Genomic DNA, 54802 nt, shown 5'->3' with positions numbered 1-54802 from the left:
AAAGCTGGCGACAGATTCTACGCTGAAAATCTTCTTAATCGTGATTTTACTGCGACAGCACCGAATCAGAAATGGTGCACAGATGTCACCTACTTACAATACGGTCTCGGTGCCAAGGCTTATTTGAGTGCAGTCAAGGACCTATATGATGGCTCGATTATCGCCTATGAGATTGGTCACAACAATGATAATCCCTTGGTTATGAAGACCATTAAGAAAGCTCTAGTAGCCAATCCAGGAGCGACACCGCTCATGCATAGCGATCGTGGCAGTCAGTACACTTCAAAGGAATATCGCTATTTTACAACACAGGCTGGCATCACTCTATCGATGTCACGAGTTGGGAAATGTATCGACAATGCACCGATTGAAAGTTTCTTTGGGCATTTCAAGACAGAGTCTTATCATCTCAAGAAATACAAGACCTATGAGGAACTAGTCGCAGATGTCGAAAGCTATATCCAGTTTTACAATACACAACGTTATCAAACAAAATTAAACAACCTGACTCCTTGGGAATTCAGGAATCAGGTTGCTTAGTATCTTTTATTATTTGACTGTCTACTTGACAGGGAGCCGTTCACTATAGGAAGGAGGTTTTTATGTTTTCAATTCAACAAATTCGTACTAAAGCACGTAAAACAATTGCAGAAACACCCGGAGCTTATCTCATTGCTCTTATCCCTGTCATTATGGGAGTTTTGATTAACTTGATGACATCATCAGAGTCTAACAATTTAGTTCTGCAACTGATAAATAATCCTGTCCCAAGTCCATCTCACATTATTAATGCAACAGCCTTTCCATTCTTATATGGTATTTTAGTAGATTTAATGGGACTATCCATATCTTTTGCTCTTTTTCAAATCATCTACAAGCTACGTGAGAATGTCCAAGCAAAAGATGCTTTCACCATCTTTAATCATCAACGATTTGGTAGTATCCTTGTAACCTACCTAGTAAAAGCTATCTTGCTCTTTCTATGGGGACTTGTGGCTACAATCGGACTATCTGTCATGCTCGGTGGCGCAATCTTAAGCGTGGTTGCAACCATCTCTACTCCAGATCCCCAAGAAAATCTATTGGTCATTGCTGGCTTCATGATGATGATCGGATTGTTAGTTATGATTGCGGGAATCGCGCTCTTTCTGCCACAATTCTTCGCCTACTTCCTTGTAGAACCACTTCTCTTTGACCAATTGACGCACAATACCTATACTGGACCATTTGCGGTCATTAAAGAAAGCCGCCGCTTAATGAAAGGTTATAAAATGAGAGGCTTTGTCCTTGATTTATCTTTCATCGGTTGGCATATTTTAACCATGATTAGTTTCGGCATTGTCGGAATTTATGTCATTCCTTACTACCATACTAGCCACATCTACTTCTATCAAGCTGTTCTTGATGACCATGAGATGAAAGAAAAATTTGTACAAAACATGATGCCGTAAAACACGAAAACGTATGGAAACCCATACGTTTTTATGTATTCAAATTTTTAGAACCTATATTCACAGTCAGCAATTCTATTCAGGAGCTTATGAATACAGGTTCTTATAAAATAGATGAAGTGAATTTACACTAAGCATCTTCTTACAGTATTCTTCTCTTATTTCACCATCGCTGATTTCAAATAGGCATCTACCATGCTCTCTGTGGCCTTGATAGAGTCTACATGGGTGCGTTCGTAAGAATGGCTGGACTCGATTCCTGCGCCGAGCAGAGCGTGCTTCACATCTGCTCCTGCGTGCATGGCAGCTGAGGCGTCAGAGCCATAATAGGGATAAATATCTAACTTATACGGAATGTCATTTTCTTCCGCTAAAGCGACCAAATGCTGGCGCAATTCATAATGATAAGGCCCAGAAGCATCTTTGACACAAATTGAGACAGTGTATTCATCGGTCTGCTGGTCATCTCCTATCGCTCCCATATCGACAGCCAAGTATTCTACAACTTGTTCTGGCAGGCTAGAATTTGCCCCATAGCCAATCTCCTCATTATTTGAAAAGTAAAAATGAGTCGTGTAAGGCAGAATAATATCCTCTTCCTTGTAGACTTTTAGCAGGTTCATTAAGAGGGCTGCTGATACCTTATCATCCAAATGTCGGCTCTTAATAAAACCACTTTCTGTGATGACGGTACGTGGGTCAAAGGAAATAAAATCTCCCACTTCAATCCCCAAGGCGCGTGTTTCTTCAGCAGACTTCACCTTTTCATCGAGACGAATTTCCATATTGGTTTGATTGCGTTCTGCGGTTTTCGCATCAGCGTATACATGAACAGAGGTTTGGTGCATGAGGATAGTTCCTGTATAGGTCTTGCCATTTTTGGCAACATGAATCAGGCAATTTTCTCCCTCAATAGAAGGATAGCCAAAGCCACCAATTAAATCCATTTTCAAGCGACCGTCTGGCTTAATAGCCCGTACCATAGCTCCCAAGGTATCCAAATGCGCCGTCACCATTCTATGACGGCTATCATCTGCTCCTACTATACTCACCATGACACCACCCTTTGGTGTTTTCACGGCTTGATAGCCGAAGCTCGTAATCTCTGACTGGATGTAATCCATAATCGCTGTCGTATAGCCTGTTGGGGAAGGCGTATTGGTTAATGTAACAAGATAATCAAGTGTGTTCATCTTTTCTCCTTTTACTTTCTATCCATCTTTTCCTTATTATACCACGTTTGTTGGCTTTTTTTGTTATAATGAAAGCATGAAAACCTACGAAAACATTTATAACCTATTATGGAATGCCAAAGACTACGTGAGTGGAGAAGAATTAGCTCAAGAATTAGGCATTTCAAGAACCTCTGTCTGGAAAGGCATTCAACAGTTAGAAAAACAAGGTCTGGTCATTCAGGCCAAAGCCAACCGTGGCTATCGCCTTGAACAAGGAGATTTGTTGCTTCCTGAAGACATTGAAAAAACACTTCAGATTCCTGTTTACCTAACCAAAAATAGCACTTCAACCCAACTAGATGCCAAGCATGGGATTGAACGGCATGATGCGAACCCTGCTCTTTATCTGGCAGATAGTCAAAGGCAGGCTCAAGGGCGATTTGGTAGACCATTTTTTACTGCTGATACCGGTGGAATTTATATGACCTTACATCTTTGTCCCCAAGCTCCCCTTCAAGACCTAAAACCCTATACCTTATTGGTTGCAGCTGCGATTGTTCAAGCCATTGAAGGGCTAACCGGTATCCAAACAGAAATCAAATGGGTGAACGATATCTATCTCAATGGCAAGAAAATTGCAGGTATCCTAACCGAAGCTGTTTCTTCTATTGAGGCTCAAGTCGTCACTGATATGATGATTGGGGTCGGACTGAATTTTTATCTCCTTGATCTGCCAACAGAACTGAAAGAAAAGGCAACCAGCCTCTTTCTTGAAAAGCCAACCATCACACGACAGCAATTAATTACTGAAATTTGGCGAATCTTTTTTACCACAAGCGAAGAAGACTTACTGGCTCTTTATAAAGAAAAGTCACTCGTTCTTGGAAAACAAGTGACCTTTTCAGAGCACAATCAGCTTTATCAAGGAAGAGCCTTTGAGATTACAGATAGCGGAATCTTACAGGTGGAGCTAGAAGACGGCTCTATCAAGAGTCTAGTAAGCGGGGAAATCAGTCTGTCTTCTTGGTAAGATCTTCAAAAACACGAATCACCTTGCTTACCCGATAGCTCCAGCGAAGATTGCGCACTACAAAAAATCCATAAATGGCTGCCCACATATATTCACCGGCTAAAATCGCCTCATTCATCCAATAAGTCGCAAGAGCCGTTGTAAGGGCTAGAAACAAAAACTGGGAAATTCTCATAAGACTAGTATACCAAAAAATCAGCTCAAAAGCTGATTTTTGTCTTGCTCATAGAGTTGTCGCTATTCCACGACAGAGATGAGTCGAACCTTTAAAATATTAGATCGAACAGCCAATTCTTCAATAATTTCTACTAGCGAAACATCTTTGGGCAATTGCAAGGTGAAGATATTGCGGTAAATCTTCCGACCATCTATATTTTGAACATCAAAGAGTACATTGGTCAACTCAATATGGTGTTCTGCAAAAAATTCTGTTAAAAATTCCTTGGTTTCCTGACGATGAATAAAATGAATCTCCAAGCGTTTAATTTCTGGAGTAGGGATAATGTAGCTGACCAGCATTAAGGAAAAGATAACTGCCAAAAAGGCTAGTAGAGCGATACTATAATAACCCATTCCTAAGGCAATCCCAATACCCGCAACCGTCCAGAGCGAAGCAGCTGTTGTCAAACCAGCTACCCTATGCTTTGTTACCACAATAGTTCCTGCACCTAAAAAACCAATTCCACTGACAATCGGTGCTAAAAGCCGCACCTGATCAACTTCAATCATCGGCTGACTCTGCAACTTCTCGTAAAAAACTGCACTCTGAATCAGAGCAATCGTTGTCGCTCCAATGCAAACTAACAGGTGGGTTCGAAGACCAGCCGGCCGACTCTTTCGCTGGCGATCATAACCAATCAAGCCTGAACATAAAATTGCTAATACTAATCGAATGAATATATCTTGTATGGTCATGTTGCCCCCTTTTCATTTATATCTTTACAACTCAGCGCGCATAAATATTAAACTTTATACGTTGTTCTACTACTGTCTGATATCTATTTATCTCGTATAAATTTTTAAGCTCTTCCATCATTGGATAGTTCATTAAAGAATAAATAATAATGAATAATCTGGGAATAAATATTTGTTTATTTTTCACAGCCAAATAATTTTTCCTGTACTCTTTATACGTCACAGTATCAATCGGATTCTCCTTATCAACACATTGTATCATATACTGCTCCGTAAAAAGTAATACTTCTTCTAAATTGCTACGATTATACAATAAATATCGTTTTAAAGTTCGTATCCACTCACTCCAACTACTCCCCATTGCAACTATCAGCTCGTCTAATAACACTTGACTAGAAAGAGAAAACTCAATTTCCTCTTGATTAGCCATATAAGCAAACTGAATTGCTGATAATATAGATAAAAACTCTGAATGATTCTGAAATCTATTCTTATAATGTTGATAATATAACAAATCTATAGGATCATTATTTGATAATAGTTGTACTCCACCAAAAAGATTTTCTAACAATATGTTAACTTGACTAATTGTTAAGTCAAAGGAAAAGAGGGAGAGATACTGCAATACCTCATGTCTATTTGGAATCTCTCTCCCTTCAAAAACATTTATTAGTCGCTGTTCCAACACATCTACTGCAGCATCATTATCTGATATAAAACCTAGATGAATAAATTGAGAAATGCATCGTTCAAGCATTAAATTTCTTTTAAAGTGTTCAAATAATCCTAATATATCTTGATCTATCAACGATTCTCTCCTTATTGTAATACCTCTACAGGTATTTTTTCTTGAGTTCCAGAAACTGTTTGCCCATATATATCTTTAGCCTCTATCAACACACTAATGTTCTTGCCAACTAAACCTTTAGGGAACTGTACTTCATGTCTAAATTCAAAGATAGAATTTCGAACCTTATTGTCAATCATTCGATCTATACCTACATTCTTAGACTGCGAAGCATACACAGTTCCACTAACTGTGTCAACAATCTTATAGTCAACACTTAAAATTTTATTTTTCATCACATACGTTCCATTGCCACGCTTTTCTATATCACTCAAAGAGTTTTGAATAGGTGTAACAACTCCATTAAAGGATAGCTTATCTCCATCATGTATAACTGTACCATCTGTCATATCTATGTCATAAGAAACTAATTGATTAAAAGTATTAGCGTCCATATAATTATCTTTAACAGATAGCTGCCCTGTATTATCTACTCGAGTAATCTGTAACTTATCCCCTTGATCAAACTTAACGATTGTACTTTTTACCCCATTTGGCAACAGTGGTTCACCGAATGAGTAATAGTACGATTGCATTCTCTTATTATCATTAATGACACCTTGATATTGCAATGTGCCTACTTCTACATTATAAGTTGCACTAGTATCAGAAACATTATAGATGACAAAATGAGCGACACCACTTTGATACTCTTGCGCATCAGCTAAACGCCATTTCGGCAAAATCTCTGCAAATATAGGCGAACCTGATAACTCTGGAATATAATTACTCGGTGACCAGTAACCTGGAAAAGGATCTAAAAACAATTCATATCCATGCTGTTCAGAAAATTCTTTAATATTTTCAAAGTGATTAGAAGGACTAAAACGAGCCAGCATTCTATCTTTAGCATGAGCAATGGTTATATTTTTCTGTGTCTTTCCTTGAATATTGCCATTGGTATCCCTCATTGTTACTACCAAAAGATATTGGCCTGACTTTAATTTTTCAATTTGTTGCCCATTTTTATCTGTAAGATTTATATCCGTTGAATATTCACCTCCTGCTAACAGAGCCGTAAAGGTTCTATCAGTAAAATAAGCTTTGTTCCATATCGCTTGGATTGAACTAGAATCCTCAGCATCATAGACCAAATCTGGCATCATTGCGCTATATAATGGAGTTCTATCATCAGAGGCATAGTAGGATAATAACGGATAATTCACATTCATTGACTGATTGCTCTTCCCTCGCGTTTCCACTACACGAATCGGGGTAGCCACTCCTGCCTTATAAAGCTCTACAGACAGCGTAGCATCTTGAGGAACTGTCCCATTTAACTTACCGATAACATAAAAGTCTCTCTCTGGAGCGATTCGAGACTGACTGATGGACGGAGTTGTAATCTCCATCTCAATAGTATCTGCTGCAACATGTATCCCTAAAAGGCAACCAATCAATACTATATAACAGATGATTCTTTTTTTCATATTTCACACCCTTTTCTATATAAAGACTAAACACTAATAATCCCATTTTCACTGCTTAATTGACCACATTCTCTAATTTTCTCAATAAGCTTTTCAGACAGTGGGGTAGCTGCTATGATATGCGAAAATTCTGAGATATTGGCAACTTTTAACAAGGCCTGCTTGGGATACTTGTCTTTTCCAATCATTAAAATTTTCTGCTTGGCCTGTTGCAATGCTATTTTTTGAAAAATCGTGTCACTTTCATAATAGCTAGATAAGTTTCCTTCATAATCAACTGCCGCTGCACTTAAAAAGGCCTTATCAACATAGATATTTTTAAAAAATTCTTCCATCATACTGCCTGTTGTAGCATGCTGAGAAAAATCAATCCAGCCTCCTAAGAAGAAACAACCTTTGACCTGCTCTTTTTCAATCAATGCAATAATCGAAAAGGAATTTGTGATAATGGTTAGAGTTTGGAGCAAGTCTTTATTCCCAAGTAAGGCTTCAATCATCGCTAAAGATGTCGTACTATTTTCTAGTAGAATAACATCTCCTTCTTCCACTAATTCACTTGCTTTTACACCAATCTTAGATTTATAGGCACGATTCATCTTACGGCGTAAATCAAATGGGAGATAATTTTTTGAACTATCCTTTAGCAAGACGCTCCCATGTCTTTTAATGATTTTTCCTTCAGCAGCTAGTTGCTGTAAATCTTTTCTAAGCGTCTCTGTAGATACACCTAATTTACCAGATAGTATCGCAATAGAAGAAGCCGGTACTTTTGATAAAATATCCAAAATTGTTGCTCGTCTTTTCTCTGCTTTATTCATTATTACATCTCCTTGGCTTATTTCAATTTTCATTTCTATTATCTCATTTTTTCAAAATAGGCCTACTGTCACTACTCATTTTCACTGTCGAATTCAGCACATTGTCGTCTTAACTCCTGCTTTACATTGGAAGAAACAAAGGCTGCATCAATGGCATTATCTACTAATTTCGTAGCCCTTTCTCTGGTCAAATCGAAATGATGTGAAATGGTTTGAAATTCTTTGGTCAAACTCGTATTCGATACTGTTCTATTGTCCGTATTTAAGGTCACCTGAATGCCATGATCTATAAAAAACTGAAAAGGGTATTGAGACCAGGATGTACTCGCCCCTGTTTGAATATTACAGATTGGGCATAGCTCTAACGTAACAGGGAAACCTTTGATAAAATCAGTTGCTACCTTGCTGTTTGAAAGAGCAATGCCATGTCCTATTCGAGAGGCTCCTAGCTGAACAGCCATCAAGACATTTTCTACGCTCCCAGTTTCTCCAGCATGGATCGTAAAAGGAACCCCCTCACTTTTTGCTATTGTAAATAATTTTTTATCCAGCTCTGAAAAACCATGTTTTACTTCATTCCCTGCCAAGTCCAAACCATTAACGCCATTTTGATAGTATTTTACAGCAAGATTGAATATCTCTTGGTTATTTTTCCCTCTCATCATACATAAAATCAAGCCTATCTTAATTTTATACATACTTTTGGCTAAGTGTATTCCTTCTACTACTGCTAACACCGCCTGCTCCATAGACATAGCTTCATTTGCTACATATTCTGGAGCAAATCGTAACTCCATATAAATGACATTCTCTTTTATAGCTTGTCGGGCAACATCTAAGACAGCAAGCTGTAGAGAATGCTCTGTTTTAAGAGCTCCTGTTAACAAAGAAAAACACCGTAAATATTCCGTTAAATTTTGACATTTCTCAGGAGCAATCACAGAATTTGCAAGCATTTTAATGACATCATGTTCAGTTTTATTATAGACTTTCTTTAAAAAATCTAGACTAATAGAGCCATCCAAATGGCAATGCAACTCAACTTTTGGAAGTCTTCTTAGGAATTCTTCATCCAATTAGTTTCCTCCTCTTTTGATTTGTTCAATCATATACTGACCTATTGAGACGCTAAATTTCATAGCTTCTGGTATTAGTTCGTGGGGCATATTAACGAGATATTTGTGAATTTCAAAATTAAATACCCCGTCATACTGAATATTCCGCAAAGCCGTAAAAATAGCATCCCAGTTACTATTTCCCAAATAAGGCAATAAGTGAATGTCTTTTTCATTTGTGTAATCCGAGATATGAAGAGCCTTTAAGCGATGACCCAATGCCTCTAAAGCCTGCCCTTGGTCAATTTGCATAATTTCTGCATGCTCGCAATCCCAGCAAGCACCTAGACCAGGAACTGCATCTACTAGTTCTATCAATTCTTCTACTTCAACACAATACTGGCGAATAGGCTGAATATGCAAATCCCACATATTTTCCACTGCAAAACTCACCTGATAGTCTTTTGCAACTGTGACCCATTTCTGGAAAAATTCTATGTTTTTCCTCTTGGATTTTGCTTTAAAAAGCACCTCGTCCCGAACTGTTGAAGGATGTACCACTAGCCATTTTATCCCTAAAATATTCGCTCCGACAATACATCTTCTAAATAATTCGTCGTACAGCTGATGATCTATATCCGTCCGACAAAAATCATAGACAATGGCATGGCCCTGTTGAAAGCGAATATTGCAATCTGCAGCAACTTTCTTGATAAAATGAAAATAGTCTTCCCAACTATCTGTTTTTAAAGGACTCTCATAAGTAATTAAATCATGAAAACAAAAGTCTAAAATAGTGTAGCCCGCCTCTGCACAGAGTCGAATAACCTTTTCCTGAGGAATCAGCTCCCCATCTCGCCTTTCAAATAAAATATTTGTAGATGTTGATAATTCCATTGTTTCTTCCTCACTACCTTTCTTGTGTATCTATTAGTTGTGCAAGTATTTCTCCCACACCATCTGCCGAAGAAAGACTCGTTACTATCTGAGCAGACTGCTTAGCGTCTGAGCTCGCATTTGCTACTGCTACTGCAATTCCAGATGCCTTAAATAACGCAATATCATTCTCATTATCTCCAATCGCCATTATAGTAGAAAACTCCCTCTTCTTCAGGCGACAATAATGATCTATTCCTGTTTTTTTGCTCACGTCTTTGTGTACAATTTCCACGCCTTGATTACCATAACGTGTGATATTTACAAGCCCCTCTAACTTTTGTAATTCCTCATCTAGTAGATACACGGTATTTTCTGCCAATATATTCACCTTTATCAATTGCATCGTCGCAAAATTAAGTGGCTGAATAGCAAAATAATCTCCTCGCTCCCTGCGCTTACGCTTGGATGTGGCTGTTTCTCGATGGCAATATTCAACGCCACCAAGTGAGTACAATACTGTCATGTCAAAAGCATCAGCCAACCTTACTAAACCTTCGAGTAATTTTACTGGAAATACATGTTCAAAAATAATAGTATCTCCTTGATAAACCAGTGCTCCATTACAAGCAACAACAAACATATCCTCTTGTTGAAGCTGTAGCACTAAAGGATGGATTCTACTAGGCAAGCGTCCAGAAGCAAATACAAAGTCGATTTTATATTCTTTTAAAAGCTTGATCCTTGTAACCACCTTGCTGGGTAGCATTTCTCGTTTTTCAAGCAAAGTTCCATCAATATCGCAAACCACTGTTTTTATCGTTTTCATTTTTTCCATCTTAATGCAAATCTCCTTATTTCAGTTGACTGAAATAAGGAGTAATTTTTTATTCATTTACCCGAATATATTCAGCCAAAGCCTCATTGCTCTTCGTGCTCAATTCTTCAACCGCTTCATCAACCGATAGTTGTTTCTGGGCAAATCTTCCCATGGTATCTTTGACAATGTCATTCACTTCCCAGTTCACCAAGTCAAACGGTTCTTGCGCCATTGGACTTGATGCCTTCATCTGTTCTAAGGCCACTTTATAATTAGGATTCTTAGCATAGAACTCAACCATAGAATCTAGTTTCTCGGTATTTTTATTTACTGGTATGTAGCCTGTCGCTTGTGACCAAGTCGCCTGAACTTCAGGTGATGTTGCATACTTAATAAAATCCCAGGCAGCAGCTAACTTATTATTATCCCCACGATTATACATAACAAGAGCGCTTCCTCCGACACTAGCACCACTAGTATCACTTGCATGAACTTTCGGAAGAAAGGCTGTTTTCCATTGGAATTTATCGCCAACCAAGTGGTTAATTGCTCCTAATCGAGCAGAAGATAAGAGAACCATAGCATTTAATCCTGATGCAAATTCTTCATTTGGATTATCTTCCAAATATTTATAGCTTCCGGATTGAACAACCTTTTCCCACTCAGTCAAAAATGCCTTTAAGGTGCCATCTTTCCCCATGGTATACTCAGTCATTGGCTGAAGACGCCCACCTTCATTATCTCCCATGAAACTCTTTTCTGACTGACTTACAATAAAGTTGGCAAGCTGGTAGCGGGCAATTTCTGTATTTAAACCTGTTACTCCATCTATCTTACCCAAGTCGGTACTATACTGTGCTAATTCTGCAATAGTAGCAGGTGCTCCAGTATGCCCAGCTTTCTTCAGTAAATCTTCGTTGTAATACAATAGCAAGGTTGAAACATTCATTGGAACTCCCATAATTTTTTCTTTATAGGTAAAGGTCCGCAATAAATGTGGATAATAGTCATCCGTAGTAATGCTGGCATTCTTTGAATCAAAAAATTCTTGTGCTGGTACAATTTCTTCTAGAGCAGATAAACTAGGGATATCGCTGCCTACTGTTTGAATAATATCAGGAGCATTTTCTATATCATCTGTCGATGCAGCCATCTTGACCTTGCTAGCAATTCCCGTATCTTGAAAGACCGGTGTAACAGTCACCCCTTTTTCTTTTCCAACCGTTGCATTGTAATCCGCTACAATTTTTTCTAAAGCATCTGCATTCGGTCCCTTCATGGCATGCCAAAATGTAATATCAACAGGCTTCACTTCATCCATAAGTGTTACCGAATTAGTTGATTCTGATGATTCTTTACCGCTTTCCCCACTTGATCCACAAGCTACTAGTAGCATAGAGGCGCAAAGAGCAACGCCAATTCTTACCATTTGAAGTGTCTTTTTCATTTTTTCTCTCCTTTTGAGATTCTTCTAACCTATGACAACAACTTTCTATCCTTTTACACCACCTGACATCATTCCTTTCTTTATATAGCGTTGGAAACTCAAGAATACAATCACCGATGGTAATAAGATAATAATGGCAGCTGCCATGATAATACCATGAGGACTGGCATCCGGAAAGTTTAAGAGTGTCACAGCTACTTGAGCTGTTCGTTTTTCATTTTGATTCGTAACAAGTAGTGGCCACAGATACTGGTTCCACACTCCCACAAAAGACGAGATAAATGTGGTGACAAGTACTGGTTTTGAGGAAGGAAGTAACACCCTCATAAAGAACATGAAATTACTACATCCGTCCATCATCGCTGCTTCTCTAATCGATTTAGAATAAGACATAAAATACTGCCTCATCACAAAAACATTGACTACTGTTACAAAAAATACAATCATCATACCAAGATAGGTGTTAATCAAGCCTAGCTTAGCAACTGTATGATAATTTTTAATAATCAACAAATCAGCGGGAATCATCATCGTTCCCAAATATAGCATGAATAATAATTTTTTCCCTTTAAATTCAAAAAAAGAAAAGGCAAAAGCTGCTGTACTTGCTGTAAAAAGACGAACGCAAGAAGCGCCAATTGTAATAAGAAATGAATTCAATAAAAAGCGAGCAAGTGGGGCATTCGTAAATGCTGAAATGTAATTCTGTAGATAAAATGTGCTTGGAAAGAGCACAATTTTTCTAGTCAAAATCTCATCTGAATTCATGAACGAAATAGAAAGGGCATATAGTATGGGTAAAATCACAAGTAGACCGAGCCCAACACACATTGCTTGATAGGCAACTGATTTAATGTGTTTCATCAATAATTCACACCTTTCTTTTCATAAACAAAGCTAATCATAACAAACAGAAATGTGATGAAAAATCCAACTACTGAAGCAGCGTACCCAACGTTATAATTTTGATTCACAATGGCTGTGCGGTAGATAAAGGATACAATTGTTTCGGTTGTCCCATTTGGTCCTCCATGCGTCAAAATCAGGGTTAAACCACTTGTAATCATTGTTTTGGCAATAGATGATACTAGTAAAAACAAGAGAGTTGGAGAAATACAAGGAATGATAATTTTATAGACTAACTGCACCTTGTTGACGCCATCAATAATTGAACTTTCCAGTATTTCTTCCGGAATACTGCGAATTGCTGTCAACATAAAGAGAAAATTAAACCCAATATTCAGCCAGATTTCCATTGCAATGAGAGACGGAAGAGCTGTCAATCTTTCTTTAAGCCAATTGATATCTAATCCTAATATTTTGTTAACAATACCAAGGTTCGGATTGAGCATCAGTTGAAAAATCATTGCCATAACGGACAAGGACACTGCCATAGGAAGAGAAAATAGCGCTTCATAGATTATAGAAGTCTTTGTTTTTTTACGAGCTATAATAGCAAGTAGCAATCCGATTCCTAATGAACAAGGAATGGTAATCAAGGCATATTTGATTGTATTAAAAACAGCTTGTATAAACTGTTCATTTTTAAATAGAAGAAGATAGTTTTCAAATCCAACAAATGATTTTCTAACACCTGATGCATTGACAATAAATAAACTATCAATAATATTTTGAACAAAGGGAAAATATGTAAAACTTGCCAACAAAAGCATTGAAGGAAATAAATAGAGAAAAGGCTCCATCTTCTTCGCCATCTTTTTCATGCCGTTTACTCTCCTACTCTACCTTACTAGGAAATCTTTGAAACCTTGTCAAATAAGTCTTGCATCAAGTTATCTCTCTTGACATTATAGACATACTTGATGAAATGCCTGCGAGGATCATAGCTATAGTAATGGTTATCTTGCATAATCGGACTAGTCACAATTTTATCCAGCATAAAATCACCATCTAGTAACCAAGCAACTGGTACAACATCCCATATAGCCCTAGACCAGACTTTTCCTCCATAGGTAATTCTTGCTTCCTCAGCTGTCTTTGAAATCATATAGTCACAGAAAGCATTTTTCCCTTTTAACCAGTATTCCAATTCTGGTCCTGTTGTTGTAAAGTGGTCAATCACACCTTTTCCAGGAAATTGAACCAATGCTACTCCAGAATCTAGTAATACCCTCGCCGCAGCTACATCTTGGCCTGAATTAAAGGAAGTATTGTCATGCCAATCATAACTCAATCCTCCTAGCCACAGTACAACGATTTTATCGATAATTTTAGGTTCCAATAAAATAGCCGAAGCAATATTTGTAGCTGCAGCAATGCCAATCACGTAAAGCGGATTATCTTCCGTATACTGCATTGCTCGTTCAATTAAATCATCTACAGCAGCAGAATGCTGAGGAGTGATTGTATTTTTCAGAAAATCTGTTGATCCACGATAGGTAACTTCTTGATAATCATAATTATCAATCAATTTATACACATTTAAAATCTCCTGATAGCTTCTTTCCATGCCATCTTCTGGACTAACTGAATGATGATTAAAAAATGGAGCAGCATATACAGCTTTTAATGATAATTTTTCCTTAGATTGAATAAGATACACTAAAGCAAACTGATCATCTATCTCGTTATAGGTATCTGTATCTAGCACAACATCAATTTTTCCCTGAGGTTTTTCCAGTTGCTTTAAAATTTTGAGATTGTCAATCATAAATCCCCTCCTTTTAGTAAGCGTTTACATTTTGTATTTTACTCCTTTCCGCATTTTTTGTCAACAAAAACGTGTTTTTTTACAACTTTTTGGCAATTAATTGTTTTTAGGCATTTTTGTTTTCAAAAAAACGCTATTTCTCCCCATCGAAAGAAATAACGTATCTGATTTAATTCCCTCAATCCTCAACAATCGTGACAGTATCCGCCAAGAATTGAAAGGCTTCTGGAACAAGGGATTCTTCTATAGTTTCTGGTGCTACTTCTTTTTGCCCTTTTGCCTTAGCTGAAAATTCTGCACGAATGGCTAGCCAATCTTCGTGTGCAATGGCTAAAATATGAGGTGAAAAACCTGCCGCCTTACTCAAGATATTCCCAAACATAGCATCTAAGTTTTCACGTTTCATCGTTTGTTCCGCATTAAAGGCTGATTCAAAAGCTAAAATGGCATGGTGTTCATTAGCTGCAACAGGCTGAGAACCAACCAATAAAGCCTTGTCTGCCCCAGATAAACTTTCGATAATCTCTCCCCAAGCATTCTGTAAACGAGTCAAATTCTCCCTGGCTAGACTTGGATTATCCATCGCTTCTTGTAAAATAGCATGAACTTTATTAGCATCTGGACGGTATTTTTTACTCGTCTGCGGTTTGCGTGAAACTGGCTTGACTTCTAATGGCTGTTTACTTAGGCTTGCCAATTGTTGTTGCAGAGATTGGACCTGAGCTTGGAGGGCTTGAAGCTGTTCTTTCAGATTGTCTGGAATAACCGCTTGTCCTTGTTTGAGCTCTTGGCGCTTATCTTCTGCCAAGCGAATGGTCATCATTTCCGCATAAATCTTCGGCTGGGGACTAGTCTTGATATCTGATAGCGTGCGCGTGACTATCTCAATCATGGCAAAAATACGGTCTTGCCCCATCTCAAGATTAGCTGTAAAAGTCGGACTGGTATGGGGATTTTCCCCACCTGTCTGCACAATCAACAAATCACGCAAATAATAAAGAACATCTGTCGCAAACCGAACCATGCTTTTACCATTATCAAAAATGGTCTGCAAGTGCTGAAGGGCTGTTGGGGCATCCTGCTTACGAATACTGTCCATATAAGCATCCAGGGCTTTTAGACCAATAGACCCTGTAATTTCCTCTGCGACTTCCAAGGTCAAGACTCGGTCGGAACTCAGACTAAGAGCCTGATCAAGGATAGAAAGAGCATCTCGCATGCCACCTTCAGCTCGGCGGGCAATCATGGAGAGTGCCTGCTCATCAAAGTCGATTTCTTCTTGGCTGAGGATATTGGCCAAATGGCGCGTGATGTCTCCTATCTTAATCGACTTGAACTCAAAGCGTTGCACCCGAGATAAAATGGTCGCCGGAATCCTATGCAACTCAGTCGTTGCAAGGATAAAGACCACATTTTCTGTTGGCTCTTCTAAGGTTTTCAAGAGAGCATTAAATGCCCCTGTTGAGAGCATGTGAACTTCATCAATAATGTAAACTTTGTAATGAGCAAGACTTGGAGCATAAGTCGACTTGTCACGAATATCACGGATTTCATCCACTCCGTTATTTGAAGCTGCATCAATCTCAATCACATCTTCCAAGCTTCCATCGGTAATAGCTTTACAGATGTAGCAGTCATTACATGGTTCGCCACCTACTTGGTTGGGGCAGTTCATGGCCTTGGCAAAAATTTTTGCAGCGGATGTTTTTCCTGTTCCACGAGGACCGGAAAAGAGATAGGCATGACTGATTTTTTCTTGTTCAATGGCCTGCTTGAGAGTTGTCGCTACTACTTCCTGGCCAACCATTTCTCCAAAGGTTTGGCTACGATATTTCCGGTAAAGGGCTTGATACATTAGTTCTTCTCTCCAAACATGGCAAAATTCCAATCCGTTCCCTCTACCAGAAGGGCAACAAAGCGTTCTAGGTATTCCTTGTCAATTGCATCGTAATCCGCTACTAAGCGAGAATCAAGATCCAGAACTCCTAAGAGTTGCCCATTTTTCATCATAGGAACAACAATCTCAGATAAGGCTGCCGCATCGCAGGAAATATAGTTGGCATGGGTGCGGACATCGTCTACAATCATCGTCCTAGCTTCCTCAGCTGATTGGCCGCAAACACCCTTTCCAAGAGCAATATGAACGCAGGAAACGCCACCTTGAAAAGGCCCTAAAATCAACTCCTTACCGTCAAACAAATAAAAACCTGTAAAGACGGAATGAGGTAGAGCTTGATTGAGCAGGGCAGAGGCATTGGATAGGTTTGCGAGCGCATTGCGTTCACCATCTAGAAGACCTGCTAACTGGGCTAAGAGTAAGTCATAGGTTGATTTTTTTTCTTGTTCTAACATACTTCTTATTATAGCACAAAACGGGACAAAAAGAGGGACAGAGTCTTTCATTTCATGCGAAATTCTCTTTCCCTCATCATTTTCTACTTCTACTGCTTTTCATCCTCTCTCCAATAAGCTGGTCGATTGCGTTCGTAGGCTGCAATCAAATCCTCATATTGAAGAGTAATACCAATATCATCTAAACCGTTTAGGAGCTTGTATTTCCACTCGCTATCAATATCAAAATGAAAATCGCCAACTGGTGAGATAATTACCTGTTTTTCTAGGTCAACGGTCACCTCATCATCAGGGCTAAGCTTTGCCAATTTCTCTCGCACCTCTCGTGGCTGGACAATCGGCAACATGCCATTATTTAATTCATTGTTGTAATGAATATCCCCAAAAGAACCTGCAATGACAACCTTAAAACCATAGTCAACTAAGGCCCAAGCTGCATGTTCTCGCGATGAACCAGCCCCAAAATTGTCACCTGTCACCAAAATGGTCGCTTTGCGGTACTCCTCTTGATTAAAAATAAAATCAGGATTTTCCGTATAGGCATGATCTAGGTAGCGCCAAGCATACATCAAATACTTACCAAAACCTTTTTTATCAATCAGCTTCAAAAATTGCTTGGGTAGAATTTGGTCCGTGTCAATATTGTCATTCATCAGCGGGACAGTTGTTCCTGTGTAAATGGTGAATTTTTCCATATTTATTCTACCTCCGCCAATTTTCTCACATCGACAAAGCGCCCAGCAACCGCCGCCGCTGCTGCCATGGCAGGACTACATAGGTGTGTTTTCGCTCCAAATCCTTGTCGGTCTTCAAAATTTCGATTGCTAGTAGAAGCACAATGCACCCCTTCTGGCACCTTATCTGGATTCATTCCCAGACACATGGAGCAACCTGGATCTCGCCATTCAAAGCCAGCTTCTAGGAAAATCTTGTCCAAGCCCAATTTTTCAGCTGCCCGCTTAACAGGTCGACTACCTGGCACAACAATGGCTGTTAGATTGGGAGCGATGGTCTTACCCTTGACAAATTTGGCGGCTAGTATCAAATCACTCAAGCGCGCATTGGTGCAAGAACCAATGAAAATATAGCCCAACTCAATGTCTTCAATCTTCTGACCAGGACGTGTCCCCATATAATTGTAGGCTCGTTCATCGTTCAGATCCTTAATCGCTGGAAATAGCTCATCAAAGGAAACACCCATAGACGGATTGGTCCCCCAAGTCACCATAGGAGCAAGGGTTGAAACATCCATACAAATAACCTTATCATAGATAGCATCCTCATCTGATACTAAGGTTTTCCAGTCTGCAATGGCAGCCTCCATATCTGTTGGTGCATTGGCTGTTTTTCTGACATAGTCAAAAGTCGTTTGGTCAGGATTCATCATGCCGATTTTTGAACCAAATTCAATGGACATATTGCAAATGGTCATGCGCTCTTCCATACTGAGGCGCTCTACTGCGTCCCCACGGTATTCCACCGCATAGCCCACTCCTAAACCAACCCCGTACTTAGCAATCAGGGCTAAAATATAATCCTTGGCATAGACTCCTTTTTGCGGACGACCGACAAATTCAACCAAGAGTTTTTTGGGTTTAACCTGCCAAATAGTCTGAGTGGCAAAGACATGCTCAACTTCACTGGTTCCAATGCCGAATGCCAAGGCCCCAAAGGCACCGTGGGTCGCTGTATGACTATCGCCACAAACAATGAATTTCCCTGGCTGGGTCCGACCTGTTTCTGGCCCAATCATGTGGACAATTCCCTGAAGTTCTGAGCCATGGTCGGCACAATCAATACCAAACTCGGCCACGTTTTCTGCCAAGGTATCCATTTGCGCCTTTGAAATCACGTCTCTGATATCATAGATATTGACGGTTGGCACATTGTGGTCAAAGGTTCCATAGGTCAAATCAGGTCTTCGCAAGCGCCTGCCAGCCTCACGTAAGCCTTGAAAGGCCTGAGGACTCGTTACCTCATGGATGTAGTGCTGATCAACATACATAAGTTGAGGCTGTCCTTCTTTTCCTGTAACGACATGACGTTCCCAGACCTTATCTAAAATCGATTTTCCAGCCATGCTATCTCCCAATCCAATAAATCAACAATCCGTCTATGATAAGGCCAAGTAGCCACGCTAATTGGAAATACCATTTTTTCGTCTTATGACGAAAACGAGTTCCACCTGCCCAAGCTCCTAGGCCGCCACCAAGAATACTCATCCCCAATAAAGTCTTTTCAGAAATCCGATAGGCTTGGTGCTCTGCCCTTCTCTTATCCATTCCATACGTTACAAAGACAACTAAATTCCAGACCATAAGGGTCATACTAATGATTTGTTTTCCTGTCATAAGTGTGTGATAATCGCTTCTACTGCTTCAAGAGTAGAAGCATTTCCTCCTAAATCTTTGGTCACTATACCTGCTGCAAAGCTTGCTCCAACTGCTTCTTCAATTTTTCTTGCGGCAAGCTCTTCCCCAAAACTCTCGCGTAACATCATGGCTACCGATAAAATCATACTGACGGGATTAGCAATGCCCATTCCTGCAATGTCAGGAGCAGAGCCGTGAATCGGCTCATACAGACTCGCTCCTGTTCCGTGACTGGCTGATGGCATGACCCCAAGAGTTCCTGACAAGACACTAGCCTCGTCTGACAAAATATCACCGAATAAATTTTCTGTGACCAAGACGTCAAATCTAGCAGGATTGGTAATCATGAGCATAGCTGCACTATCGACCAATTGGTGTTCCAAGGTTACATCAGGATAGTCTTTAGCAACCCTATCTGCTACTTGTCGCCATAATTTTGAGGTTGCAAGGACGTTTTGTTTGTCAATGCTGGTTACTTTTTTATTTCTCGTTTGGGCTAGTTCAAAGGCCTGACGCATGATTCGCTCAATTTCTACAACATGGTACTCATTGATATCACGTGCTATTTCCTCTTCAAGCCTATGTTCTCCAAAATAAATCCCACCTGTCAACTCACGAACCACGACAAAATCCACATCTGCAATGCGTTCTTCCTTTAACGGCGATAAGTGCTTCAGAGTAGGCCAAATCGTGACCGGACGAATATTAGCATATAAGCCAAGTTCCTTACGTAGCAAGAGCAAGCCCTGTTCTGGTCGAATAGAAGCCTGATCGTACTGGGGACTTCCAATTGCAGCAAGGAGGACTGCATCTGCCTGCCGACAAGCCTTTAGAGTAGCTGGGGGAAGAGGATGTCCTTCTGCATCAATTCCTGCACCACCGAAGTTTTTCTCAATAATGTCATAGTCAAAAGAAAGTTGAGCTTTCACCGCATCAAGCACCCGCAATCCTGCCTGCATGATTTCAGGTCCAATCCCATCTCCAGCTAGGGCAACGATTGTTTTTTTCATAGCTTCCTCCTTGACTATTCCAGCATATCACGATACGAAACACTTTGTCCAATACTGCCTTCATTTTCTTTTTGGACAAAGATGTTGGCATGGATATAGGCAATGGCACTCGCTTTTAAGACATCAAAGTCCAGTCCTGAGGCATTGAAAATCGTTTCCGTTGCTTGATTTTCCACCGTCACTAATACACGCGCCTGCGAGTCAATACCGTCTGTCACGGCCTCAATATTATAAGACAAGAGCTTGACCTCTTGATGGAAGAAGTCATCAATAGCATTGAAAATCGCTTCGACACTTCCCTTACCAGTTGCTTGGCATTCTACCTCTTCTTGATCTTCATTGACAAGACGAACAGTCGCCACCATACTATCACCCTCTACAGCAAGTGTCAAGTCATCAAAGTGGAAGCCTTCTGGATTTTCTACCGTAACTCCTGCAATCAAGGCACGAATATCAGCATCAGTAATCTCTTGTTTTTTATCGGCCAAAGTCTTAAATTTCGCAAACAATTCATTGATTTCTGTCTCATCAAAATCAAGCGCCAATTCTTTTAATTTCTCCACAAAGGCATGGCGACCTGAAAGTTTTCCAAGTGGCAAGCTATTACTCTTGACACCGACCAGTTCTGGCGTGATAATCTCATAGGTCAGTGGATTTTTTAACACACCGTCTTGGTGAATACCAGACTCATGCGAGAAGGCATTTCCACCAACCACAGCCTTATTTTTAGGAATGGCAATCCCAGAAAAACGAGATACCATTTCTGACGTGTTGATGGTTTCATTCAGAACAATATCCGTTTCCACCTGATAATAATCCGCACGAATATTTAGCGCAACGGCCACTTCCTCCAAGGCTGCATTTCCTGCCCGCTCACCAATACCATTAATCGTACCTTCAACACGACCAGCTCCATGTTTAATAGCAGATAGGCTATTTGCCACCGCCATTCCCAAATCATCATGGCAATGAGGACTGAAAATAATCTCACGATCCGATTTTACCTGTTCAATGAGGTATTGGAAGATATGACCATATTCTTCTGGTGTTGTGAAACCAACGGTATCTGGAATGTTAATGTAAGTCGCCCCCGCATCCACCGCCGTCTGAACCACTTCTAACAGAAAATCCAATTCCGTCCGTGTTCCGTCCTCTGGTGAGAATTCGACAATCTCGAATTTGGAACGTGCATAGCTGACATACTCTGCAATGGTCGCAAGAATTTCTTCCTTGGTCTTTTTCAGCTTGAATTCCCGATGAATCGGACTGGTCGCAATAAAGACATGAATCTGTGGATATTTTGCTTCTTTGAGTGCTTCATAGCAGACATCAATATCCGACTTGACTAGACGAGCTAGACCTGTCACTGCCGTTTTTGTCATTACTCTTGCGATCTCTTTTACTGCTGTAAACGAATCTGGACTGGCCGCAGGAAAACCTGCTTCAATAGCTGAAATTCCCCATTTTTCCAATTGCTTGGCAATGGCAATCTTTTCTTTAATCGAAAAATTCACTCCCGGTGTTTGTTCTCCGTCACGAAGACTAGTATCAAGAAATTCAACCTTACGCATCTCTACTCCTCTTTCTCTTCTAAATAAAATAAAAACATCTCACTTGCCCAAGCGAGATGTGGTAACTCCCGCTTGGTAAGCCAAACAGGACTAACGCTTTTTCTGCACTAGCCCCCTCGTCGCAACAATAAGTTCATAGACGAAACGAATTTCATTTGACTTTCTCCTTGTAGATGAATAAGTATATTATACCATTTTTCTGAACTTTTGCAACAATTTTCTGTATTGTTTCAATTATCAGATAATTTATCATAAAAAAACGGATGACATCCGCTCAAATCAAAGAAAAAGTTCTTTGTGATACTTTTCTTAGGTGGTTCGGACGGTAGCGACTTCCTGCAGAATTCCATACCTAAATGTTGAGCCCCTAGTCTCAACATTTCCGAGGAGCGTCATTCCTAGTAGTGACGCTCCTTTTACCACAGCGAAAAGTATCTGACAAGGCTCGCTCCGCTCGCGAAAATCGAAAAATCGAATATTACGTTAGCAGAGTTTTTTCACTTATTTAAACAAATTTTAGGTCTGTCTAGGTTCTGAACGGAGTACATCCGCCTTCTGTCTCTACTAACCACGACTACGCAAGATGCTTTCTACCTTGGTATTGATCAAATCAATGGCTACGACATTAGATACCCCTTCTGGAATGACAATATCCGCATAGCGCTTGGTTGGTTCAATAAACTGATGATACATAGGCTTCACGACACCGAGATACTGCTCAATGACACTATCAAGGCTGCGGCCACGTTCTTCCATATCCCGCTTAATCCGACGAATAATCCGTACATCATCATCCGTATCCACAAAAATCTTAATATCCATCAAATCACGTAAGCGTTTGTCTTCTAAGACAAGAATTCCCTCCACAATAAACACATCTTGGGGTTCTTGGTGATAGGTCTTTTCTGAGCGAGTATGCTGAGTATAGTCGTAGATTGGAATATCTACTGCTCGCCCAGCCAACAATTCACTCAGGTGGTAAATCATTAAATCCGTATCAAAGGCAAATGGATGGTCATAGTTGGTTAAAATTCGCTCTTCAAAGGTCAAGTGCGATTGATTTTTATAATACGAATCGTGTTCAATCATTGAAATACGAGCATTGGGAAAGTTATCTAGAATTGCGCGTGAGACACTTGTCTTTCCACCACCAGAACCACCTGTTACGCCAATAATAATCGGTTTTTGTGCCATGTCTTACTCCTCTATGTTCTTCAACCTATTGTACCATAAAATCGGCTATCCGTGTACTGCTTTTATCTTCGAAGAATAATAGCTGTTCTGACCTTCAGCAATCTCCCACCATTCATGGTATAATAGATGTATTCAGTTAAGGAAAGGGAACACCATGTTACAACTCGGTATTATCGGAACAGGAGCTATTGCCCATCATTTTGTCGCAGCAGCTCATCATACAAACCACTATCAACTAGCAGCTGTCTATTCACGGACTATGGAAAGTGCAAGAGCATTTGCAGGTCGCTATGACACAGATATTCAGCTTTACACAGATATGGCAGCATTTCTCGCAAGTAGAATCGATTTCCTTTATATTGCTAGTCCCAACTCCCTCCACTACGGCCAAGCCAAAGCAGCCCTTCTTGCTGGCAAGCACGTCATCATTGAAAAACCGGCTGTCACTCGACCAGAAGAATGGGCTGATTTGGTGGCAATCGCTAAAGAAAAACAGGTCTTTGTTTTTGAAGCAGCTCGTAATTACCACGAACAGGCTTTTACCGCTATCTCTGACTTTTTAGCGGATAAGGACATTTGGGGAGCCCATTTTAGCTATGCCAAATATTCGTCCAAAATGCCTGATTTCTTAAACGGAAAGACGCCAAATGTCTTTTCTAGTCGATTTGCAGGCGGCGCTCTCATGGACCTAGGTATTTATCCAGTTTATGCTAGTGTTCGACTCTTTGGTGCGCCTATTTCTGCTCGCTATACTGCTCAACAATTGTCAAATACGGTTGACTTAAATGGTTCTGGACAGCTCATTTATCCAAACTTTCAAGTGACCATTCAGACAGGAAAAAATACCAATAGTTCACTTCCTGCTGAAATTTATACCAATAAAGGTACACTCGTCTTAGACACGATTGAACATATAAGCTCTGCTATTTTTCACCCACTAAAAGGAGAAACAGAGACACTTGCCATCAAACAAGCTCCCCACACTATGCTGGACGAAGCAAGGCAATTCGCAGCCATGATTGAGAATCCTCAGCCAGAACTCTATAAGCATTGGTTAGCCGCAGCACAAGCCGTCCACACTACTCTATACCGTATGCGGCAAGACGCCCAGATTCATTTTGAAGGAGAATCACATGAAAACGACACTTCCTGCTAGTTGGCAAAATCAACTGGAACACCTTGGCTTTACTGACTTTACTGCAATTCAAGAACAGCTCTTTGACCCTATTAGAAGCGGAGAGACAGTCCTTGGTATTAGCCCAACTGGAACTGGTAAAACCTTGGCCTACTTGCTGCCTAGCCTTTTGAATCTCCAGCCTAAAAAAGCCCAACAATTACTCATTTTAGCTCCCAACACAGAGCTAGCCGGTCAAATTTTTGATGTTTGTAAAACCTGGGCCGATCTCTTGGGACTCCAAAGTCAACTCTTCTTATCTGGTTCAAGCCAAAAACGGCAAATCGAACGCTTGAAAAAAGGACCTGAAATTCTTATCGGAACCCCCGGTCGAATCGTTGAACTTATCAAATTGAAAAAAATCAAGATGATGAATGTCAATACCATTGTCCTAGACGAATTTGACCAGTTGCTCAGCGATTCTCAATATCCTTTTGTAGATAAAATTTGTCGCTACGCGCCACGCAATCACCAGCTGATTTATATGAGTGCAACGAATAAGGTAGATGTTAACAAATTAGCTCCAGCAACCCGTACCATTGCGATTGACAATATGGAATTAACCAATATCCAGCATTTCTATCTGCAAGTAGAAAAGCGTGAAAAGGTCGAATGGTTACGCAAACTTGCCCATGTAGAAGATTTCCGTGGCCTTGTCTTTTTCAATTCCTTATCTGATCTTGGCAGTGCCGAGGAAAAACTGCAATACCGAGGTGTCGAAGCTGTTTCGCTTGCTAGCGATGTCAATGTCAAGTTTCGTAAGGTTATTTTGGAAAAATTTAAGGACCATGCCCTCACACTGCTTCTTGCAACGGATTTGGTAGCACGAGGAATTGATATTGATACTCTTGAATGCGTTGTGAATTACGAAGTTCCACGCGACCAAGAAACCTATACCCACCGTGCAGGACGAACTGGTCGTATGGGGCAGGACGGCTTTGTCATTACCCTCATCAGTCATCCAGAAGAACTCAAATCACTCAAAAAATACGCCTCGGTACAGGAAATCTTTCTCAAAAATCAACGCCTATATGTGGAGAAATAGTACTGCTAGGAGTAGGACAAAATCGATGTCCTTGAAATTACGGCAGAACCCTAATTTCTTTTCTCTATCTCCACTCAAAAAACCGAAAGACAAACTACTGAACTGTAGCTACTTGCCTTTCGGTTTTTAATTATATTCTGTCTATAGCATCTATTCCCCAGGGCGAGAGGACTGCTGATCATAGTAAATCAACTGCGGATTCAGATTTTTTCCGAGTAATTCACTAACCGTTACAGATTCGTAACCCTCTCCTGAGAGATAGTCCAATACAGATGCCAGCGAGTCAACCGTTGGCTGATGAATATCATGCATCAAGATAATGCTACCTGGATAGGTACAGGCTTTCACTTCACCTAGGATAGACGTAGCGTTGCGGCTCTGCCAGTCTTTTGAATCAACTGACCAGTAAATAACCGGCAACTGCATGACAGACATAACCGCTCGGTTTACTGATCCATATGGTGGGCGCATCATCTTCGGTTCTTGACCGATAACCTTTTGAATAGCCTCTCTCATTTGATCCATTTCTTGCTTGACTTGGTCCCCTGATAAGGTTCTCAGATCCGCATGATCCCATGTGTGACTAGCGACTTCATGACCCTCCGCAACTATTCGTTTTAAAATCTCTTCATTGCCTGCAATATTCTGCCCAAGAACAAAGAAGGTTGCTTTGGCCTTGTATTTCTTTAAAATATCAAGAACCTGTGGGGTCGTAATCGCACTTGGCCCGTCGTCAAAGGTCAGGGCAATCCGTTTCTGATGTTTTTTCGCTTCTTCTTCAGCTTGATAAGTTGCATAGGCTTGCTGATCTTCGCTAGCTAGGTATTTTTCCTTCACAATTCCAAAAATCGCTGCAATTGGTAAAGTTAGTTGCTTAATCTGGAATTCCTTTTCAGGCAAGTCTATCATCAGCTGACTCTGCTGATAGGAAAAGGGATAGTCTGCTAAATTGCTGGCCTCAAATTGACCGATAATCTTCTCAATCTCTGCATCTATCAGTTGCTTAGTTGCCAAATCAGACTTCAACTGTGCACTAAAAGCTACCTGCAATGATTGACTATCTGTCACAAATGTCTCTAAAGTAAAGGGCTGATTATCCTTGGTGACTAGTACCGTTTCTCCCTTTTCACTTTCCGCTGATGAAATCGAAAAGGGATTGATTTGATAGCGCTCTGATTGGATTTGCTTGCCTTCTACATCTGAAAAATTGGTCGGTATATCTTTCGTTGATACAAAAAAGAGTTCTTTAATTTTTCCACTAGGCTTCTTTGTTCCCACTTTCTCAGCTACATAGTCTTCTATTTTCTCCTTCATGGCAGCATTGGCTTGGCCATTACTATCTTTGGGAATCCCTGCTTCTACATGAGTCGTATCAATATTTCCAGACTGAATAACATACTCTTGCTTATCTAGTATAGTTGTCTGTTTTTCTAAAATAAATCGTGCTATCTTCTGATCTTGAAAACGAGCAAAAGCCTTCACACCTAAAACTGGAGCAAGCCCTAACAAAATGAGACTTGCAACAAGAAGAATGATTCCTTTCTTCATTTTCTTCCCCCCATATTTTCCTTTTCTCCATCTCTCATTTTGCGTACGAAAAAGGCAAGATTCTACCTCTTATCCGATTCTTGCCTATAGTGTTTAATCTGCGCGAATAACTTCTACCCGATAACCATCTGGATCTGTTACAAAATAGTACCGTCCCGGATTCCCTGGTAAGCCTGATAAATCCGTGGTTGGATAGCCTAGCGCTTTGTGCTTTGCATTATCTCCTTCTAAATCATCCGAAGAAAGGGCTAAATGTGAAAACCCATCTCCAACCACATAAGGTCCGTGGTCATAGTTGTAGGTTAGTTCAATTTCAAATTCATCTCCTGGAAGTGCCAAATACACCAACGTAAACTTGTGTTCTGGATAATCCTTCCGACGTGTTTCCTTAAAACCAAAAGCTTTTTCATAAAATTCCTGAGATGCTTCTAAATTCTCAACACGCAAACAAGCGTGCAACATTTTTTTACTTGCCATGTCAATCTCCTTTTCCTAACTACAAATTAGTATACCATAAATAATGTCATTTTTGGGGCTACAAATAAAAAATTTAAAAAACGCCTAGAAAAATCTAAGCGCTTATTTGTTGAGGATTTTCTTCCTATTGAATCACCAATATCTTATTTTCCAAGATAGTATTCAGCAACTACGTTTAATTTTTCGTCAAACTCAAATACAAGTGGTGGGAAGTTTGGAATTTCCACATCCATGATTTCATCGTCTGACAGGCCTTTGATGTGTTTCACAAGAGCGCGGATTGAGTTCCCATGTGCCCCTACGAATACGTTTTTGCCGTCTTTTAAAGCTGGAGCAATTTTATCTTCCCAGAATGGAAGGGCACGCTCAAGCGTTACTTTCAAGTTTTCAGCATCTGGAATCACTGAATCGTCAAGGTGAGCATAGCGACGGTCTGTATGTGCTGAGTGCTCATCATCTTTTGCCATATCTGGAGGCAATACATCATAAGAACGACGCCAGATGTGCACTTGCTCATCACCAAATTGTTCTGCTGCTTCTGCCTTGTTTTTACCAGTCAAACCACCGTAGTGACGCTCGTTCAAACGCCATGATTTTTCAACTGGAACCCACAATTGGTCTGCTGCTTCAAGAGCAAGGTTGGTTGTTTTAATCGCACGTTTCAAAACTGAAGTGTAGGCTTGGTCAAATTCGATACCAGCTTCTTTGATCAATGTACCAGCGTCGATTGCTTGTTGTGTCCCTTTTTCAGACAAGTCAACATCAGCCCAACCTGTGAAAAGGTTCGCTTTGTTCCATTCAGACTCACCGTGGCGAGCAAAGACTAATTTTACCATTTGTTTGGTTCTCCTTTTATTTTTGAGGTTTCCCTCTTCTACCTTTCTATTCTACACAAAAAGCAAGAAAAAAGCTAGCCCTATCGAAATCTGTTTGCGCTTACATTTTATCAGGGTAAAAAATCAGACTTAAGACGGAGATTTATCCCTATTATTTAGCTTAAAAAATGGTATAATGGTAAGACTGAATACGACACATTCACAATCATATCTTCATTTTCTCCCTGTTTCATTGCTAAAGGTGCTCAGACACTCTCATTTGAAACAGGAGTTGAAAAACTATATTTTTTATGGGAGTTGACATGACAAAAGTCGCTATCGTATCGGCCTATCGCTCTGCTATTGGCAGTTTTGGAGGCAGCTTAAAAGATATTCACATTGCAGATTTGGGGTCCCAGGTCTTAAAAAAAGCCATCACTGAACAACCTATCCCGCTTGACCAAATTGACGAAGTCATTATTGGAAATGTCCTAAGTAGCGGACATGGGCAAAATATCGCCCGTCAAATCGCTATTAGAACTGGTCTACCAGAGACGGTTTCTGCCTACACAGTCAACAAGGTCTGCGGTTCTGGACTCAAATCCGTCCTCCTAGCAACCCAATCAATCTTGCTTGGCGACAATGACATCGTTGTGGCAGGTGGAATTGAAATTATGAGCCAAGCACCCTATCTCTCCAAACAGAGTCGCTTCGGCAGTAAACTTGGACATATCCAGTTTGAAGATTCTCTTTTGACAGATGGTCTAACAGACGCATTCAGTCAGGAGCATATGGGAATTACTGCTGAAAACATCGCTGAAAAATACGGCATTACCCGTGAAGCACAAGACCGTTTTGCGCTCTCCAGCCAAGAAAAGGCTGCTGCTGCAATTGAAGCCGGACGGTTTAAAAATGAGATTGTACCGATTCATCTGCAAACGCGCAAAGGGGAAGTTGTCTTTGCAGTCGACGAATACCCTCGTCTCAGTCCTCTTGATAAACTGGCCAGCCTACGACCATCCTTCAAAAAGGACGGTACTGTAACGGCAGCTAACGCCTCTGGTATCAATGACGGATGTGCCATGCTAGTCTTAATGTCTGACGATAAGGCTAAAGAGCTGGGAATCACACCTCTTGCTTACATTGAAAGCTATGCTACAAGTGGACTAGACCCCAATTATATGGGACTTGGTCCTATCTCAGCCAGTCAAAAAGCACTAGCAAAAATAAATAAAACAATCGCTGACATTGACTTATTCGAACTCAACGAAGCCTTTGCTGCCCAATCCATTTCTGTCATTCAAGAACTAGGAATAGACCCTACCAAGGTAAATGTCAATGGAGGTGCTATTGCCCTCGGTCATCCAATCGGAGCAAGTGGCAGTCGCATTCTTGTCAGCCTCATTCACGAATTACGAAAACGTGGTGAACATCTGGGACTTTGTTCCCTCTGTATCGGAGGAGGACAAGGAATTTCCCTCATTATCTCAAATGCACAAAAAGGATAACGTATGAATATCGGTATTGATAAAATCGGTTTTGCAGCGCCTAGCTATGTCCTTGATTTAGCTGATTTAGCGCTTGCGCGACAAATCGATCCTAATAAATTTAAAATCGGATTGCTCCAAAGTGAAATGGCCGTAGCGCCTATTACCCAAGACATCGTGACCTTAGGAGCACAAGCTGCTGCCACTATCTTGACAGACGAAGATAAGGCAGCCATTGACATGGTTATTGTCGGTACAGAATCAAGTATTGACCAAAGTAAAGCTGCCGCTGTCTTTCTTCATCAACTTTTAGACATTCAACCCTTTGCTCGTTCTATCGAAATCAAAGAGGCTTGCTACGGAGCAACTGCGGGTCTTAGCCTAGCAAAAAGTCACATCGCCCAATTCCCACAATCGAAAGTTTTGGTCATCGCTAGTGATATTGCCAAATATGGTATTGCTTCAGGTGGTGAACCAACTCAGGGAGCAGGAGCTGTTGCCATGCTAGTCACCGCAGATCCAAGCATCATGATTCTCAACAATGACAATGTCTGTCAAACCCGTGACATCATGGATTTTTGGCGTCCGAATTATGATAAATATCCTCGAGTAGACGGGAAATTCTCAACGGAACAATACACCGATTGTTTAACCACTACCTTTGACTATTATGTTGAAAAAACTGGTAAGAGCTTGGCAGATTTTGCTGCTATGTGCTTGCACATTCCATTTTCAAAGCAAGGATTGAAAGGGCTACAAGCCATTTGTCAACAGGATGAAGAAACCCTCAATCGCCTCACTGATCGCTTCCATGAAGCAATTGTCTACAACAAAGTCGTAGGAAATATCTATACTGGATCTATTTTCTTATCCCTATTATCACTTTTGGAAAACAGCCAAGTCCTAAAAACAGGTGATTCTGTCCTCTTTTATAGCTATGGTAGTGGAGCTGTTTGTGAAATCTTCAGCGGAACTCTCGTCGAAGGCTATCGCGATCAACTATTGTCAGACCGTCTGGATCAGCTAAATGCTCGGAAACGCCTAAATGTTACAGAGTATGAAGCAATTTTCTTTGAAGAGATTGAGCTAGACGAAGGGGGAAATGCAATCGATTTGCCACTTGACGACACGCCATTTGCCCTTCAAAATATTGAGCAACACAAACGCATTTATCGTAAAAATTAGAGGAAAAGGCATCCTCTTGGCAGGGCCAAGAGGTGCTTTTTTATAAGGAGTTGACATGTCTCTTTTTTCAGGATTTTATAAAAAAACAAGGGAAGAACGAATTTCTATCACTACTGAAACGCGTCAGCTTTCCCAATCTAGCGAGGATATTCTCCTAGCAGATCAAAATCTTCCAGAATCCATTGCAGGAAAAATGGCCGAGAATCATCTTGGAACCTTTGCATTGCCTTTTTCAATTGTCCCTCAGCTAGTCGTAGACAAAATAGAATATAGTATTCCAATGGTAACTGAAGAGCCGTCTGTAGTGGCTGCTTGTTCTTTTGGAGCTAAAATCATTGCCAAGGCTGGTGGATTTAGCAGTCATATTTCCGAACGCCTAATGATTGGACAAGTTGCCCTCTACGATGTCCCAAATAAAACAGAAGCACAAGCCACTATCCTCGCCCAACAGGATCTCTTGCTCCAACAAGCCAACCAAGCTCATCCATCAATTGTCAAGAGAGGTGGAGGGGCTCGCCAGCTGACTGTTGAGCAAAAAGAGGATTTCCTCATTGCCTACCTTCATGTCGATGTTCAAGAAGCAATGGGGGCCAATATTCTCAACAATATGCTAGAGGCTATTAAAGAACCCTTAGCTGCATTAACACAAGGAAAAGCACTCATGGCTATCCTATCCAATTATGCGACAGAATCTATCGTAACAGCTAGTTGCCGCATTCCAATCAAGCAGCTTCATATTGAATCTCACACTGCCTTAGAAATTGCTCAAAGGATTGCCAAAGCCAGTCAACTGGCTCAAGCCGATTCTTATCGTGCAGCAACTCACAATAAAGGCATTTTCAACGGAATTGATGCCATCGTACTAGCTACTGGAAATGATTGGCGAGCTATTGAGGCAGGGGCTCATGCCTATGCTAGCCGACATGGTCAATACCGTGGTCTATCAACTTGGGAAATCATAGATGAAGATCTCGTCGGCACACTGACGATCCCACTTCCTATCGCAACAGTTGGTGGCTCTATCGGACTGAATCCAAAGGTTCAAGTTGCCTTTGACATCCTAGGTCAGCCAAATGCAAAAAGACTAGCAAGTATCATCGCTTCTGTTGGGCTCTGTCAAAACTTTGCTGCTCTACGTGCACTGGTGACGACCGGTATCCAACAAGGTCATATGAAACTCCATGCCAAGTCTCTTGCCATGCTAGCAGGGGCTCAGAACCACGAAATCGACCAAGTTGCCCTTCTCCTACGCCAAGCACCACATACCAATTTAGAAACTGCTCAAGCAATTTTAGAGACCATTCGAACAAAAGCAGAAAAGCCGTAGAAACTGACTTCTATGGCTTTTTATCTAGTAATTATAGTTCTACAAAATACTCTCCATGCGCACTTTCTGCGGAGTCATACCTAACCGCTGATAGAACATAACAGCCTCTTCGTTATCACTCCACACATCAAGTGTTACATTGTAACAGTTGTGTTCCTTAGCAAAGGCTAGCGCATAGTCATACAATTGCTGTCCAATTCTTTTCCCTCTCATTCCCTGCTTCACACACAAATCATCAATAAAAAGAGTCTTAACCGTTTGCAAAACAGAATGCTTTTTGCTTACTATTTTACAGAACAAATGACCAACCACCTCTCCTTCGACTTCATAGACAAAAATCGGTTGTTTGGGATTGATCAGTAGCTCCTCCAATTCCTGTGCAGAAAACTTTTGCCCCGTTGCTTTAAACAAATCAGGCCTCACCTCATGATGAACCGTAAGAATCTCTTGGAGTAAGGCTGTTAAGGCTGGAATATCTGTTAATTGTGCTTTGCGAATCATTGTTATCTTCTCTTATCATTTTTATTATGGTATAATTTGCTCGAATAGGCAATTCCTCAATAGCCTTTCACCCCTTCTCTATTCCTCCATCAATGCAAAAAAATAGAACTTGTAGCCTTTAAACATTTAAACTCTAAAAAGCCTACTGTACCACGTAGAAACGTTGATACAATAGGCTTTTTATCTAGCGTCATAAACATCTGTACTTTCTTAGGCTAGACCTGTGAAAGTCCTAGTTGTCTTGACAGGGGTGCAACGACGAAATCAAAGATTTCTGTTTTACCGCCTATTTAACAGCGTCTTTAAGAGCTTTACCAGCTTTGAATGCTGGAACTTTAGAAGCTGCGATTGTGATTTCTTTACCAGTTTGTGGGTTGCGACCTTTACGTGCTGCACGCTCACGAACTTCAAAGTTACCGAAACCAATCAATTGAACTTTTTCACCTGCTGCAAGGTAGTCAGCTACTGCTGCAAATACCGCATCAACAGCTGCTGCTGAATCTTTCTTTGTCAATGAAGTTGCTTCTGCAACTTTTGCAATCAAATCTTGTTTATTAGCCATTTTGCTAAGTCCTCCAATTAATTTTCTGAGTTATTACTCACCCTAATATAGTACCTAATTTTATCCATTTGGTCAAGCTTTTCGTACGATTTATTAGCTTTTTCTATAAATATCGAAAATGAGCTGATTGTTGTAAAAATCGATGGTATTGGCTTTTACATATAACTTCTGAGCGTTTTCAATTTCTGTTAGATGAATGATCACAGTCGCTTTCTTAGAATCAATCTCCACAAATCCTGGCAATTGTGACTGATTTTTAAGATAAGACAGAATTTCTTCCTTTGGTAAAGACAAGGTCCCAGCAGATATTTCGGATATTGTCAGGAGGATGCTACCGTCATTTAATTTATTTGGCTGAAAATAGATATACAGTGGAATGGTCAAGCCCCAAACCTTATAAGTTCCTTCAAACAAAAGAAATTGACTAGTGGCTGTTACTGTGTAAGAAAATGTATCTGTTTGATAATCCTTCAAATAAGTAGCTAGCACGGTATTTAGCTCTTCTTTATTGGTAGTAAAGGTGCCTATTTTCTGGTCTTGACTCGAAGCTGTTGGTGTAGCTAAGTGACTTGTTGCTTCTCGATTTGTTGTCACTCTCTCTGTTACAACTATTCCAAAAGCAAGTAGAGCAGATACCAAGAGAAGAAAAGCCCACTTCCACTTATTGATTTTTCCATTGTTTTTTTGTTTCACGAATAGCCTCCATAACTGCTTGATTCATGATTTCATACCCTGTATTATTGGGGTGAAAACGATCTTCTTCAGCGAGTAGATTGTTGACAACTTGACTGGATGAATTACTGGACTGGCTAATCCCTTTTTCTCCATCTAAGCCCTTGTAGAGCAACTCATTGATAGGAACAAAATAAACCGCTTCAAGAGATTCTACCGTGTCTTTCGTTGTCTGATTCCAATTATCCACAATCGTCTGCATTTCTGTCAAGTCTGGAAAATTGAGATAGAAAGGATTGTAAATACCAATGACGTAAATTGGTAAGTGGGGATTGTCAGCTCTTGCTTTATCAATAATCTTGACCAGACGTTTACTATAATCCTTTGCAGCCTCATCAAAAATAGCAATATCCAATTGTGTAATATGCTCTAAAATGGTTCTGCGCAGGTCATTTCCCCCAACCGTTAGAGTCATCACATTAGCCTTAGATAGGCTTTCTACGATTTCCTTTTCCTCCATCCGCTTTAGGATTTGTTGGCTCGTATTTCCAGAAACGCCGTAATTATCATAGGAAACTTGATAGTCGTATTGGTTTCCCAAACTCTGAGCCAGAAGTGGAACAAATCCCCCTTGACCAGTCTTATCTCCCACACCCTGCGTAAGAGAATCACCAAGTGCTACATAATGGAAAGCTGTTAATTCTCCTGATTTTCCCTGCACTTCTTCAAGCCGTGAGGTAGCTGATGGAATCAAAAACTGGAAGAAAAAGAGAAATCCCAGCAAGCTGAGAAAAAAGAATAATAAGTGATGTAAAACTGTTCGACTATTCATAGCGTACTAGAACGGCCCAGGCATCTTCTCCTGTATGAGTTTGAATAATGGATCCTGTTTCCAAGACAGAAATGTCTTCTGTCACAAAAGGCTGTAAGACCGCCTTCATCTCCTGAGCAAAATCAGGCGCTCCTGCGTAAGAAATACCAATTTCTGCTACCTTTTTCGTTTCCAAAGCCGCAGCCAAATCCCCCAACCATTTTTTGAAAGTCTTAGCCCCCCGCCCTTTTGTAATAGGATGTAGCTGATGATCTGTCATCTCCATAATCACACGAATATTGAGGAGTGAACTCAGTAAGCCTGTCACACGACCGATTCGACCACCCTTGACTAGATTTTCCAAGGTTGAAATCCCAATATAGAGTTCTGTTTTTTGATGCACTTCTTCTACCGCAGCAAGGATTTCTTCCTTACTTGCACCAGCTTGAGCCAAACGTGCCGCTGTCACTACTTGGAATTTAGCTGCTTGGTCAGTAAAACCAGAATCAATAACCGTTGCATCTACACCCGACAAGGTCGCTCCTTGACGAGCTGCTTCTACTGTTCCTGATAGGGCATGTGATAGGAGAATCGCAATAATTTGACTGCCATCTGCGGCTAACTTTGCAAAGGTTTCAGCAAAGACTCCTACCGGAGGTTGGCTTGTTTTAGGGAGGCTCTTACTATCTCGCATCAATTGGAGAAACTGACCTTCTTCTAAATCACTATCTGAATAAACAACACCGTCAACCATAACCGACAAGGGAACAATTGTAATGCCTAATTCTTCTACCAGTGCTGGTTCAATCGTTGTACTTGAATCTGTGACAATTTTGATCGTACTCATATCTCTTCCTATTCCTTTGAATCTATCGTTTCTATTATATCAAATTTTTCGATTTTGAGCTATCGGCAAAAGATAGAAAAAATGCCCCTAGTGGAACATTCTCTCAGTAGAAACACATCACTTTCTAATCATCATTAGCAACAAAACCGTCATTTGGGATGGCATAGTGCTGGGCAATTTGACCGTCAGTAAAGAGAATCCCATGCAAAACACCACCATAAACAGCACCACCATCCATGCCAAGCTTTCCATCAGCTGTCTGCCATAATTTGGAACTCTCCATAGGATCTCCTGTCAGATAAGTCGTCGGTGTATGACCAAAAACAATCCCTTTTCCTGTCTTATTTTCTGCTTCGTGAAAAGGTGCCCGAATCCAAACCTTTTGATAATCGGTCGTATCTTGCCAATTGTCCAAGGTCAAATCAAGCCCTGCATGGACAAAAATCAGCTGCTCTGTTTCAACATGAAAAGGCATTTGTCGAATAAAAGAAACCAAGTCGCTGGCTTCATTCCTGACCCGCTCGGCATCCAACACACCGTCTACTGGAGCGTCCAAGGGACGGCCTAAAATTGAGTTAATGGTCGTATCACCACCATTTCGTTTGTAATGATTATAACGTTCCTCTGGATTGTCTAACCAAGCAAGAAACATATATTCGTGATTCCCAGATAAGCAAATGGCGCCTTTGTTATCAACCAAATACTTGACATGTTCAAGTACCGCTCTGCTATTTTCCCCACGGTCAATTAGATCTCCTAAGAAAATCAGCTGGTCCTTTTCATTCCAATATTGGAGAAGGGATTCCAACATGCCCGCTTTTCCATGGACATCTCCGATGACAAAATAGTTAGACATCTTTCTTCCTAACCTTTCTTTAAGAGCTCTTTTGCCTGAGTGAGTGCAGCTTCTGTCACATTTTCGCCAGCCAGCATCTTTGCCACTTCCTCAATTCGCTCTTCAGTCGTCAAGAGACGGACACGGGACACCGTTGAGTGGTCATCGCTAATCTTTTCGATAAAGAACTGATAATCTGCAATGGCAATAACCTGCGGCAGGTGAGAAATGGCAAGAACTTGCCCATGACCGCCAATTTTATAAATTTTTTGAGCAATAGCTTGGGCGACACGACCAGACACCCCAGTGTCCACCTCGTCAAAAACGATACTAGTCTTGCCTTCCTTGCGTGAGAAAGCAGATTTAATGGCCAACATCAGGCGAGATAATTCTCCTCCACTAGCCACCTTGACCAAGGGTTTGAAATCTTCACCAGGGTTGGTTGAAATATAAAATTCAATCTGTTCATTTCCCTCACGACCAAATTTGGCCTTGCTAAAGCGGACCTGAAAATCGGCTTTCTCCATATAGAGGTCTTTCAACTCCTGTTTGATTTCTTGTTCCAAACCTTCTGCCAACAAATGGCGAGCAGTTGCTAACTCTCCAGCTAGGCGAATCAATTCTTTTTCACGCTTTTTCAACTCACTTTCAAGGTGTTCAGAGGAGACATCTGACCCTGTCAAGAGTTGGTATTCCTTGCTAATTTGCTCCAGATAGTCCAAGACATCATCAACCGTACCACCGTACTTGCGGCTAATGCTGTAGAGCAAATCCAACCGCCCCTCAACCTGCGTCAAGCGATTGCCATCAAAATCTAGTCCGTCAATAATCCCTTCCAAGCGCTTGGTGACATCTTCTAAGACATAGTAGGTTTCAGAAAGACTGCCAGCTAGTTCTTTATAATTCGGATCAAACTCCTCAATAGACTCCAAGTCATGCATGGCAGAACGAACATTTGTCAGACTGGAAAAATCCTCATTGTCTAACATCGCATAGGCATTTGCCAACGTATCTGCAATCTGCTTATGATTGAGCAACTTTTCCCGCTCTTTGCTTAGTTCCGCGTCCTCACCAGATCGAAGATCTGCTGCTTCTATCTCTGCTATCTGGTATTCTAGCATGTCAATGCGAGCTTTATTTTCCTCTTGATTCTTCTGAATGGTCAAAACTTGCTTACGCAAGGATTTATAAGCATCAAAAGCGGCCTTGTAATCCGCCTTCAATTGGAAGAAGGCATCGTTCCCAAATTCATCTAGCATGGCAATATGGTGTTGCGGGCGCATCAGTTCTTCTTGATCATGTTGACCATGAATATCCACTAAGTGCTGGCCAACAGCTTTTAAAACAGACAAATTCACCAGCTGGCCATTGATACGGCTGATACTGCGACCATTTTGCAAAATCTCACGCCGAATAATTAGCTCATCTGACACGTCTAATCCCTGTTCTTCCAAGAGCTCCTGTAGACTTCTACTCTGCTCAATCGAAAACAAGCCTTCAATCTCAGCCTTTGGCATCCCATGACGGATAACATCCGTCGTAGCTCTGCTTCCCAGCATCATATTCATGGCATCAATAATAATCGACTTTCCAGCCCCAGTTTCTCCTGTAAGGACTGTCATTCCTTGCTCAAAATTAAGGGAAATTTCCTCAATAATGGCAAAGTTTTTAATGGAAATTTCAAGTAACATGACAACCTACCAATTTTTTATTGTTTCTAAGACATCCTGTGCTTGATTTTTGTCTCGTAAGATGATTAAAATCGTATCATCATCTGCTAAAATGCTAAAAATAAGGTGGGAAAATGCTTCGACAATCTGATTTTTCACAAAGGCCGTACTTCCTGGCACTAGATTGAGAGTAATCATCTGCCCCATGCACTCTGAAGACAAGATATTATTCTCCGTTAGCTTCAGCCGACTAGACACAGATTTGGGCAACTCATAAATATAGGTGTTATCTTTTAAAGGAATTTTGACAATCCCTAATTCCTTAATATCTCGCGAAACCGTTGCCTGTGTAGCTCGAATTCCAGAATCTTTCAAATGTTCCACAATTTCTTCTTGAGTTCCAATTTCAAAATCCGTCACAAATTTTCTAATTTTCTCTAAGCGTTCTTTCTTTTTCATCCTTAAATTCCTTATGCGCTTGTTCTACAATAGTTTCAATCATGGAAGAAACATGATTGATGGCTGGACTTTCCTTTTTCAAATGGGCCAAAAATTCCACATTGCCATGACCACCTTGAATCGGTGAAAAATCAAGAGCTTTGACTGAAAAACCAGACTCTACTGCGAACTTTGTCACCTTGTCCAAGACCATGCGATGAACTGACTTGTCCTTGATAATCCCATTTTTACCAATCTGTTCTCGTCCTGCCTCGAATTGCGGTTTGATTAAAGCAACAACGTCACCCTCATCTGCTAGAATCATCGCCAAAGCTGGTAAAATTAAACTGAGTGAGATAAAGCTGACATCAATACTCGCAAACTGAGGCATCTTCTCAAAATCACTAGCGGTTGCATAACGGAAATTAAACTGTTCCATGCTAACAACTCGCTCATCTTGTCGGAGTTGCCAAGCCAATTGATTGGTTCCAACATCGACCGCATAGACCAAGCTAGCCCCACTTTGCAACATGACATCTGTAAATCCGCCAGTTGAAGCTCCGATGTCGAGGGTTGTTTTCCCAGCAACAGATAGAGCAAACACCTGCAAGGCCTTTTCTAATTTAAGTCCACCGCGGCTTACGTATTTCAATTTCTCACCTTTTAACTTTAGCTCGGTGCTGTCATCAATCTTTTCCCCTGGCTTATCATAGCGCTCGCCATTTGCAACAGAGATGACTAAGCCTGCCATGACACCGCGTTTGGCTTGCTCTCGTGTATCAAAAAGACCCTGTTTATAAGCCAATACATCTACTCTTTCCTTAGCCATGTAATCGTAAACTTTCTACTATCTTTCGAATCTTTTCTGCCTGAAAGGCGGTTTTCTTCTCCAAGTCTTGCAGGCATTCTTCTACCTTATTCAAACTCATCTCTAAGAAATCCTTTGCTTCTTCTAAACCAAGAAGGGCTGGATAGGTTGTTTTCTCTGCTACAAGATCTTTGTTAGGGGTTTTGCCCAGTTCTTCAAAACTAGCCGTCACATCTAAAATATCATCCCGCACCTGAAAAGCAAGCCCAAGCCATTCCCCTGTTTCTTGCAATAGAGTTTTTATCGAACCCTCAGCTTCAATCATCACTCCTGTAGCTACAAAGGGATAGGCGAGGAGTTTGCCTGTTTTATGGGCATGAATCGTTTTCAATTCCGAAAGGCTCAACTGCCGTTTTTCCCCTTCCATATCTAGCACCTGTCCGCCAACCATGCCAAAGGTCCCAGCAGCCTTAGACAAGGCCGCAATGAGTTCTATCCGAATCTGACTAGGCAGCTCTGCCATTGCTACCAAAGCATAGGAGTCCAAAAAGAGACTATCCCCAGCTAAAATGGCCATGTCTTCGCCAAATTTTTTATGGCTCGTCAAGCGCCCTCTGCGATAATCGTCATTATCCATAGCCGGTAAATCATCGTGAATCAGACTCCCTGTATGAATCATCTCAAGGGCAGCAGCCACCTGCATATGTGCTTGGGTCAGCCTAATCCCAAATCCTTCTAGCAACTCCAAGAGCAAAAGCGGACGTAGACGCTTGCCACCTGCCTGAATGGAGTAAAGAATGGTTTCTACTAACTGAGGGGCGACTGGCTTTGTAGCATAAAAGTCCAAGATAACCTGCTCAAGCCCTTTTAATTGTTCTACTTGCTTCATTCCATATCCGTTTCTGTTCCGTCTGCTTGCATGACCTTCACCAAGGTCTTTTCTGCTTGATGTAGCGTTTCTTGCAATTCTTTGGAGAGTTTCATCCCTTTTTGGAATTCAGCAATCGCATCTTCTAGTGCCACATCTCCACTTTCCAAACGTGTCACAATCTGCTCCAAATCTGCTAAGTTTTCCTCAAATTTCTTTTGTTTTGACATCCTTTACCTCAACTTCTAGGTGACCATCTCGTAGCTGGATCGTCACATTTTCCTCTTTTTTCACCTTATAGACACTATCAATGACTTGACCATTCTGCTCCAGCAACGCATATCCTCGTGCCACAATCCGACTGGTGTCCAGCAGTAACAGACTATTTGCCAAGCGCTTAACTTCTGCAACTTTCTGATCATAGATGACAGCAGTATTGCTCCGTAACAATCGTTTCTGCTGGGCTAATTTTTCCTGATAAAGAGCAATTTTCTGAGCTGGCGAGCAAGCAAGCAAACGTTGAGTCAACACTTGACTCTGTTTTTCCCCGCTATGTTTATATTCGAAAATCGATTGCCGCATGCGTAGTTGTAATTGATCTAACTTTTGTAAATAGGCATCATAAAGCCGTTCTGACTGCCGAAATATCACTGAGTGAACTAGTTTCTCTAACCGTTCACGATGATAGACCAGCCGATTTCCCATAGCTTTACTCAGCCGATTTTCCTGCTGTTTGAGATGAGATAGCAAGTCTAATTTGGTCACAGGTGTTGCCAACTCTGCTGCTGCTGTTGGGGTTGCTGCGCGCCTATCTGCTACAAAATCCGCCAAGGTTGTATCCGTTTCATGGCCCACACTTGAGATAATCGGAATCCGTGATTCGAAAATGGCTCGGACAACTTTTTCTTCATTAAAAGCCCACAAATCCTCAATAGAACCACCTCCACGCCCAATAATCAGCACATCAAGGTCTGCTCGCTCATTCGCCCTACGGATATTTTGTGCAATCTCTGTTGCAGCTCCGTCTCCCTGCACCTTTGTGGGATATAAGACTATCTCGCGACCGGGGAAACGCCGGCTAACCGTCGTAATAATATCTCGAATGACTGCCCCACTAGGACTGGTCACTACTCCAATTTTTCTTGCAAATTGCGGAATGATTTGCTTGCACTTGTCTTGAAAAAGCCCTTCGTCCCCCAATTTCTTTTTTAACTGCTCAAACTGAATGGCAAGAGCGCCAATTCCGTCTGGTTCAGCCTTCTCAATGATAATGGAGTAACTACCACTCGGCTCATACAACTGAACCCGTCCAATGACATTAATCTTCATGCCTTCTTCTAACTCAAAGCCTAGCGATTTATAAACACCTGCCCAAATAGTTGCCTGAATCACTGCCTTTTCATCCTTCAGCGAAAAATATTGATGACTCGGCCGCTTACGAAAATTAGACACCTGCCCAGTTAAATAAACCCGTTCCAAATACGGATCCCGATCAAACTTCAACTTTAAATACTTGGTCAACAACGACACCGACAAATAATCTGGCATAAAACTCCTTTCATTAAGATACAAAGGACGTAAAGAGCAAAGTAAAAATAGGAGATTGACAGTGTGTTCCATGAACACAAGGAAATCTATCTTTTTTACACAGCTCTTAGTCCGTGTTCAATTCACTAAGATATGAGCGTTTAAAGCACACAGTGAAAATAGGAAATCTGACAAAGAGTTAGCAAACTCTAGGAAGATTTATCTTTTTCACCCAGTGCTTAGCTCGAATTCAATTAAACAAGATATGAGAGCGTTTAAAGCACACAGTGAAAATAGGAAATCTGACGAAGAGTTAGAAAACTCTAGGAAGATTTATCTTTTTCACCCAGTGCTTAGCTCGAATTCAATTAAACAAGATATGAGAGCGTTTAAAGTACACAACATATCCATAGCTGTAAAACGAGTAAACTCGTAACAGCTGCGGCAAGATAGGAGATTGACGATGTGTTCCATGGACACAAAGATATCTATCTTTTTTACACAGTGCTTAAACTATAGTCAACATAACAAGATATACGTTCTTCTTGTATTTCCTGTTCTTTATTATATCAAAAAGGGCGCGAAAAGACTAGAATAGGAAATGTTACTTATGCCTTTAAAATGAATATAGACGACTATCAATTGCACAAAAACAACCAGCCGTCTTGACTGGTTGCTTTTCGGAGATTATGAAAAATATTTAGGATTGAAAATAGTATACCCCATATACGTCCTGTTGACATCCGTCTTAGGACTGATTTAAATAGCTCAATATACTGACATTTTGATATAGAGCTATTTGAAATATTGTCTCGCTAACAGGTCAGTCAATTTTTGTTAGCATTTTAGATTTGATAACATTTGGAAAACAATCCACTGGGCCTAACTTGCTCTCGCATTTCCTGACTGGGAAAAAACAGTCCACTGGACTTACCTCGCTCTCTCACTGCTAAACTCGGGAAAAAACAGTCCACTGGACTTACCTCGCTCTCTCACTGCTAAACTCGGGAAAAAACAGTCCACTGGACTTACCTCGCTCTCTCTGCTAAACTCGGGAAAAAACAGTCCACTGGACTTACCTCGCTCTCTCTGCTAAACTCGGGAAAAAACAGTCCACTGGACTGTTCAGATTGAAGACAAAGTCCATAGAATTCATTTTCTAAGGGCTTTTCTTTATAAATAGGAGTATAATGAAAGTATCTCATATGAGGAGGATAAGAGCTATGCTTCATAAAGAACAACCAGAATATAACCGTAAGCAGTATGGCTTCTATACGCTTGACCAGCTCGTCCCAGAAGATCATTTCCTACGCCAAGTGGATGAGTTGATTGACTTTGATTTCATTTATGACTTGGTTGAAGATATCTACTCTTCTGATAATGGACGTCCAAGTTTAGACCCGATTATGCTCATCAAGATTCCTCTTATCCAATGTTTCTATGGAATTCGCTCCATGCGTCAAACGATGAAAGAGATCGAGGTGAATACCGCTTATCGTTGGTTCCTTGGGTTGACTTTGGAAGATAAGGTGCCTCATTTCACAACCTATGGCAAGAATTACAGTCGGCGTTTCCAAGACAAGCAGGTCATTTCTGCGATTTTTAATCGGGTATTGAGCCAAGCTCTAATGTCTGGTTTAGTTGACCCCAGTGAGATTTTCGTGGATGGCACTCATATTAAAGCAGCTGCGAACAATCACAAGTACCGTAAGGAAATAGTTGAGCAACAGGCCAAGTTTATGAGTGAGCAACTAGCATTAGAGATTGATGAGGACAGGAAGAAACACGCAAAAAAGTCGTTAAAGCCCGTCATAAAAAGCGAGGGTAAGGAAAAGAAAATGTCAACGACTGACCCAGAGAGTGGCTGGTTTCACAAGGGCGAACATAAGGAAGTGTTTGCCTATTCTGCTCAGGTGGCTTGTGACAAGCATGGTTGGGCTTTAGCTTATAGTATTGAGGCTGGCAATGTCCATGACAACCAGGCCTTTCCTGTACTCTTTGCCAAACTTGAACCGTTTACCCCACAATTTCTAATCGCTGACTCAGGTTATAAAACACCCAGTATAGCTAAATTTCTTTTAGACAAGAATATCACGCCTGTTTTTCCTTATACCAGACCAAGAGGGATTCAGGGAAAACTTCGTCCAAAAGATTTTGTTTACGATGAACACTTTGACTGTTACCTTTGCCCTGAAAATCAGGTCTTGGCCTACCGTACTACCACACGAGAAGGGTACCGGGAGTACAAGAGTGATCCTAAGATTTGCGCAGCTTGTCCACTATTATCAGTCTGCACCGAAAGTAGAAACCATCAAAAGGTTATCACACGGCACATTTGGAAAGATTATCTAGAAATTTGCGAAGAGATCAGACATCAAAGAGGGATGAAGGAACTTTATCAGAAACGCAAAGAAACGATAGAGCGACTTTTTGGTACAGCTAAGGAATATCACAATTTACGTTATACAAGAGAAAAAGGGAAGTCCAAAATGGAGGATAAAGTTGGGCTGACTTTGGCGTGCTTAAATCTCAAAAAACTGGTCAAACTGATGGCGGGAAGGCCTTTTTATTTTGCCCTAAACCACTCTACTAGACTATTTTTTTTCAAAATAAAACAGAAAACAAAAAGACAAACCAGACTCTCGACTAGTTTGTCTTCGGTCTAAACAGTCCACTGGACTGTTTTTTTATGCTATACTATTAGTAACAGGAGGAGAATAAGATGAACATTTATTCTGATGATAGTTTAACGCTACATACCGATTTATATCAAATCAATATGGCTCAGGTGTATTTTGAGCAGGGGATTCATGAAAAGCATGCGGTGTTTGAGGTTTATTTTAGAAAGTTACCTTTCCATAATGGGTATGCGGTGTTTGCTGGTTTGGAGCGGGTTGTGCGCTATCTGTCAAATCTTTCATTTACCCAGACTGACCTTGACTACCTGCGTGATCAAGGCTATCCAGAAGAGTTTCTAACGTATTTAGATCAATTACGTCTTTCTCTGACCGTTCGTTCTGCTAAGGAGGGAGATTTGGTCTTTGCCAATGAGCCTATCATGCAAATTGAGGGACCACTTGCTCAATGCCAATTAGTTGAAACAGCCATTTTAAATATCGTCAATTACCAAACCTTGATTGCAACCAAGGCAAGACGAATCAAGGCGATTTTGGAAGATGAGCCACTTCTTGAATTCGGTACACGCCGCGCTCAAGAAATGGATGCAGCCATCTGGGGGACGCGCGCAGCCTATATCGGTGGCGCTGGTGCCACTTCCAATGTACGTGCTGGAAAAATCTTCGGTATTCCAGTAGCTGGAACCCATGCTCATGCTCTCGTCCAAACCTACGGTAACGATTACGATGCCTTTAAGGCCTATGCTTCAACCCATAAAAATTGTGTCTTCTTAGTTGACACCTATGACACCTTGCGTCTCGGTGTTCCTGCTGCCATTCGGGTTGCCAAGGAATTTGGAGATAAGATTAACTTCCTCGGTGTTCGTATTGACTCAGGTGATATGGCCTACATTTCTAAAAAAGTCCGTCAACAGCTTGATGATGCTGGCTATACAGATGCTAAAATCTATGCCTCCAACGATCTTGATGAAAATACCATTTTGAACCTAAAAATGCAAAAGGCTAAAATTGATGTCTGGGGTGTCGGCACAAAACTGATTACTGCCTATGATCAGCCAGCTCTCGGCGCTGTTTATAAGATTGTTTCCATTGAAGATGAAAATGGAAATATGCGCGATACCATCAAACTCTCTTCCAACGTAGAAAAAGTATCCACGCCAGGGAAAAAACAAGTCTGGCGGATTACGAGTCGTGAAAAAGGCAAGACCGAAGGTGACTACATCACTTTTGCGGATACCGATGTGACTGAAATGCAGTCGATTCACATGTTCCACCCGACCTACACCTATATCAATAAAACGGTGACTGATTTTGAAGCCGTTCCTCTCTTGGTGGATATTTTTGATAAGGGTAAACTCGTCTACGAATTACCAAGTCTACCAGATATTCAAGCCTATGCTAATACGCAATTCGATCAACTCTGGGACGAATACAAACGCATGCTCAATCCACAAGATTATCCAGTTGATTTGGCGCAAGATGTCTGGGATCACAAGATGAATTTGATTCAGCAAGTGCGCAACCAAACTCAGTTGAGCCAAAAGGAGAATAAATGAGCCTACAAGAAACGATTATCAAGCAACTAGGTGTTAAACCAACCATCAATCCACAAGAAGAAGTCCGCAAGTCGATTGATTTTTTAAAAGATTACCTTAAAGAACATCCCTTTTTAAAGAGCTATGTTTTAGGGATTTCTGGTGGTCAAGATTCGACCTTGGCAGGCCGTCTGGCGCAACTAGCAATTGAGGAAATGCGGGCTGAAACAGGCGACGAAACCTACCAATTCATCGCAGTCCGTCTCCCATACGGCATTCAAGCAGATGAAGACGACGCCCAAGCAGCACTTTCCTTTATCAAACCCGACATGAGCCTAGTGGTGAATATAAAAGAAAGTGTTGACGCTATGACAAGAGCTGTTCAAGCGACTGGAAGTAGCGTATCTGACTTTAATAAAGGAAATATCAAAGCCCGCAGTCGCATGATTGCCCAGTATGCTCTTGCAGGGAATTATCAGGGAGCAGTGATTGGAACAGATCATGCCGCCGAAAATATCACTGGTTTCTTCACTAAATTTGGTGATGGTGGGGCAGATATTCTACCACTTTTCCGTCTCAATAAGCGCCAAGGAAAAGCCCTCTTAGCAGAATTAGGAGCTGATCGAGCGCTCTACGAAAAAATTCCAATAGCGGATTTAGAAGAGGAAAGACCTGGCTTAACAGATGAGGTAGCTCTCGGTGTAACCTATGATAAGATTGATGACTACCTAGAGGGAAAATCAATTGATGCCGAAGCCCAAGCTATTATTGAGAATTGGTGGAAGAAAACAGAGCACAAACGTCATCTTCCCATTACTATTTTTGATGACTTTTGGAAGTAAGCTAAGACAAGTGATATCGTTTATTGATATCGCTTTCTTTTTGTGTTATGATAGAATAAACCATTTTATAGGAGGATTTACTATGAAGAAACATTATTCTCTGCTACTGTTTTTACTGGTATCAAGCCTTTTCCTAGTAGCCTGTCAAACAACCACATCTGACAGCAAGTCGACCAGTCAACACTCTTCAGCAATTTCAACTTCTTCGAATTCTCCACGCTCTTCCAGCCAATCGAGAACCACATCTACTAGTTCAACCTCCTTAAACGAAGAAACAACACAACAGGAAAAAGAAGGAAGTAACTCTCCTCAATCTGAACCTACCATTGCCCAAAAACACATTCTACCAGTCACGCCACAGATTCAACAAGTTTCAAACTATTGCGCTCCAACAACTGTTAGTATGATATTATCCTCCCGCGGGATACAAGTTGACCAGTTCCAATTAGCTATAGAAATGGAAACCGCCGAACCGTTCGAAACGCATAACCGAGATGCAATTCGAATTCTCAATCGACACCTATTTGGATACGAAGCTCCTACCGAAAAACAGGCAGGATATCGCTTAGAAACAGTAACTAACGCTTCTAGTGATTCTGAGGATATGAAAAAATTCAAAGACCGAGTACGAACAAATATAAAAGATGGGTACCCTTTGTACTATACCTTTGATTGTTCTAAAGTCTATCCTGGAAAACAAGGAGAACACAATGTCATCGGTATCGGCTACTTAGAGACCGCCGATGGTCAAGATATTTCTTTGTTATACTATCTTGATCCTTCTCCAAATGTCCAAGATGCCATATATGGAGGACTTAAGGTCATCACTCCTGAAGAACTCTTATCCGCGATGCTCTCCTGCGAGGAACCAAACTATGGGTGGTAGTCAAACACTACGTCAATCTGTTTTTACTAAATCTAAGAACCTGTATTCACAGCTCAGCAACTCTAATCGGGAGCTTATGAATACAGGTTTTAATAAGAGAAGTCAGATTTTTCCTTCGGTTTCTCTTATTTTGTTATTATATAGGATTATACGTCTCAGCTACTATTAGCACGGACTGGACAAACCAAGGACTAAAGATAGTAAAACACAACTGAATCTCCTTCTTTTTTCTTACTCTTTTGGTCTATACTTGAAGATTTTCCAAAAAGGTCTATAATAGGTTTTAATAGAAAAGGAGAATCTTATGAACTCATTACATCAATCATTAACCGATCGATTTTTTGCTGATTATGAAGCCAATCAGCACTTCGCAGCCATGGAAAATGCAGTAACCCACAATGGTATCTATGCTTCTCTAGAAAAACGTGGTAGCAGTGTAGAAAATAGCCCTGTTTTTTCCATTGACTTAACCAAAGACAAGGTCAGCAACCAGAAGGCTTCTGGGCGCTGCTGGATGTTTGCTGCGCTCAATACCTTCCGCCACAAGATGATTGCTGGTTTCCAATTGGAAAATTTTGAACTCTCACAAGCCCACACCTTCTTTTGGGATAAATATGAAAAATCCAACTGGTTTTTGGAGCAAATTCTAGCGACAGCTGATCAAGAATTAACCAGCCGCAAGGTCAAATTTCTCTTGGATGTTCCTCAACAAGACGGTGGTCAATGGGATATGGTCGTATCTCTCTTTGAAAAATACGGTGTTGTGCCAAAATCTGTCTATCCAGAGTCCATCTCTTCCAGTAACAGCCGTGAACTCAATGCGGTACTCAATAAATTGCTCCGCCAAGATGCACAAATCCTGCGTAACTTGGTCGAAAAAGGTGAAAGTCTTGAAATCATTCAAGCTAAAAAAGAAGGACTCTTACAAGAAATCTTTAACTTCCTTGCCATGTCGCTTGGCTTACCACCTCGTACCTTTGACTTTGCTTATCGCGACAAAGACAGCAACTACCATAGCGAAACAGGCTTAACCCCGCAGGAATTTTACAAAAAATACGTAGATATTCAGCTAGACGACTACGTATCCATCATCAATGCACCAACTGCTGACAAACCTTATGGTAAGTCTTATACCGTTGAAATGCTCGGAAATGTGGTAGGTAGCCGACCTGTTCGCTATCTTAATGTTGAAATGGATCGCTTGAAATCTCTTGCCATTGCTCAAATGCAGGCAGGTGAAACCGTCTGGTTTGGTTCTGATGTCGGTCAATCAAGCAATCGTAAGACAGGTGTCATGGCAAATGGCATGTATGATTTTGCTTCTAGTATGAAAATTGACCTCCACCAAGACAAGGCTGGCCGTCTGGATTACAGTGAAAGCCTAATGACTCACGCAATGGTTTTAACAGGTGTCGATCTTGACGAAAATGGCCAATCCCTTAAATGGAAGGTTGAAAATTCATGGGGAGATAAGGTTGGCGATAAGGGATATTTTGTCGCAAGCGATAGCTGGATGGACGAATATACCTATCAAATCGTTGTTCGCAAAGACTTTCTGACCGAAGAAGAACTCGCAGCCTACAAGGCAGAACCAATTGTCCTTGCACCATGGGATCCAATGGGAGCACTGGCTAGCAAATAAGCGATCGTAAATACTACAAAAACGTATAGGGAGTGAGTTAAACTCTTCAAATAATAAAAACGCATAGAATCAATGACTATTCTCATTGACTTTATGCGTTTTTTATCTATTTTGAGCTACTTTTTATCTCCTAGTGCTCGAATGGCAAGAACAATATTATCTTGATAGTCTTCCAGCAAACTTTCTGCTGCAGCTAGACTGAATTCCCCCAACTGCATGAGAATAGCTTTTTTCACTTGCTGTTTTGATTGAGCAAACACTTGTTCTGCTTCTTCCTCGCTGCAAGCTGTTGTTTGTTGGATAATGCGCTTTGCTCGTCCAATCAGTTTGGCATTGGTTGGTTGAACATCAACCATATAGCCCTTATAGACTTTTCCTAGCTGAATCATAGTAGCTGTTGAAATCATATTTAAGATTAATTTCTGAGCCGTTCCAGCCTTCATCCGACTCGATCCAGCAACCACTTCTGGACCAACCAACACTTCTATTGCAACATCTGCAAGGGCTGATAAGGCTGCTCCTTGGACACAGGAAATCGAAGCCGTCTTAGCACCGATTTTCTTCGCATAAGCAAGTCCTGAAAGAACAAACGGTGTCCGTCCTGAAGCTGCTAACCCAATGACGATGTCCTTAGCACTTAACTGATGTTCCTGTAAATCTTCCTCCGCAGCAAGTTGATTATCTTCTGCCCCCTCTTGAGCAGCTAGAATCGCTGGTGTTCCTCCTGCAATCAGCCCCTGTACAAGTTCAGTAGAAACGCCATAGGTCGGAGGGCATTCAGAAGCATCTAAAATTCCTAATCGCCCTGATGTTCCTGCCCCCATATAAAAAATCCTTCCCTGGTTGCGCACGCATGTAACAGCTTGCTCTATCACAAGATTGACCTGTGGTAGTACCTGCGCAACTGCTTGGGCAACTGTCTGATCCTCTCTATTGATATAGGCAGTTAATTCCGCAATACTCATCTCTTCTATGGCTGCAGAGGCCGGATTGATTTGTTCGGTAGGCAACTCATGAATGTCCATCGGTACCCTCCTATTTTCCTAAATATTTCTTTTATTATACACCTTTCCCTAGCAGATAGGGGATATAAAAACAAGGAGAGAAACCATCTTAGCTGACCTCTCTCCTTTTAGTACTATTTTGTTATACCAAACGATTCAATACGCCTATTCTTTTTCTTCCAAATAATCGGCAATTGCTGCGACATCCTTGTCTCCTCGACCTGAGAGATTGACAACGATAATCTTGTCCTTATCTAATTTCGGAGCCCGTTTAATGGCTTCAGCAAGGGCATGTGAACTTTCAATAGCCGGTAAAATTCCTTCTGTTCGGCTAAGAGTTAGAAGAGCATTAACTGCTTCATCATCAGTTGCCGCGACATATTCCACTCGACCACTCTCTTTAAAGAAGGCATGCTCTGGACCAACTCCTGGGTAATCTAACCCTGCTGAAATAGAGTAAACAGGTGCTACACCGCCTTGCTCATCGAATAAGGCAATCGTCTTCATTCCATCGACCACACCAACTGTTCCCTTGGTCATGGTTGCCGCATGTAAACTTGTATCAACACCTTTTCCAGCTGCTTCGACACCTACTAGGCCAACCGATTCATCTGCCACATATTGTGAAAAGGCTCCAATCGCATTTGAACCGCCACCAACACAGGCCATCACGTAGTCTGGTAAGCGACCTTCTTTTTCCAAAATCTGGCGGCGTGACTCGACACTAATGATTTTTTGGAATTCATGCACAATCGTTGGATAAGGGTGCGGTCCTACTGCAGATCCTAGTACATAGAAGGCTTCCAAATCTGCCATCCATGCTCCAAAGGCTGCATCAACAGCTTCTTTTAAGGTTTGGGTTCCTGCTGTTACTGGGTGTACCCTAGCCCCCATCATTTCCATCCGAAAGACATTGAGGCGTTGGCGCTTGACATCCTCAGCCCCCATATAAATATCGCATCCCATGCCAAAGCGAGCTGCTACGGCTGCTGTTGCAACACCATGTTGACCCGCTCCTGTCTCTGCAATGACACGAGTTTTGCCCATGCGTTTTGCCAATAAAATCTGGCCGAGGACATTATTGAGCTTATGTGATCCTAAATGGTTCAAATCTTCCCGCTTCAAATAAATTTTTGCTCCACCCAAACTCTCTGTGAGAGATTCCGCAAAATAAAGTGGTGTTTCACGACCGGCATAGTCTTTTAAATAGGCATGGTATTCTGCCAAAAATGTTGGATCTTCACGATAGGTTTCAAATGTTGTTTCTAATTCATCTAGCAAGGCTTGAATTGCCTCCGGTACAAAGCTACCACCAAATTGTCCAAAATATCCTTTTTCTGCCATTTTTCTTCCTCTTTCTACTTTTTTGTTACAGTATACTCTGATTTATACCAACTCTATATTCTACAGACGCCATCGTTTCTTCATGATATAATCCCTCCCGATAGAGACTGGAACAAAAGTCCCCGACCTCATGATTTTTGTCCCACTCCCATACAAAAAGCCCCCGCATACAAAAACTGTATGCGAGGGCGTCAATGACACGGTGCCACCTCACTTATGGAAGTGTCTAGAATCCTTCCATATCTCCATCTCCTCTAACAAGGAGTTGCACGGTAAGGGGTGCCAACCGAATTCTCATTGTTTTGAATTCATCGTTATCCTCAGCCCATTTCATAAATGTCCGCTGCTTGTTCACAATTACCACAAGCTCCCTGAAAACTTCTCATTTATTACTTTTTCTGATTCATACTCTGCAAAAAGCAACCTCTGACTTCGTCAGCTCCTAATTTTCATTGAGTATAGGCATTATTATAGAATTTCTTTTTTTGTTTGTCAACCCTCTTTTTGGCAAAAAGCCTATTTTTTTGCAAAGGCTTTCTTCCACAGACGGTAAGTCAGATAGGCTAGTAGACCCCCTAGGCTATTGGTCCACAAATCATCTATTTCAAAGACACGACCCACATCAAAGAGGAGATCCAACAAAAGCTGGGTACACTCGATGAACAAGCTAATCAAAAAGCTATAGCAGATGACCGCTCGAAAGCTCTGCCATTTCTTAAACAGAAAAACAAGAGCTAAGACAAGGGGATAGAGCAGAAAAATATTGGTCAAATTTTGCAGCAGAACCAGCCACCAATCAGCTAGGCTATCCAACTTATCTGCATTTATAAAACTGTTAAAGGGAATTGGCAAAATATAGAGTCGTCCAATTTGCACAACCCCTGGCGTTGAAAACATCTTGTACTGGGGATAGATATGTTGCGGTAGGAAACACAGACAACAGATAGCTAGTACGTAGAGTCTGGCCAAAAATACGGCTACCTTGCGCCCTAACCTAGTCAATTCTCCATCACTTTGGAATAGGTGGCTCATGCCTGAATGCCTGCCTTTGCCTTAGCTGCAGCAATGCGGGCACGGGCTGATTCACGATCCTTTTTCATCGTATTGGAACGTAATTGTCCACAGGCTGCATCAATGTCCGTACCATGCTCTTGACGAACAACACAATTGACGCCATTTTTCTTGAGACGATCATAAAAAGCAGCTACTCTTTCAGGCGTAGACCGACTATATTGGTCGTGCTCGCTGACAGGATTATAGGGAATCAGATTGACATAGGACAGCTTGCGAATATTTTTAGTCAAATCAGCCAATTCCTGAGCCTGCTCCACACCATCATTGACTTCATTCAACATGATGTATTCAAATGTTACACGCCGATTAGTTGTCTCGATATAATCTTCAATCGCTTCAAATAAGACTTCAATCGGAAACTTACGGTTAATCCGCATGATACTGGAGCGAATGTCATTATTGGGTGCGTGAAGCGAAACAGCTAAATTGACCTGCACTCCTTCACGGGCAAACTCTCGAATTTTTAGTGCCAATCCAGATGTCGAAACCGTAATATGACGAGCTCCGATTGCCATTCCCTTATCATCATTCACCGTCCGTAAGAAGGTAAGGACATTGTCATAATTATCGAATGGTTCACCAATCCCCATCACAACAATGTGGCTGACGCGTTCTCCCTGATTGCGGTCATCAAAATATTTCTGAACCAGCATAATCTGCGCCATAATTTCGCCACTTGTCAAATCGCGCTGCTTACGAATCAAACCAGAAGCACAGAAGGTACAGCCAATATTACAGCCAACCTGGGTCGTCACACAGACAGATAGCCCATAGTGTTGGCGCATTAAAACAGTCTCAATCAACATACCATCAGGTAATTCAAACAGGTACTTGACTGTTCCATCTTTTGATTCTTGTACAATCCGCTGCTTGAGCGGATTCACAACAAATTGCTCATTGAGCTTTGTTATCAGCTCCTTAGACAGATTGGTCATTTCTTCAAAGGTCTGGACACGTTTACGATACAGCCATTCCCAAATCTGCGTAGCACGGAATTTCTTTTCATCCTGTGCTAAAATCCAGTCTGTCAAATCAGTACGGCTAAGGCTATAAATTGATTGTTTCATACATCTCCTATTTTTGGCGAATCACAAAGCCACGTTTGGCTTCTTGTTGTTCACCATGATTCTTTTTCTTACTTTGCTTCTTACTACGTTCGATCTTCTGCTGCTTTTGTGAACGTGTTCCATTCTTCTCATTTTTTTCTTTGACGGCAAATGAGCGTTGAGACTTGCGATTGTTCCGACTACGGCGCTTGCGATTTGGACGTTCTTCTATTTCGACAACTGGTTCCTGCGGTTGGGCATTACCTAAAACAAAATAGGCGCAGCCAAAATTACAAAATTCTGTCAAATAATCATCTAGTCGACTGATTTTTACATCCGATTTTACAGGCTTATCGTCCTTGTAAAAGCCTTTCAAGCGAAGCTGTTCATTCCCCCAATCGCCCACAATGTAATCAAATTTCAACATAATAGGGGAAAACCGCTGACCAAAAGCTGTCTGATCAAAGGCTTCACGGTAGTCTTCCAAGAGGTCTAATTCAATGCTTTCTGCAACAACCTTATCCCCAACACGTGCAAAACTAGGACCAGGAAATTTATTATAATTATACAATTCTGGTGCAATTTCTTTTTTCATAACGCCTCCTTTTCTCTTTCTGATTCTACCTAACCTTACTATTATACCATGATTGTAGGGATTTTTGATAGGCTAGTAGCAAATAAGAGAAATTTCAGAACATTCTCATATTCTGAAAGTTCTAAAATGAAATTAGCCACTTGAAGGTATGAAAAAACATCTCAGAGAGATATAATTGTAATCACCACAACAACAATTAGAAAGATTCTGAGATGCAAAACTATTATACACCAAAGAGAAAACATTTAACACTAGCTGAGCGCCGATTGATTGAAAAGTGGAAAAAAGAAAACAAAAGTAACCGTCAAGTGGCGAATCTACTGGGTAAAGCGCCACAAACCATCAACAACGAGATCAAGCGTGGCACGGTTCTCCAGCAAGTTAGGAAAGGTAAGTTTGCGAAGCGTTACTCTGCAGACTATGCCCAACAAGCTTACAACAAAGCGCGTCAAAACTCTTGTCGTAAAGCAAAGATTGACAAGGAGACAAAGGAAAAAATCCTCCACTATATGAAGCTGAAATTTTCTCCCGAGATGATGGTGAAGGCTAAGGGAGTGAAAGCGCCAA

General features: G+C 41.1%; 54 protein-coding genes, 1 pseudogene and 1 other annotated feature. Of the genes and pseudogenes, 14 read left to right on the top strand and 41 right to left on the bottom strand.

What is annotated here, in order from left to right:
* Both ABPH35_RS01805 and ABPH35_RS01800 read left to right on the top strand, forming a co-directional pair.
* The coding region (locus tag ABPH35_RS01805; RefSeq protein ID WP_368849507.1) for an IS3 family transposase at positions 1–540 on the top strand (540 nt) is incomplete at its 5' end.
* Positions 541–602: 62 nt separating this feature from the next.
* Entirely contained in the window at positions 603–1451 is an 849-nt protein-coding gene (locus ABPH35_RS01800) for a DUF975 family protein (RefSeq protein ID WP_349988130.1), read from the top strand.
* A 158-nt stretch (positions 1452–1609) separates the two neighbouring features.
* Here ABPH35_RS01800 and ABPH35_RS01795 read toward each other — a convergent pair whose 3' ends face one another.
* Positions 1610–2644 carry a M42 family metallopeptidase gene (locus ABPH35_RS01795; protein ID WP_349988129.1) on the bottom strand — a complete coding sequence of 345 codons (1035 nt, stop codon included), beginning with the start codon at positions 2642–2644 and terminating at the stop codon, positions 1610–1612.
* A gap of 76 nt (positions 2645–2720) precedes the next feature.
* Between ABPH35_RS01795 and birA the strand changes: the two genes are divergently transcribed.
* On the top strand, positions 2721–3656 hold the full coding sequence (gene birA, locus ABPH35_RS01790; protein ID WP_349988128.1) for a bifunctional biotin--[acetyl-CoA-carboxylase] ligase/biotin operon repressor BirA: 936 nt from the start codon (positions 2721–2723) through the stop codon (positions 3654–3656).
* On the opposite strand, the gene ABPH35_RS01785 is transcribed toward birA, so the two are convergent.
* From ABPH35_RS01785 to udk, 20 genes are all read right to left on the bottom strand, one after another.
* Positions 3637–3831 carry a DUF3272 family protein gene (locus tag ABPH35_RS01785; RefSeq protein ID WP_349988127.1) on the bottom strand — a complete coding sequence of 65 codons (195 nt, stop codon included), beginning with the start codon at positions 3829–3831 and terminating at the stop codon, positions 3637–3639. The two genes, birA and ABPH35_RS01785, sit on opposite strands and share 20 nt — an antisense overlap.
* A gap of 62 nt (positions 3832–3893) precedes the next feature.
* Positions 3894–4571: an MgtC/SapB family protein gene (locus ABPH35_RS01780; RefSeq protein ID WP_154608171.1), complete on the bottom strand. Its 678-nt coding sequence runs from the start codon at positions 4569–4571 to the stop codon at positions 3894–3896.
* A gap of 31 nt (positions 4572–4602) precedes the next feature.
* On the bottom strand, positions 4603–5379 hold the full coding sequence (locus tag ABPH35_RS01775) for a hypothetical protein (protein ID WP_349988126.1): 777 nt from the start codon (positions 5377–5379) through the stop codon (positions 4603–4605).
* 11 nt (positions 5380–5390) lie between these two features.
* Positions 5391–6848: a hypothetical protein gene (locus ABPH35_RS01770; RefSeq protein ID WP_349988125.1), complete on the bottom strand. Its 1458-nt coding sequence runs from the start codon at positions 6846–6848 to the stop codon at positions 5391–5393.
* A 26-nt stretch (positions 6849–6874) separates the two neighbouring features.
* Positions 6875–7666: a DeoR/GlpR family DNA-binding transcription regulator gene (locus ABPH35_RS01765; protein ID WP_349988124.1), complete on the bottom strand. Its 792-nt coding sequence runs from the start codon at positions 7664–7666 to the stop codon at positions 6875–6877.
* Between the two features lie 71 nt (positions 7667–7737).
* Positions 7738–8742 carry an adenosine deaminase gene (gene add, locus ABPH35_RS01760; protein ID WP_349988123.1) on the bottom strand — a complete coding sequence of 335 codons (1005 nt, stop codon included), beginning with the start codon at positions 8740–8742 and terminating at the stop codon, positions 7738–7740.
* Positions 8743–9618 carry a sugar phosphate isomerase/epimerase family protein gene (locus ABPH35_RS01755; RefSeq protein WP_349988122.1) on the bottom strand — a complete coding sequence of 292 codons (876 nt, stop codon included), beginning with the start codon at positions 9616–9618 and terminating at the stop codon, positions 8743–8745.
* A 13-nt stretch (positions 9619–9631) separates the two neighbouring features.
* A complete protein-coding gene (locus tag ABPH35_RS01750; protein ID WP_349988121.1) occupies positions 9632–10435 on the bottom strand; it encodes an HAD family hydrolase in 804 nt (267 codons plus the stop codon).
* Between the two features lie 49 nt (positions 10436–10484).
* Positions 10485–11864 carry an ABC transporter substrate-binding protein gene (locus ABPH35_RS01745; RefSeq protein ID WP_349988120.1) on the bottom strand — a complete coding sequence of 460 codons (1380 nt, stop codon included), beginning with the start codon at positions 11862–11864 and terminating at the stop codon, positions 10485–10487.
* A gap of 45 nt (positions 11865–11909) precedes the next feature.
* Positions 11910–12728 carry a carbohydrate ABC transporter permease gene (locus ABPH35_RS01740; protein WP_349988119.1) on the bottom strand — a complete coding sequence of 273 codons (819 nt, stop codon included), beginning with the start codon at positions 12726–12728 and terminating at the stop codon, positions 11910–11912.
* The gene (locus ABPH35_RS01735) at positions 12728–13588 is read right to left on the bottom strand and encodes a carbohydrate ABC transporter permease (protein WP_349988118.1); all 861 of its coding nucleotides are present in this window, start codon (positions 13586–13588) and stop codon (positions 12728–12730) included. The genes ABPH35_RS01740 and ABPH35_RS01735 overlap by 1 nt, the downstream gene beginning before the upstream one ends.
* Before the next feature lie 26 nt (positions 13589–13614).
* Entirely contained in the window at positions 13615–14535 is a 921-nt protein-coding gene (locus ABPH35_RS01730) for a nucleoside hydrolase (RefSeq protein WP_349988117.1), read from the bottom strand.
* A gap of 178 nt (positions 14536–14713) precedes the next feature.
* Complete coding sequence (dnaX, locus tag ABPH35_RS01725) at positions 14714–16390, bottom strand: DNA polymerase III subunit gamma/tau (RefSeq protein ID WP_349988116.1); 1677 nt, start codon at positions 16388–16390, stop codon at positions 14714–14716.
* Entirely contained in the window at positions 16390–16887 is a 498-nt protein-coding gene (locus ABPH35_RS01720) for a GAF domain-containing protein (RefSeq protein WP_349988115.1), read from the bottom strand. The genes dnaX and ABPH35_RS01720 overlap by 1 nt, the downstream gene beginning before the upstream one ends.
* A gap of 89 nt (positions 16888–16976) precedes the next feature.
* Positions 16977–17582: a 3-isopropylmalate dehydratase small subunit gene (leuD, locus tag ABPH35_RS01715; RefSeq protein ID WP_349988114.1), complete on the bottom strand. Its 606-nt coding sequence runs from the start codon at positions 17580–17582 to the stop codon at positions 16977–16979.
* A 2-nt stretch (positions 17583–17584) separates the two neighbouring features.
* Positions 17585–18967, bottom strand: a complete 1383-nt coding sequence (gene leuC, locus ABPH35_RS01710) for a 3-isopropylmalate dehydratase large subunit (RefSeq protein ID WP_368849506.1) — start codon at positions 18965–18967, stop codon at positions 17585–17587.
* Between the two features lies 1 nt (position 18968).
* The gene (locus ABPH35_RS01705; RefSeq protein ID WP_368849505.1) at positions 18969–19238 is read right to left on the bottom strand and encodes a DUF1294 domain-containing protein; all 270 of its coding nucleotides are present in this window, start codon (positions 19236–19238) and stop codon (positions 18969–18971) included.
* Positions 19235–20269 carry a 3-isopropylmalate dehydrogenase gene (leuB, locus tag ABPH35_RS01700; protein WP_368849504.1) on the bottom strand — a complete coding sequence of 345 codons (1035 nt, stop codon included), beginning with the start codon at positions 20267–20269 and terminating at the stop codon, positions 19235–19237. The genes ABPH35_RS01705 and leuB overlap by 4 nt, the downstream gene beginning before the upstream one ends.
* Before the next feature lie 14 nt (positions 20270–20283).
* Positions 20284–21840 (bottom strand): 2-isopropylmalate synthase, encoded by a 1557-nt coding sequence (locus ABPH35_RS01695; RefSeq protein ID WP_368849503.1) that lies wholly within the window; start codon positions 21838–21840, stop codon positions 20284–20286.
* Positions 21841–22404: 564 nt separating this feature from the next.
* On the bottom strand, positions 22405–23034 hold the full coding sequence (udk, locus tag ABPH35_RS01690; protein WP_349988109.1) for a uridine kinase: 630 nt from the start codon (positions 23032–23034) through the stop codon (positions 22405–22407).
* A 154-nt stretch (positions 23035–23188) separates the two neighbouring features.
* Between udk and ABPH35_RS01685 the strand changes: the two genes are divergently transcribed.
* Together ABPH35_RS01685 and ABPH35_RS01680 are read left to right on the top strand one after the other, a co-directional pair.
* On the top strand, positions 23189–24190 hold the full coding sequence (locus ABPH35_RS01685) for a Gfo/Idh/MocA family protein (protein WP_349988108.1): 1002 nt from the start codon (positions 23189–23191) through the stop codon (positions 24188–24190).
* Positions 24168–25253 (top strand): DEAD/DEAH box helicase, encoded by a 1086-nt coding sequence (locus tag ABPH35_RS01680; protein ID WP_349988107.1) that lies wholly within the window; start codon positions 24168–24170, stop codon positions 25251–25253. Before ABPH35_RS01685 ends, ABPH35_RS01680 begins: the two co-directional genes overlap by 23 nt.
* Before the next feature lie 150 nt (positions 25254–25403).
* Here the strand turns inward: ABPH35_RS01680 and ABPH35_RS01675 are convergent, their stop codons facing one another.
* The 3 genes from ABPH35_RS01675 to ABPH35_RS01665 all read right to left on the bottom strand — a co-directional run bounded on the left by ABPH35_RS01675 (position 25404) and on the right by ABPH35_RS01665 (position 28114).
* Complete coding sequence (locus ABPH35_RS01675; protein ID WP_349988106.1) at positions 25404–26801, bottom strand: polysaccharide deacetylase family protein; 1398 nt, start codon at positions 26799–26801, stop codon at positions 25404–25406.
* Between the two features lie 93 nt (positions 26802–26894).
* The gene (gene gloA / locus ABPH35_RS01670; RefSeq protein WP_067086165.1) at positions 26895–27278 is read right to left on the bottom strand and encodes a lactoylglutathione lyase; all 384 of its coding nucleotides are present in this window, start codon (positions 27276–27278) and stop codon (positions 26895–26897) included.
* Between the two features lie 143 nt (positions 27279–27421).
* Positions 27422–28114, bottom strand: a complete 693-nt coding sequence (locus ABPH35_RS01665) for a phosphoglycerate mutase (RefSeq protein ID WP_349988105.1) — start codon at positions 28112–28114, stop codon at positions 27422–27424.
* 302 nt (positions 28115–28416) lie between these two features.
* Here ABPH35_RS01665 and ABPH35_RS01660 point away from each other — a divergent pair, with 302 nt between their 5' ends.
* Genes ABPH35_RS01660 through ABPH35_RS01650 form a run of 3 tightly spaced genes read left to right on the top strand, consistent with a single transcriptional unit; the run spans position 28417 to position 32092 of the window.
* Positions 28417–29601, top strand: coding sequence for an acetyl-CoA C-acetyltransferase (locus tag ABPH35_RS01660; protein ID WP_349988104.1), 1185 nt, complete (start codon positions 28417–28419; stop codon positions 29599–29601).
* A gap of 3 nt (positions 29602–29604) precedes the next feature.
* Positions 29605–30765, top strand: a complete 1161-nt coding sequence (locus ABPH35_RS01655; protein ID WP_349988103.1) for a hydroxymethylglutaryl-CoA synthase — start codon at positions 29605–29607, stop codon at positions 30763–30765.
* Between the two features lie 55 nt (positions 30766–30820).
* On the top strand, positions 30821–32092 hold the full coding sequence (locus ABPH35_RS01650; protein ID WP_349988102.1) for a hydroxymethylglutaryl-CoA reductase, degradative: 1272 nt from the start codon (positions 30821–30823) through the stop codon (positions 32090–32092).
* Positions 32093–32131: 39 nt separating this feature from the next.
* Here ABPH35_RS01650 and ABPH35_RS01645 read toward each other — a convergent pair whose 3' ends face one another.
* The 12 genes from ABPH35_RS01645 to xseA all read right to left on the bottom strand — a co-directional run bounded on the left by ABPH35_RS01645 (position 32132) and on the right by xseA (position 41652).
* Complete coding sequence (locus ABPH35_RS01645; protein WP_349988101.1) at positions 32132–32593, bottom strand: GNAT family N-acetyltransferase; 462 nt, start codon at positions 32591–32593, stop codon at positions 32132–32134.
* Positions 32594–32879: 286 nt separating this feature from the next.
* Entirely contained in the window at positions 32880–33155 is a 276-nt protein-coding gene (locus tag ABPH35_RS01640; RefSeq protein ID WP_067086181.1) for an HU family DNA-binding protein, read from the bottom strand.
* 93 nt (positions 33156–33248) lie between these two features.
* Complete coding sequence (locus tag ABPH35_RS01635) at positions 33249–33848, bottom strand: YpmS family protein (RefSeq protein ID WP_349988100.1); 600 nt, start codon at positions 33846–33848, stop codon at positions 33249–33251.
* Complete coding sequence (locus tag ABPH35_RS01630; RefSeq protein ID WP_349988099.1) at positions 33817–34659, bottom strand: SGNH/GDSL hydrolase family protein; 843 nt, start codon at positions 34657–34659, stop codon at positions 33817–33819. The genes ABPH35_RS01635 and ABPH35_RS01630 overlap by 32 nt, the downstream gene beginning before the upstream one ends.
* Positions 34652–35485, bottom strand: coding sequence for a DegV family protein (locus ABPH35_RS01625; protein ID WP_349988098.1), 834 nt, complete (start codon positions 35483–35485; stop codon positions 34652–34654). Before ABPH35_RS01625 ends, ABPH35_RS01630 begins: the two co-directional genes overlap by 8 nt.
* A 124-nt stretch (positions 35486–35609) precedes the next feature.
* A complete protein-coding gene (locus ABPH35_RS01620; RefSeq protein WP_349988097.1) occupies positions 35610–36341 on the bottom strand; it encodes a metallophosphoesterase in 732 nt (243 codons plus the stop codon).
* 8 nt (positions 36342–36349) lie between these two features.
* The gene (recN, locus tag ABPH35_RS01615) at positions 36350–38011 is read right to left on the bottom strand and encodes a DNA repair protein RecN (protein WP_349988096.1); all 1662 of its coding nucleotides are present in this window, start codon (positions 38009–38011) and stop codon (positions 36350–36352) included.
* Between the two features lie 6 nt (positions 38012–38017).
* Entirely contained in the window at positions 38018–38449 is a 432-nt protein-coding gene (locus ABPH35_RS01610) for an arginine repressor (RefSeq protein ID WP_349988095.1), read from the bottom strand.
* Entirely contained in the window at positions 38418–39257 is an 840-nt protein-coding gene (locus ABPH35_RS01605; RefSeq protein WP_349988094.1) for a TlyA family RNA methyltransferase, read from the bottom strand. Before ABPH35_RS01605 ends, ABPH35_RS01610 begins: the two co-directional genes overlap by 32 nt.
* Positions 39250–40125: a polyprenyl synthetase family protein gene (locus tag ABPH35_RS01600; protein WP_349988093.1), complete on the bottom strand. Its 876-nt coding sequence runs from the start codon at positions 40123–40125 to the stop codon at positions 39250–39252. The genes ABPH35_RS01605 and ABPH35_RS01600 overlap by 8 nt, the downstream gene beginning before the upstream one ends.
* Positions 40122–40334, bottom strand: a complete 213-nt coding sequence (locus tag ABPH35_RS01595; protein WP_349988092.1) for an exodeoxyribonuclease VII small subunit — start codon at positions 40332–40334, stop codon at positions 40122–40124. The genes ABPH35_RS01600 and ABPH35_RS01595 overlap by 4 nt, the downstream gene beginning before the upstream one ends.
* Positions 40312–41652, bottom strand: a complete 1341-nt coding sequence (xseA, locus tag ABPH35_RS01590) for an exodeoxyribonuclease VII large subunit (protein WP_349988091.1) — start codon at positions 41650–41652, stop codon at positions 40312–40314. The genes ABPH35_RS01595 and xseA overlap by 23 nt, the downstream gene beginning before the upstream one ends.
* Positions 41653–42854: 1202 nt before the next feature.
* Between xseA and ABPH35_RS01585 the strand changes: the two genes are divergently transcribed.
* From ABPH35_RS01585 to pepC, 5 genes are all read left to right on the top strand, one after another.
* The gene (locus tag ABPH35_RS01585) at positions 42855–44297 is read left to right on the top strand and encodes an IS1182 family transposase (RefSeq protein ID WP_368849502.1); all 1443 of its coding nucleotides are present in this window, start codon (positions 42855–42857) and stop codon (positions 44295–44297) included.
* A gap of 62 nt (positions 44298–44359) precedes the next feature.
* Entirely contained in the window at positions 44360–45823 is a 1464-nt protein-coding gene (locus ABPH35_RS01580) for a nicotinate phosphoribosyltransferase (RefSeq protein WP_349989431.1), read from the top strand.
* On the top strand, positions 45820–46644 hold the full coding sequence (nadE, locus tag ABPH35_RS01575) for an ammonia-dependent NAD(+) synthetase (RefSeq protein ID WP_349989429.1): 825 nt from the start codon (positions 45820–45822) through the stop codon (positions 46642–46644). Before ABPH35_RS01580 ends, nadE begins: the two co-directional genes overlap by 4 nt.
* An 82-nt stretch (positions 46645–46726) precedes the next feature.
* The gene (locus tag ABPH35_RS01570) at positions 46727–47530 is read left to right on the top strand and encodes a C39 family peptidase (RefSeq protein WP_349989428.1); all 804 of its coding nucleotides are present in this window, start codon (positions 46727–46729) and stop codon (positions 47528–47530) included.
* 304 nt (positions 47531–47834) lie between these two features.
* Positions 47835–49172, top strand: a complete 1338-nt coding sequence (gene pepC / locus ABPH35_RS01565; protein ID WP_349989427.1) for an aminopeptidase C — start codon at positions 47835–47837, stop codon at positions 49170–49172.
* A 116-nt stretch (positions 49173–49288) separates the two neighbouring features.
* Here pepC and murQ read toward each other — a convergent pair.
* The 5 genes and pseudogenes from murQ to ABPH35_RS01540 form a co-directional block, all read right to left on the bottom strand.
* Positions 49289–50200: pseudogene (gene murQ / locus ABPH35_RS01560) on the bottom strand (N-acetylmuramic acid 6-phosphate etherase); the annotation flags it as partial.
* 141 nt (positions 50201–50341) lie between these two features.
* The gene (gene trpB, locus ABPH35_RS01555; RefSeq protein ID WP_349989426.1) at positions 50342–51520 is read right to left on the bottom strand and encodes a tryptophan synthase subunit beta; all 1179 of its coding nucleotides are present in this window, start codon (positions 51518–51520) and stop codon (positions 50342–50344) included.
* Positions 51521–51701: 181 nt separating this feature from the next.
* Positions 51702–51936 (bottom strand) — a binding site (T-box leader).
* A gap of 100 nt (positions 51937–52036) precedes the next feature.
* A complete protein-coding gene (locus tag ABPH35_RS01550) occupies positions 52037–52552 on the bottom strand; it encodes a VanZ family protein (RefSeq protein ID WP_349989425.1) in 516 nt (171 codons plus the stop codon).
* On the bottom strand, positions 52549–53661 hold the full coding sequence (gene rlmN, locus ABPH35_RS01545) for a 23S rRNA (adenine(2503)-C(2))-methyltransferase RlmN (RefSeq protein ID WP_349989424.1): 1113 nt from the start codon (positions 53659–53661) through the stop codon (positions 52549–52551). Before rlmN ends, ABPH35_RS01550 begins: the two co-directional genes overlap by 4 nt.
* A 7-nt stretch (positions 53662–53668) precedes the next feature.
* The gene (locus tag ABPH35_RS01540; protein WP_349989423.1) at positions 53669–54235 is read right to left on the bottom strand and encodes a YutD family protein; all 567 of its coding nucleotides are present in this window, start codon (positions 54233–54235) and stop codon (positions 53669–53671) included.
* Between the two features lie 212 nt (positions 54236–54447).
* Here ABPH35_RS01540 and ABPH35_RS01535 point away from each other — a divergent pair.
* On the top strand, positions 54448–54802 hold a 355-nt coding region (locus ABPH35_RS01535), incomplete at its 3' end, for a helix-turn-helix domain-containing protein (protein WP_349989422.1).

The organism is Streptococcus handemini (assembly GCF_040984445.1).
Lineage (GTDB): Bacteria > Bacillota > Bacilli > Lactobacillales > Streptococcaceae > Streptococcus > Streptococcus handemini.
This window is presented reverse-complemented; position numbering and strand designations above follow the sequence as displayed.

Bases quoted from the DNA above. Each gene is read 5' to 3' on its own strand.
- ABPH35_RS01800 (WP_349988130.1), top strand. From the start codon at position 603: ATGTTTTCAATTCAACAAATTCGTACTAAAGCACGTAAAACAATTGCA.
- ABPH35_RS01795 (WP_349988129.1), bottom strand. From the start codon at position 2,644: ATGAACACACTTGATTATCTTGTTACATTAACCAATACGCCTTCCCCA.
- birA (WP_349988128.1), top strand. From the start codon at position 2,721: ATGAAAACCTACGAAAACATTTATAACCTATTATGGAATGCCAAAGAC.
- ABPH35_RS01785 (WP_349988127.1), bottom strand. From the start codon at position 3,831: ATGAGAATTTCCCAGTTTTTGTTTCTAGCCCTTACAACGGCTCTTGCG.
- ABPH35_RS01780 (WP_154608171.1), bottom strand. From the start codon at position 4,571: ATGACCATACAAGATATATTCATTCGATTAGTATTAGCAATTTTATGT.
- ABPH35_RS01770 (WP_349988125.1), bottom strand. From the start codon at position 6,848: ATGAAAAAAAGAATCATCTGTTATATAGTATTGATTGGTTGCCTTTTA.
- ABPH35_RS01765 (WP_349988124.1), bottom strand. From the start codon at position 7,666: ATGAATAAAGCAGAGAAAAGACGAGCAACAATTTTGGATATTTTATCA.
- ABPH35_RS01755 (WP_349988122.1), bottom strand. From the start codon at position 9,618: ATGGAATTATCAACATCTACAAATATTTTATTTGAAAGGCGAGATGGG.
- ABPH35_RS01750 (WP_349988121.1), bottom strand. From the start codon at position 10,435: ATGGAAAAAATGAAAACGATAAAAACAGTGGTTTGCGATATTGATGGA.
- ABPH35_RS01745 (WP_349988120.1), bottom strand. From the start codon at position 11,864: ATGAAAAAGACACTTCAAATGGTAAGAATTGGCGTTGCTCTTTGCGCC.
- ABPH35_RS01740 (WP_349988119.1), bottom strand. From the start codon at position 12,728: ATGAAACACATTAAATCAGTTGCCTATCAAGCAATGTGTGTTGGGCTC.
- ABPH35_RS01735 (WP_349988118.1), bottom strand. From the start codon at position 13,588: ATGAAAAAGATGGCGAAGAAGATGGAGCCTTTTCTCTATTTATTTCCT.
- ABPH35_RS01730 (WP_349988117.1), bottom strand. From the start codon at position 14,535: ATGATTGACAATCTCAAAATTTTAAAGCAACTGGAAAAACCTCAGGGA.
- dnaX (WP_349988116.1), bottom strand. From the start codon at position 16,390: ATGTATCAAGCCCTTTACCGGAAATATCGTAGCCAAACCTTTGGAGAA.
- ABPH35_RS01720 (WP_349988115.1), bottom strand. From the start codon at position 16,887: ATGTTAGAACAAGAAAAAAAATCAACCTATGACTTACTCTTAGCCCAG.
- leuD (WP_349988114.1), bottom strand. From the start codon at position 17,582: ATGGAAAAATTCACCATTTACACAGGAACAACTGTCCCGCTGATGAAT.
- leuC (WP_368849506.1), bottom strand. From the start codon at position 18,967: ATGGCTGGAAAATCGATTTTAGATAAGGTCTGGGAACGTCATGTCGTT.
- ABPH35_RS01705 (WP_368849505.1), bottom strand. From the start codon at position 19,238: ATGACAGGAAAACAAATCATTAGTATGACCCTTATGGTCTGGAATTTA.
- leuB (WP_368849504.1), bottom strand. From the start codon at position 20,269: ATGAAAAAAACAATCGTTGCCCTAGCTGGAGATGGGATTGGACCTGAA.
- ABPH35_RS01695 (WP_368849503.1), bottom strand. From the start codon at position 21,840: ATGCGTAAGGTTGAATTTCTTGATACTAGTCTTCGTGACGGAGAACAA.
- udk (WP_349988109.1), bottom strand. From the start codon at position 23,034: ATGGCACAAAAACCGATTATTATTGGCGTAACAGGTGGTTCTGGTGGT.
- ABPH35_RS01685 (WP_349988108.1), top strand. From the start codon at position 23,189: ATGTTACAACTCGGTATTATCGGAACAGGAGCTATTGCCCATCATTTT.
- ABPH35_RS01680 (WP_349988107.1), top strand. From the start codon at position 24,168: ATGAAAACGACACTTCCTGCTAGTTGGCAAAATCAACTGGAACACCTT.
- ABPH35_RS01675 (WP_349988106.1), bottom strand. From the start codon at position 26,801: ATGAAGAAAGGAATCATTCTTCTTGTTGCAAGTCTCATTTTGTTAGGG.
- gloA (WP_067086165.1), bottom strand. From the start codon at position 27,278: ATGGCAAGTAAAAAAATGTTGCACGCTTGTTTGCGTGTTGAGAATTTA.
- ABPH35_RS01665 (WP_349988105.1), bottom strand. From the start codon at position 28,114: ATGGTAAAATTAGTCTTTGCTCGCCACGGTGAGTCTGAATGGAACAAA.
- ABPH35_RS01660 (WP_349988104.1), top strand. From the start codon at position 28,417: ATGACAAAAGTCGCTATCGTATCGGCCTATCGCTCTGCTATTGGCAGT.
- ABPH35_RS01655 (WP_349988103.1), top strand. From the start codon at position 29,605: ATGAATATCGGTATTGATAAAATCGGTTTTGCAGCGCCTAGCTATGTC.
- ABPH35_RS01650 (WP_349988102.1), top strand. From the start codon at position 30,821: ATGTCTCTTTTTTCAGGATTTTATAAAAAAACAAGGGAAGAACGAATT.
- ABPH35_RS01645 (WP_349988101.1), bottom strand. From the start codon at position 32,593: ATGATTCGCAAAGCACAATTAACAGATATTCCAGCCTTAACAGCCTTA.
- ABPH35_RS01640 (WP_067086181.1), bottom strand. From the start codon at position 33,155: ATGGCTAATAAACAAGATTTGATTGCAAAAGTTGCAGAAGCAACTTCA.
- ABPH35_RS01630 (WP_349988099.1), bottom strand. From the start codon at position 34,659: ATGAATAGTCGAACAGTTTTACATCACTTATTATTCTTTTTTCTCAGC.
- ABPH35_RS01625 (WP_349988098.1), bottom strand. From the start codon at position 35,485: ATGAGTACGATCAAAATTGTCACAGATTCAAGTACAACGATTGAACCA.
- ABPH35_RS01620 (WP_349988097.1), bottom strand. From the start codon at position 36,341: ATGTCTAACTATTTTGTCATCGGAGATGTCCATGGAAAAGCGGGCATG.
- recN (WP_349988096.1), bottom strand. From the start codon at position 38,011: ATGTTACTTGAAATTTCCATTAAAAACTTTGCCATTATTGAGGAAATT.
- ABPH35_RS01610 (WP_349988095.1), bottom strand. From the start codon at position 38,449: ATGAAAAAGAAAGAACGCTTAGAGAAAATTAGAAAATTTGTGACGGAT.
- ABPH35_RS01605 (WP_349988094.1), bottom strand. From the start codon at position 39,257: ATGGCTAAGGAAAGAGTAGATGTATTGGCTTATAAACAGGGTCTTTTT.
- ABPH35_RS01600 (WP_349988093.1), bottom strand. From the start codon at position 40,125: ATGAAGCAAGTAGAACAATTAAAAGGGCTTGAGCAGGTTATCTTGGAC.
- ABPH35_RS01595 (WP_349988092.1), bottom strand. From the start codon at position 40,334: ATGTCAAAACAAAAGAAATTTGAGGAAAACTTAGCAGATTTGGAGCAG.
- xseA (WP_349988091.1), bottom strand. From the start codon at position 41,652: ATGCCAGATTATTTGTCGGTGTCGTTGTTGACCAAGTATTTAAAGTTG.
- ABPH35_RS01585 (WP_368849502.1), top strand. From the start codon at position 42,855: ATGCTTCATAAAGAACAACCAGAATATAACCGTAAGCAGTATGGCTTC.
- nadE (WP_349989429.1), top strand. From the start codon at position 45,820: ATGAGCCTACAAGAAACGATTATCAAGCAACTAGGTGTTAAACCAACC.
- ABPH35_RS01570 (WP_349989428.1), top strand. From the start codon at position 46,727: ATGAAGAAACATTATTCTCTGCTACTGTTTTTACTGGTATCAAGCCTT.
- pepC (WP_349989427.1), top strand. From the start codon at position 47,835: ATGAACTCATTACATCAATCATTAACCGATCGATTTTTTGCTGATTAT.
- trpB (WP_349989426.1), bottom strand. From the start codon at position 51,520: ATGGCAGAAAAAGGATATTTTGGACAATTTGGTGGTAGCTTTGTACCG.
- ABPH35_RS01550 (WP_349989425.1), bottom strand. From the start codon at position 52,552: ATGAGCCACCTATTCCAAAGTGATGGAGAATTGACTAGGTTAGGGCGC.
- rlmN (WP_349989424.1), bottom strand. From the start codon at position 53,661: ATGAAACAATCAATTTATAGCCTTAGCCGTACTGATTTGACAGACTGG.
- ABPH35_RS01540 (WP_349989423.1), bottom strand. From the start codon at position 54,235: ATGAAAAAAGAAATTGCACCAGAATTGTATAATTATAATAAATTTCCT.